Source organism: Neptunomonas marina (assembly GCF_004005935.1).
GTDB classification, from domain to species: domain Bacteria; phylum Pseudomonadota; class Gammaproteobacteria; order Pseudomonadales; family Balneatricaceae; genus Neptunomonas; species Neptunomonas marina.
Genome location: NZ_SACQ01000002.1, coordinates 57,672 through 113,222, shown reverse-complemented (window position 1 = coordinate 113,222; position 55,551 = coordinate 57,672). Strand labels below are relative to the sequence as shown.

Genomic DNA, 55,551 nt, shown 5'->3' with positions numbered 1-55,551 from the left:
GCGCGTGCCGTTGGGCGTCATCGGTATCATTTACGAATCACGCCCGAATGTGACGGTCGAAGCCGCAAGCCTTTGTTTGAAGTCGGGTAATGCAACGATCTTGCGTGGTGGTTCTGAAGCGATCCACTCCAACCAAGCGGTTGCAGCGTGCATCGCGCAAGGTTTGGAAGCGGCGGATTTACCTGCTGAAACGGTACAAGTTGTTGAGACAACGGACCGTGCAGCGGTGGGCCAGTTGATTACGATGCCTGAGTATGTTGATGTGATCGTGCCGCGCGGCGGTAAGGGCCTAATCGAGCGTATTAGCCGCGATGCTAAGGTGACAGTTATCAAACATTTGGATGGTATCTGCCACGTCTACATTGATGCGCAGGCTGATATGTCGAAGGCGGTTAATATCGCCCTCAACGCGAAAACTCATCGCTACGGTACGTGTAACACCATGGAAACGTTATTGGTACACGAAGCAGCCGCTGCGGAGGCTTTGGCTGAGTTAGCGGTGGGCTTTGCGACAGCGGGTGTGGAGTTGCGTGGCTGTGAGAAGACACGTGAGCACTTACCAACGATCAATGCCGCGACTGAAGAGGACTGGAGCACAGAATATCTTGCTCCGATCCTGTCGATTAAAGTCGTTGCTGACATGGATGAGGCGATTAGCCATATCAATGCCTATGGCTCTCACCATACGGATGCCATCGTGACAGAAAACTATACGCTGTCGCGTCGCTTCCTGCGTGAGGTGGATTCCAGCTCGGTGATGATTAACGCATCGACACGCTTTGCAGATGGATTTGAGTACGGTTTAGGTGCTGAAATCGGTATCTCGACTGATAAGATTCATGCTCGCGGCCCTGTTGGGCTGGAGGGTTTGACCTCGCAAAAGTATGTCGTTCTTGGTGATGGGCACGTGCGTAAGTAACGGATGAAAAGCCCTTACGTAATGATGGGTGGGACCTTTGATCCTATCCATCATGGCCACTTGCGCACGGCGCTAGAGATCCAGCAATGGCTGAATGTTCCAAAGGTTAACCTTGTGCCTGCCAAAGTACCGGTGCATCGAGAATCACCCGGTTCTTCGGCTGAGCACCGCTTAGCGATGGTTCAACACGCGGTTGCAGACGAACCTGCGTTAGGCTGCAATGCGCTCGAAATTGAGTCCAGCCATGACTCCTACACAGTTTTAACTCTGGAAAAGCTGCGTGAACAGCATGGCGAAGATACCCCTTTAATTATGATTGTCGGGATGGACGCGTTCCTGAAACTCCATACATGGTTTCGGGCTAGCGAACTGCTGACGTTAGCCAATATTTTGGTGGTCGCTCGGCCCGGATATCAGGCGCACTTTTGTGATGCGTTGAAGGCGCTGGTGGATGGCCATATTACGGCTGATAAAGCGCTTTTGCTGGCGCGCCCGCAGGGCGTGGTGTGCTTTCATGAGCTAACACCGCTGGCGATATCAGCAACACAAATAAGGAACCTGATTGACGATGGGTTGTCTGCCAGATACCTGTTGCCAGAATCTGTACGTCGTTACATCGATGACAATCAGCTTTATAGAACAACTTAAGAGTAAAGAAAAATACATGCAAACTGAGCAACTGATCGAAATCGTGCGTAATGCACTAGATGATATGAAAGCACGTGATATTGATGTAATCGATGTACGTGGTAAATCGAGCGTGACGGACTACATGATGATCGCCTGCGGGACATCCAAGCGCCACGTGATGTCGATCGCCGAAGAGGTTGTGGTCAACGTTAAAGAGGAAGGCCTGCAGCCTATCGGTACAGAAGGTCAAGGTGTAGGTGACTGGGTGCTGGTTGATCTTGGTGATGTGCTTTTGCACGTGATGATGCCAGACGCACGCAGCTTCTATGACCTAGAGCGCTTATGGCGCTTTGATCCAATGGATGATGAGCAAAGCGCGGAGCAAGCTTAATGAAAATTCGCTTACTCGCTGTTGGCGGTAAAATGCCCAAGTGGGTTGAACAGGGGTATCAAGAGTATAGTAAGCGCTTACCGCGCGACCTGACGCTTGAACTCGTGGAGCTACCTTTGGGGCATCGTGGCAAAAGCAGCGACAAAGCGAAAGCGATTCGCCAAGAGGGCGATGCTATGCTCGCGGCGATCGGTAAGAACGAGCGCGTTGTGGCGTTAGAGGTGCTGGGTAAACCTTGGTCGACTGAAGATCTTGCTGAGCACCTTAGCGGCTGGCAGATGGATGGCCAGAATGTGGCGCTGTTGGTGGGTGGGCCTGATGGGCTTGATCCACGTTGCAGCGCACTCGCTACCCAGAAGTGGTCGCTATCACCATTAACTTTGCCACACCCTTTAGTGCGCGTGCTGCTGGCTGAGCAGGTTTATCGCGCTTGGACCGTCAATCAAGGTCACCCCTACCATAAATAACTATGTCTCGACCGGAACGCTTTAAAGATCACCATCAAGAGGGGCGCACATTCCGTTTTCGCGCCGTGCTTGCTTTTCTGTTTGTCTTGCTAATGATCGGCGTCCTAGTGGGGCGGATGTACTATTTGCAGGTGGTCGAGCATGATCGTTACGCGGCTATGTCGGACAACAACCGCGTGCAACTCAAGCCCGTGGCGCCAACACGGGGTCTGATCTACGACCGCAACGGCATTTTGTTGGCCGATAACCGGCCTAGCTACAGTGTCACCATCCTCAAAGAGGAGGTGGGTAAAGCGCTGGAACCGACACTCGCAGAGCTGCGTAAACTGATCCCTATCACAGATAAAGAGGTTGAGCGCTTCCGTAAGCGTCTTAAGCAGCGCCGTCGCCCTTACGAGAGCGTGCCGGTGCGTTTTCGCCTCACTGAGGAGGAGATAGCACGCCTCGCTGTGAACTACCATCGCCTTCCCGGTGTGCAGGTGGAAGCAAACCTGATTCGCTACTACCCCTATGGCGAAAGCTTAGTGCATGCACTTGGTTACGTTGGCCGGATTAACCAGCGTGAGCTTGCAGCGGTAGACCCAGATAACTACGCCGCTACCCACTACATCGGCAAGCTGGGTGTCGAAAAGTTCTACGAGCCGACCCTGCATGGCGAAGTGGGTTGGCAGAAGGTGGAGACGAACGCCCGTGGGCGCGTGATGCGTGTCCTAGAGAGCACTGATCCTGTGCCGGGTGAGGATCTGCAGCTCACCATTGATCTGCGCTTACAGCTGATTACCGAAAAGCTGCTGCAAGGCGAGAAAGCCTCTATCGTGGCTATTGAACCGAAAACGGGTGATATCTTAGCGCTTGTTTCGACCCCCGGTTACGACCCGAATCTATTTGTTACGGGCATCTCTACAAAAGACTACAGCCGCTTACGCGACTCTCCAGATCTGCCTTTGTTCAACCGTGCTTTGCGCGGCGGATATCCGCCGGGTTCGACTGTGAAGCCGATTACTGCGCTGGCGGCGATCGACAGTGAATCTGTTCCTGAAACCCACACTGTGCGTGATCCCGGCTGGTATAGCCTACGCCCGGGCGGGCGTCGTTATCGCGACTGGAAACGTGGTGGCCACGGCAACAAGGTTGATCTGAAACTGGCGATGGCGCAGTCGTGCGATGTTTGGTTCTACGATGCTGGCTACAAAACGGGTATTGATAATATGTCTGACTACCTTGGCCGCTTTGGCTTTGGTCAGGTAACCAGTTTAGACCTACCAGAGGCGCTGCCCGCAGTGTTGCCGTCTCGTGAGTGGAAAAAACGTACGCGTCGCTTACCTTGGTATCCCGGTGATTCGTTGAACCTGAGTATCGGGCAAGGGTTCTTGGTGGCTACACCATTGCAGCTAGCCACAGCGTCTGCTGTGTTGGCTAACCGTGGTAAGTGGGTGCAGCCAAAAATGTTGAAGGGCGTGCGCACACCGTTGGATGACGGTGGCGTGGGGCTTAATATGCCGGTGCTGGATAACCCTCAATCGCATCCTAAAGATGTTGAACTTAACCACCCTGAGTTTTGGGATTTAACGGTCGATAATATGGTTGAAGTGGTACACGGCGAGCGTGGTACTGCCCGTAAGATCGGCCTTGATGCGCCATACACTATTGCCGGTAAGACGGGAACTGCGCAGGTCGTTGGTATCAAACAAGATGAGCGCTACGATGCAGATAAACTTGAAAAGCGTTTCCATGACCACGCGCTCTTTATCGCCTTCGCGCCCGCTGAAGATCCCAAAATTGCCTTAGCGGTGATCGTCGAGAATGGCGGAGGCGGCTCAAGCACGGCTGCGCCGTTGGCGCGCAAAGTGATGGATGCATATCTGTTAGGTGATGATCTAGAGCCTAAACCGGAGGTGGCGAGTGAGTAGCCGGGATTTCGAACGCTCGATGCCTGAGTCTGGGCATCACCTGCAACGTAAGCCTAGTTGGTGGAGCTACACTCACCTTGATGGCTGGATGTTGGCGCTATTGGCGCTGCTGTGTGGATTTGGTTTGTTTATTCTATACAGTGCATCTGGCAAAGATGTGGCCTACGTCTCACGTCAGGCGGTGCGCATGGGAGCGGGCTTCGTGGCGCTAGTGGTTTTGGCTCAGTTTAGCCCTCGTCTAATGGCGCGCTGGGCACCATGGGTGTATGGCGTCGGTGTTCTGCTGCTCGTTGGTGTAATACTGTTTGGGGTTGGCGCAAAAGGAGCACAGCGCTGGTTGGCTTTACCCGGTTTTCGCTTCCAGCCCTCTGAAATTATGAAACTGATTCTGCCGCTGATGATTGCTGCCTATCTTGCGAAGCGGCCGCTACCACCAAGCTTGAAGCACTGTTTCTGGAGCTTGGTGATGATCGGCCTGCCTACGGTGCTGATCATGAAGCAGCCGGATCTCGGTACATCACTTTTGATTGCTGCATCAGGCATTTTCGTGCTGTTGTTCTCCGGTATTCGTTGGCGCTATATCTTTGCGGCATTGGGCGCAGCAGGGGCTGCGTTGCCGGGCCTTTGGATGGTTATGAAAGATTATCAGCGCCAACGTGTACTGACGTTCTTAGACCCGGAAAGCGACCCACTGGGTTCAGGTTGGAACATTATCCAATCGAAAACGGCGATCGGTTCGGGTGGTGTTTGGGGTAAAGGCTGGCTGTCTGGCACTCAGTCGCAACTCGACTTTTTGCCCGAGTCTCATACTGACTTTATTATCGCTGTTATTGCCGAAGAGCTTGGCATGATCGGTGTCATCCTACTGCTAGCGGTGTATATCTTGATCATCGGCCGTGGGCTGTGGATGGCTGCGCAGATTCAGGATTGCTTTGGTCGATTAGTTGCTGGCAGTATCGTGCTCACGTTTTTTGTCTATGTTTTTGTCAACATTGGTATGGTGAGCGGGCTGCTCCCTGTTGTTGGGGTGCCGCTTCCGATGGTGAGCTACGGTGGTACGTCCATCGTGACCTTGATGGCGGGTTTCGGTATTTTGATGTCGATGCATACCCATAAACAGATGCTATTACGCTAGTGCGAATAAGGATGAATAGGATGTTGCAAAGAGCAGGATGGTGGATTGGTGTATTGATGGCCTTTGCAAGTGGCGCGCAAGCGAGCTACCTGCAGCACCCCGAAGCTAAAGCTTGGATGGATACGTTAGTCTCTCAAGGTATCGAGAAGACAGAGGTCGAGAAAGTACTATCGGTGGCTAAAAAGCAACAATCGATTCTCGATGCGATGAGCCGACCTGCTGAGAAGCGTCTAGACTGGGGCGGCTACCGCAAGATCTTTATGACCAAGAAGCGGATCAGTCGTGGTGTGACTTTTTGGCAACAAAATGCTGCAGCATTGCAGAAAGCCGAAGCAACCTACGGTGTGCCTGCTGAGGTGATCGTCTCGATCATCGGCGTCGAGACCCATTATGGTCGCATCATGGGTAACTACCGTGCGGTGGATGCGTTGGCTACGTTGGGGTTCGACTATCCGCGTCGTGGTGAGTTTTTTCGTGGCCAGTTGAAAGACCTGATGACCGTCGCGGCTCAAGAGGGCAAAGCTATTGATAGCTTTAAAAGCTCCTATGCCGGTGCCATGGGGTATGGGCAGTTTATTCCTTCAAGTTTCTTAGCGTATGCGATCGACTTTGACGGCGATGGTAAGCGCGATATGTGGCGCAATACTACCGATGCTATCGGCAGCGTTGCGAACTATTTCAAACAGCATGGCTGGGCCTCGGGTGAGCCAGTCGTGTTACCGGTAACGGTGCCGCGTGGCGAGCCCACTGATATCAATACGGGTTTAAAGCCGAGCCGTGCACTGGCTCACTGGTTGGCTGAAGGAGTCGTCATTGAGCAGAGTGAGATCGCCAACGATCCGGCGGTTTTGTTGGCTATGCGCAGCGGCGAAAAAACCGACTATTACCTAGGTTTTAACAACTATTACGTCATTACACGCTATAACCGCAGCCGACTTTACGCGATGGCGGTACATGAGCTTAGCCAAGCAGTCGCACACGCTTATCGCGGAGGTTAGAGATGGTTCGTTATGGAGTTTTGGTAACACTGATCGCCGTTGTGCTGGCGGGTTGTTCGAGTAAGCCCAAGAGTCGCTATAGCGTTGAACATGACTATGGGCCTAAGAGTCCTGTAGATGTGTCACATGTAAAGGACGCGGTGCCTCGCGTTGAGCCGAAGAGCCGTGGTGGTAACAAAAGCCCTTATCGTGTGCTTGGCAAAACCTATCACATCATGCCGTCATCGCTTGGCTATAAAGAGCGTGGCGGAGCCTCTTGGTACGGTAAGAAGTTCCATGGGCACCTCACTTCAAACGGCGAGCGTTACGACATGTATGCGATGAGTGCAGCTCACAAATCGTTGCCGCTACCCACGTTTGTCAAGGTGACTAACCTTGCCAACGGTCGTCAAGTGATTGTGCGCGTTAATGATCGTGGCCCGTTTCACCCCGGACGTATTATTGATCTCTCTTATGCCGCGGCTTCTAAGCTAGGTATGCTTGCGCAGGGAACGGCTCAGGTTGAAGTCGAGGCGATCGATCCTGCGCGTTGGCAGTCGAGCCAGCAAGTATTAGCTGCAGAGCCGCCTACACCAGCGCCCACGTTGGGCCGGTTCGTTCAAGCGGGAGCTTTTTCCAATGAGGCCAATGCACGGGCTTTAGCTGCGCGGCTTGAGCAGCAACTGGCGTTGCCTGGCAAAGTTGTTTCGACGCAAGCGGCACAAGGTTTGTTGTATCGTGTCTATGTGGGGCCGCTGAAATCCGACCCGCTTATTGAGCAAACACTAAAGCGCTTAGCAACGTTGGGTGTCACTGGCGCGCGTCTGGTGGACTTACCCCAATGACGCCGGTAGAGTAGAACTTTTCGCGTATTGCGCCGTCTATCTGAACTAATTTTGGTAAATGAATCAGGAATTTATTGTGCAACGAATGCCTTCTGCCTTGTTGAGTTTCTTCCTTTTAATCGTGTTTGCTGGGCATCTGCATGCGGCGACTGCGCTCATTCCGTCTGCGCCTACTGTTGCTGCGCGCTCGTACCTTGTAATGGATGCTGATACTGGCAAAGTCATTCTTGATGAAAAAGCGGATGAGCGTTTTGCGCCAGCCAGCTTAACGAAGATGATGACCAGCTATATCGTTGAGTATGAGCTAACGAAAGGCAACGTCAGCGAAGAGGATCTGGTACTGGTGAGCGAAAAAGCATGGCGCACGCCGGGTTCGCGCATGTTTATTAAAGAGGGTACTCAGGTCAAGCTTGGGGATCTTCTGAAAGGTATCATCATTCAGTCAGGTAACGATGCATCGGTTGCTGTGGCAGAGCATATTGCGGGTAGTGAGTCAGCTTTTGCAGACCTCATGAACCAGCATGCTCAGCTGCTGGGTATGACAAACACTCACTTTGCTAACGCAACGGGTTTGCCAGCGGAAGATCACTACTCATCGGCGGCTGATATGGCAATCCTAGCCAAAGCGATTATTCAGCAGTTCCCACAACACTACGGTATCTATTCTGAGAAGTACTTTACGTATAACAAGATTCGTCAGCCAAACCGCAACAAGTTGCTGTGGCGTGACCGTACGGTTGATGGTATCAAAACAGGCCATACTGAAGAGGCGGGTTACTGCCTTGTCGCGTCTGCCAAGCGTGATGGTATGCGTCTTATCTCGGTTGTGATGGGCACCTCTAGCGAGGAAGCACGTGCCCAAGAGAGCCAAAAAATCTTGGCGTATGCCTTCCGTTACTACCGTACTCACAAGCTTTACAATGCTGATGAGGTATTAAACTCAGCTCAGGTTTGGGGTGGTTTGCAAGATAGCGTGCGCTTAGGCCTTGGTAGTGAGCTTTCAGTCACTATCCCTCGTGGCCAGGCTGATCAGCTAGAAGCAACACTGGATGTGGATAAAGTCATCAAAGCGCCGGTGGTTGCAGGCGAGAACTACGGTGTTGTGCGCGTGATGCTAAATGGTGAAGAGGTGTCTGCGGTCCCATTGATCGCACTGGAAGATGTATCTGAAGGTGGCCTGCTGAAAAAGATCTGGCACTCGATCATGCTGTTCTTCATTAATCTGATCGGCTAAGTTAAATCCCTTATTGATTTTGCTCTTAGATGCCCACATCGTATGATGTGGGCGTTTTTATTTATGAGGGCTGCACTATGGAAATCGTCTATCTGGACGGTGCATTTCTGCCCGCTGATCAAGCGAAAGTATCGGTCTTTGATCGTGGTTTTCTGTTTGGTGATAGCGTGTATGAGGTTATCCCTTTTTATCAAGGTGTTGGTTTTCGTCTTGAGGAGCATTTAGCGCGTCTGGCGCACAGCCTTGATGCACTGCAAATCCCTCACAGTGATAACCTCGATGAAGCGCTCAATAAGCTTGTGGCTCAAAACGGCGGTGGAAACGTGTCTGTCTATGTGCAGATTACGCGCGGTAACGCAGGTAAGCGTAGCCACGCGGTAACAGCAGATATCACGCCTACGGTGTTTGCGTGCTGTCAGCCGATAGCGCCTATTTATGAAACCGGCCCTGAGGTGATTGAAGGCGCTCGTGTCATCGTAACCGATGATCTGCGCTGGCAACGTTGCGATATTAAAGCCAATGGCCTGTTGGCGAATATTTTGGCAATGCGACAGGCGCATGAAGCGGGAGCGGCTGAAGCGCTATTGCAGAAAGAGGGCTGGATTAACGAAGGCTCCAGCAGCAATGTATTTATCGTGGAGCAAGGGCATGTTATTACGCCACCTCTGCATAAAGGAATACTCAGCGGCACAACGCGAGCGCTCGTATTGGAGCTTGCCCAGCAGCACGGCGTACAGGTCACAGAGAGTAATATCAGCTATGAGCGGCTGATTGGCGCAGATGAGGTATGGATTACCAGTTCAACACGTGGCGTGTTACCTGTGACCGCAGTTGACGAACACCCCATTGCTGGCGGCCAAAAGGGGCCGCTTTGGTTACAAATGTTTAAGTTATTTACTCGTTATCAACAAGGCCTGATGACGGGGGAGTCCCTATGACAAATCAAGAACCACCAAAAATTGAATTTCCATGTGAAAATTACCCAATCAAGGTTGTGGGTAACAAGTCTGATGAGTTGCATGTTCTCGTTTTAGATATCGTGCGCAAGCATGCTCCGGACTTCGATGAAACTACCGTTACCTTTCAAGATAGCAGTAAGGGCAGCTTTCGGTCGGTACGCTTCTCCATCACCGCTACCGGCGAAGCCCAGTTAAAGGCGATGCATGAAGAGCTGATTGCTCATGACAGCATCAAGATCGTTATCTGATGGATAGCCAAGTCATTATTCGTCAGCTCGGTGTTGAACCTTATGAACCGACTTGGCAGAAGATGCAGCACTTTACTGATCAGCGTGATGAAAGCACGCCTGATGAGATATGGCTGCTGGAACATGAACCCGTGTTTACGCAGGGGCAAGCTGGTAAAGCGGAGCACCTGTTAAACCCTGGCGATATACCCGTTGTGCAGGTCGATCGTGGCGGCCAAGTGACTTACCATGGTCCGGGGCAGCTGGTGGTTTATCTGTTATTGAATCTACGTCGCCACAAATTTGGCGTGCGTGATGCGGTTACGATGATGGAAGAGGCCGTTGTCGAAACACTGCGTAGCTTTGGTATTGAATCCTATGCCAAGCCTGACGCACCGGGTGTTTATGTAGATGAGCAAAAAATTGCATCGCTTGGGCTAAGGGTGCGTAAAGGGTGTACCTTCCATGGATTGGCTTTGAACATCGATATGGATATGGAGCCTTTTCTGCGCATTAACCCGTGTGGATACGCAGGTATGCAGATGGCCCAACTTGGGGCGTTGGTGCCTGGCGTTGATCCCCAAGAGGTGCGCCGCCGTATGATCGATTACTTTGTGAGCAAAATTGGTTATACTTTAGTATTGAATAAGAATAGTTTGGATGTGTAAAGCTTATGGCGAATTCTCTTGGTAAGACGACACCCAAAGGAACAGCAGAACAGGGAGTTAAGTTACGCGGTGCAGAAAAGGTAGCGCGTATACCCGTAAAAGTTATCCCCACTGAAAAAGACGAAATGCCGCGCAAGCCTGAATGGCTGCGGGTTCGAATGGGTTCGAGCCAAGAAGTAAAACGTATTAAAGATAAGCTGCGCCACCATAAACTATCTTCCGTTTGTGAAGAAGCTAGCTGTCCAAATATTGGCGAATGCTTTAGCCATGGTACAGCGACTTTCATGATTATGGGTGATATCTGTACACGCCGTTGTCCGTTCTGCGATGTGGCTCATGGTCGTCCTAATCCTCTGGCTGAAGATGAGCCACGTGAGTTGGCAGAAGCGATTACCGACATGGGGCTGCGTTATGTGGTCATTACCTCGGTTGATCGTGATGATCTACGCGATGGTGGAGCGCAGCATATCGCCAACTGCATCATCGAAACGCGTAAACGCTCAGACAGTATTCAAATCGAAACACTGGTGCCAGATTTCCGTGGCCGTATGGATGTAGCGCTTGAGATTCTTGCTGCAACACCACCAGATGTGTTCAACCATAACCTTGAAACAGTACCGCGCCTTTATAAGAAAGTGCGCCCGGGCGCTGATTATCAATGGTCGCTGGACCTGCTCAAAGGCTTTAAAGAGCGCCAGCCAGAGATTCGCACCAAGTCGGGGCTTATGGTGGGTGTTGGTGAAACCAACGAAGAGATTATTCAAGTGCTCCACGATCTGCGAGCACACAACGTAGATATGCTAACGATTGGTCAGTATCTGCAACCAAGCCGCAACCACTTGCCGGTTGATCGTTTCGTGACACCGCAAGAGTTTGATGAATTCGCAGCTATCGCTAAGGAGCTTGGTTTTAGCCATGTCGCCAGTGGCCCATTGGTGCGCTCTTCCTACCATGCCGATCTGCAAGCTAAAGGTGAGAAGGTAGGCTAACGGTTGTTTTAGCATCAATAGAGGAGCTTCGGCTCCTTTATTTTTAGCTTCTATATTAAGTTGTACTAATTTAATATATTGCGTTTTATTCTCGAGGCGAGGTTCCTATGTCAGTACTAAAAACAGTGCGTATTGAAGCGCAAATGACCGATTCATTTAAAGTAGCAGCCGATATTCGTGGCCATCAGATGACGATCGATCAGCCTGCTGCCGGTGGTGGTACTGACCTTGGCCCAACGCCGCTAGAGATGTTTCTGTTCTCTTTAGGTGGCTGCATTGCAACGATTGGACGTATCGCCGCTAAACAGCAGAAGATTGAGCTGCGCCACTTTGCGGTCTCTGTTGAGGGTGATTATGACCCTGCTGCGTTATTGGGGCGTGAAACAGAAAGCCGCGCAGGCTTTCAAACCTTGCGTGTAACAGCTGAAATCGATGCTGATTTGAGCTCTGCGCAAAAACAAGCGTTCTTAGATGAGGTGTGTGATCGCTGCCCGCTGCACGATAATATCAAGCTTGCGAGTGAAGTGGTTCATACGCTCGCTGAGTAGGCTATTTAAACCTGCTCACGTACTCGGCAATAGCGTCCGTTTGTTGTTCAGTGAGATGTGCAAACATCGGTGTTCGATGCGCTGCAATTTTGCTGTTGCCGTAAGTCATTAACAGCAGTACTTCGTGACTCTTTAACGGGGTATTGCTGCTACGTTTGGCAAGATCTGCTCCCGCCCCCGACTCCACATGGCACGCTTCACAGTAGTAGGCGTAGAGGTCATCGCCTTTACGTAAGGTGTTAGGGTCCTGTTCCCAGCATCCACTTAAAAGGATAGCAGTGGCCAAGAAGGCGAGGGGTTTAGCTAAGCGTGACATAGGATCACCCGTAGTCAGTGGAGGTGATCTAAGTATAGGAGAGTCTGTCTAATGGGGCATAGGGAGTTTAATCGGCCCACCACATAAGCGCACGCTAATATCGTTAAGCAATAACCAAGGTGAGCCTTGGCTGATGCCTTTAATAACACGATCCAACTCGTGGCAAGAGGTAATAAGCTGGTGCAGTGTTTGTGTGCTTAAACGATCAGCGCAGCGTTTCATTACCGCTTTCTTTTTGCCCCAAATACGCTCTTTCTTGCACAGCATATCGTAGCTTTGGCCGCGCTCGAGCCCCTGTTTAATGGCATATAATGAGCGAATCTCTTTGCTCAATGCCCACAGAATAATGGGCGGCTCTGTACCTTCTTGGTGTAGCACATTGATGATCTTGATACAGCGCTCGCTTTGGCCCAGCGCGATAGCGTCCATAAGACCATACACATCGTAGCGCGAGCTATCTGACACGGTGGCGATAATATCGTCAGCCGTCAGTGTGCTTTGTGGGTGCAGTAGCGCTAACTTCTCAAGCTCTTGTTTGGCTGCGAGCAGATTGCCCTCAACGCGGTCACACAGTAGTTGAATGGCGCCATCATCAAGGCTGAGTTGTTGGCTTGCTGCACGATGGCGTATCCAGCCTGGCAGTTGATTGATCTCAACCGGCCATACTTCAAGAAGTACCCCAGATTTTTCGATCAGCTTATACCAAGCCGACTTTTTGGTATTCGCATCTTGTTTATCCGCAATGATAAGCAGAACGTTGTCTTCAGGCGCATGGGCGGCATACTCCTGAATGATCTCGCTCGCTTTTTTATTCACCTTTTGAGAGCCCAGGCGGATCTCGATCAGCTTTTGACTAGCAAATAAAGAGAGCGCATTGGCACACTCGAGCAGATACTCCCATGAAAACTGCCCGTCCACATGCAGGACCTCACGCTCTTCAAATCCTTTTGCGCGCAGCGCTTGGCGGATAAGATCGCAAGACTCTTCGATGATAAGGGGCTCATCTCCTGTGACTAGGTAGATAGGTGCAATGCCGCGTTTCAGCTCTGCACCTAGCTGCTCAGCGGAGAGCTTCATTAACGCGTCGCTTCTAGCTGGCGTATTTGGGCGATATATTGACGCAAGATCCGCGTCGAAAGGGTTTGCCACATCTCTTGCTGGATCTGCTGCTCTTGCGCAAGGCTGGCGGTTGCAGCATCGGCATCGTAGTCATAGATACGTTCCGTGCGCGCTTGCAGCTTCGTTGCAATAACCTTCTCTTCGCGATCCAGTATCTCGAAACTGACGAGCTTTAATAGCTCGTACTCATCTACGTTCGCTTTTTCATCCAGCGTGATGGAGCGGCGATTCTCATAGATTTTGTCGATCTTGATCTGGTAATCCGCATCGCCTGTGATGCGGATACCTTGCTCAGCAATGGTGAGCATTAAAAAGTGCTCAAAGGCATCAGGTGTATTTTTGGGTAGCGTTAACCTTAGCTCGGTTGCTGCAATAGGCACATCGAGCGCCCCGCGCAATTTAAAACCGCAGCCTGCGATGATCGCGGTGATCAGCACCAGTGCGCTAGCCTTTAACCATACACCTGTCCTTTGCACGCTTTTTCTCCTACTTAACCGACAACAATGTTGACCAGCTTACCTGGTACAACAATTTTCTTACGGATCGTTTTGTCACCCATAAAGCGCTGTACGTTCTCGTTACCCAGCGCAGTATGTAGCACGATATCTTGGTCAGCGTCTGCAGCCACTTCGATCTTGGCGCGAACCTTACCGTTTACCTGTACCACCATCTCGATCGAAGAACGAACGAGTGCTGCTTCGTCAAAAGCAGGCCATGCTGTGCTAAGCAGGTCATCTTGATGACCAAGCTCGTGCCAAAGTTGGTGGGTGATGTGCGGCACAATAGGTGCTAGCAGTTGGATGGTTGCCTCCAGTGCTTCACGCATCACAGCGCGGCCCTGTTCGCTATCATCAACGAACTTCGTAACGGCGTTTAACAGCTCCATGACCGCTGCAATAGCTGTATTGAAGGTCTGGCGGCGCTCGATATCGTCAGAGACTTTCTTGATCGTCTCATGAACTTTACGGCGTAGTTCTTGCTGGGTGTTGTTGAGTTGCGCTGTGTCCAACGCGGCTACGTCCGCTCCGCCTGCTAGGTGGTCGTTCACCTGCTTCCATAAGCGACGTAGGAAACGGTTTGCACCTTCAACACCTGAGTCCGACCACTCCAGCGATTGCTCTGGTGGGGCTGCGAACATCATAAATAGACGCACGGTGTCCGCACCATAGCGATCGATCATCACTTGTGGATCGATACCGTTGTTTTTGGATTTCGACATTTTCGTCACGCCAGCTGGCATCACCGCTTCGCCGTCGTCTTTGTGACGAGCGTTGATGACACGGCCCTTGTCATCTTTTTCAGTGATAACATCGGTTGGCGCGATCCAGATTTTGCCGCCCTTATCATCTTCGCGGTAGTAAGTATCGGCCAGTACCATGCCCTGACAAAGCAGACGAGTGAATGGCTCATCAGAGTTTACAAGGCCTTCATCGCGCATCAGTTTGTGGAAGAAGCGAGAGTAGAGCAGGTGTAAGATGGCATGCTCGATACCGCCAATGTATTGGTCGACAGGCAGCCAGTAATTAGCGGCTTCTGGATCAAGCATCGCATTTTCAGTGTGGCGGCTGGCATAGCGTGCGTAGTACCAGCTCGATTCCATGAAAGTATCGAACGTGTCAGTCTCGCGTTCAGCAGCGCCACCACATTTCGGGCAGGTTGTTTCGATAAAGCTCGCCATCTTCTTGATGGGTGAACCGCTGCCATCAAACTCAACGTCTTCTGGTAGCACAACTGGTAGCTGATCTTCTGGCACAGGTACCGAACCACAGCTTGCACAGTTAATGACTGGGATTGGCGTACCCCAGTAGCGCTGGCGAGAGACACCCCAGTCACGTAGGCGGTAGTTGATCGTTACCTTGCCTTTCTTTTGGCGCTCAAGTTCAGACGCAATCGCTTTAAAGGCCACATCGAACTCTAGGTCATCGAAATCGCCCGAGTTGATCAAAGTGCCTTTGTCAGTGAAAGCCTCTTTGGTGAGATCAACTGCGATGTTTTTATCCGTTGGCTGGATAACTTGCTTGATCGGTAGGCCGTATTTAGTCGCAAACTCCCAGTCGCGTTGGTCATGGCCCGGTACTGCCATCACGGCACCCGAGCCGTAGTCCATCAAGACAAAGTTGGCTGTCCAGACTGGTACGTCTTCGCCGGTTAGCGGGTGCTTAGCGGTGAAGCCGAGCGCCATACCGCGCTTCTCCATTGTTGCCATATCGGCTTCCGCAACTTTGACGTTTTTGCACTCTTCAATGAAGGCCGCTAATTCAGGGTTATTTTGCGCAGCTTTCAGCGCCAGTGGATGCTGGGCTGCAACGGCTACGTAGGTGACGCCCATCAACGTGTCTGGGCGCGTGGTGAAGACTTCAAGGTCGCTGCCGTCTTCAACGTGGAACATCAGTTCTACGCCTTGGGAGCGTCCAATCCAGTTGCGCTGCTGAGTACGCACCTGCTCAGGCCATGCATCGAGTTTGTCGATGTCGTCTAACAGTTGGTCTGCATAATCTGTGATCTTAAGGAACCACTGTGGGATCTTTTTGCGCTCAACGAGTGCGCCTGAGCGCCAACCGCGACCATCAATAACCTGCTCGTTAGCAAGTACGGTTTGATCGACTGGGTCCCAGTTTACTTCCGCTTCTTTTTTGTAAACCAGCCCTTTTTCCATCAAACGCGTGAAGAACCACTGTTCCCAGCGATAGTACTCTGGGTGGCAAGTTGCAAGCTCACGGTTCCAGTCGTAGCCAAAGCCCATCTGTTTGAGCTGGTTGCGCATGTACGCAACGTTCTCGTAGGTCCACTTGGCAGGCGCGACATTGTTGTTCATGGCCGCGTTCTCAGCGGGTAAGCCGAATGCATCCCAGCCCATCGGCTGTAGTACATTTTTACCCAGCATACGTTGATAGCGTGAGATCACATCACCAATCGTGTAGTTGCGAACATGTCCCATGTGCAGTCGGCCGCTTGGGTATGGGAACATAGACAGGCAGTAGAACTTCTCTTTACTGGTGTCTTCGGTGCATTTGAAGCTGTCGTTCTCCTCCCAGAATTGCTGTGCCTGGGACTCAATATCTTGCGGGTTATATTGTTCGTTCATGTTCGCTTTATTGATCTCTTGCCCATCTAAGTGGAAAGATTTTTTCACTTCAGAGGGGACTGCTGGAAAGTTAAAGTTATGGCGCATAGGATACATTATAAGGCCCGCCACAAACAGCGGCAGGCTGCTCAATTTTGAGCTGTTCCGGAGGTAATCATGGATAAAGATGACAACAAAACCCCTGTTTCTGAGGGGCAAGCAACCAAAGCATACCGGCGCGCTTTAGATCGCTTAACGGAGCGCTTGGAGAAAGCGGAAGAGCGATCGTGGGAGTTTATTCAGCAGCAGATCGAAGAGGCTGTTGAGATCGAGTTAACTGCGCAAGAGATGACGCGTGATGAAGTCGATCTCCTGAAAGCTTACCTCACAAGGGATTTGAAGCAGTTAGGTTACTACGCGCATGAAACCGGTGAAGGTATCGCGGCATGGCTGAACTTCGATCTGAACATCCTCGAGTCGGAGCTGGTGAACCGGTTAATTGCATTGGCGGATCAGACGCGGGTGGATCAAGAGCGCCTGCGCGAGCAGCTTGCCAATGATAATGACGAGTACATGGCGGGCGAGATCGCGGCGATGGGCACCATGGAGTGTCAGCAATGCAAAGCGCAAGAGCAATTGCTCGATATCAGCTTATTGACGCCGTGCTCATCATGTGGAGGAACACTGTTTCGTCGTGTCTCAGATACATGGGCAGGCTAGCGCTGGTTCTATTGGCGGGGGTGTGGCTGAGTGCCTGCCAGCCGCAAGGCGATTATCAACCTTTGTGGGTGCAGATCGCGAATCAAAGTAGCCAACGTTTGGCGCGTGTCGAAATCCAGCACGGTAATGCGAACACGCAAGAGCAGATTACGCTATTGCAACTCGAATCTGGGCAGTCGCGGATGTTGGCACTGAACCATCAGCCCGGTCAGGGGTTTAGCTTAACAGTGGTGTATGCAGATGGAACATCATTTGAGATGTGTGTCGGGAAGTATATCGATGCACCTGTTATTACGGAGGTGATAACTGATGATGGTCTTGATGAGAGAGCAGGGCGCTAAAGTTGGTGTGTCAAAAATTTGGGGGCCGTTCGGCCCCAAATTCTTTGCCGGTTCAGCTTTAGTGATGTGCTGGACGGCGGATCTCGATGCTCGGTGTGCTGATGTGCAGTAACGCCTTAACTTTTTTCACGATAGCTGCAAATAGCTCAGCATGGTATTCAGCGCGCAGGTCACGTGCTTGATCCATGTAGTATTGCGTGTCGATTTGGCCTGAAGCGTCGGTTTTGATCTGAATATCGTCGTTCATCTTGAACCTCGGTGGTTACTGGGTTGTTTTGATGGGTTTATACTAAGGTCGAATCGCGATTTGCACAAACGATCAAAATTCACCAAAATGCTGAGAAAAATTCATCAATGGTGTTTTTATGCGTCGTTTACCTCCGCTCAAGGCAATTCGTATGTTTGAGGCTGCTGCACGTCACCAGTCGTTTGCCGCGGCTGCCGATGAGTTACACGTCACAGCATCAGCGGTTAGCCACCAAGTGAAAGCGCTTGAAACCTATCTAGGGATCGCTTTGTTTCGGCGTAACAAACGCCAAGTTGAGCTGACACCCGTGGGCGAGCAGTACCTGATTCCCATTAAGCACGCGCTTAATGAGATAGAAGTGGCGACGCAGCGGCTTGTTACCACAAGCGATCCCGCGCTGGTAACCATCAGCGTTGCGCCCAACTTTTTGACGCGTTGGTTGATGCCCCGTATGAACCGCTTTCAGGAGCAATACCCCGATATAGAGCTACAGATCAGTGCTTCAACAGGCTTGATCGACTTCTCCACATCCAACACCGATATGGCGATCTACTTTGGCCATGGAGACTGGCCGGATATCGATATCCACTTCCTGCGCGATGTATTGCTGGTGCCGGTTTGTAGCCCGGATCTTTTAACTGGGCGCAAACCGCTCGCCACGCCCGATGATCTGCGCCAACACACCTTGATCAGTGTGTCGAAGCGCCTACATGAGTGGCCTGAGTGGTTGCAGCTAGCGGGGGTAGATAGTGCGGGTCTTGGCCGCGGCTTGCAGCTTTCGAGTAGCCAGTTGGCAACTGCCGCAGCACAAGAGGGGCTTGGTGTTGCGTTAGCGGATAGTACGCTGACATCCCGTGAGATCGAGGAGGGCAAATTGGTTGTCCCCTTCGATATCCAGATGGACACCAATAAGAGCTTTTATCTCGTCTATCAGAAAGGCCGCTCGTTAACAGCCGGTATGAAGGCGTTTAAAGACTGGGTGATGGAGGAGATGCAGCACAGCGTTATTTGAGCTATTGGCAGTAAAGATCGATGCGTTGCTGCATCCGCTCCAGTGCTGGTTGTGCCTCAGGGCCATCAACGCGAATGATTTTGCCTGTCGAAGCTTGATACGCTTTTACGCCATTGGCGCGCGCATTACGATACTGCTCCCGCGCTGCACGGCACGCGTTTTCATCATACGTATCGTGTTGGCGTGTGCGGTAATGAGAAGAGCGCTGCTGACGCTCTTTCAGGCGCTCTGTGCGGTTTAGCTCATGTTTCAGCTTGCGGTTAACACGGTCGGAGTCGATGCCATGATGTTGCTTGGGAAGGTCCACCGCTTTTGCCTCGCCAGAGACCTCTTTGGGTGGCACTGTCGAAAAATGCAGTTTGCCGTTCTCATCGCGCCACTTGTACACCTGCTCTGCCAAGGTGTTGGTTGCAGGCAGTGCAATTAACATCATAGAGATAAGAACAAACGGCTTAAACGTCACAACTACAGTTCCCTTTGAAGTATTAGCGATAGATTATGCCTCAATTAAGGCAAGAATCTAAAGTCTACTGTCTCTCATTGATTACGCAAAATTTAATTCATCGGGCTTTCGTTCTATGAGTTGGCTCGGGCGCGATCGTTATTGCTATTGAGTAGCGGTGGCCGGTTATCCGCACAAATGGCGATCAGCAGGATTATCTATTGACTTTTTGTACTTTCATACTAGTATGCTAGTGCATGAGTACGGAAAAAGAATACATATCAGATTTAGTGACGCACCTGTTGCAGCAGCAAGATCCTGATGCGATGGAATCTGCACTGCGCGCTTTACTAACCCCAACTGAGTTTACGGAGGTCACGAAGCGTTTGCAGATCTTCCGTATGCTCGAGCAAGGCGTGCCGCAGCGGCAAATTGCAGAAACCTTAGGTGTTGGTATCGCCACCGTGACACGTGGTTCCCGTGCCTTACAAGGCAAATAGAGTACCGAAAGAGATGACTATGAAGGCCAAGCCAGAGCGCATTGATTTAGCGCGCAAACCCCATTACGTGACAATGTCAGCCGACTGTGACTTTTTTGCTCTTTTTAAAAAGATCGAGAAGCGTTTTAGCACCTGCTTTATGCTCGAATCCCTAGGTGAAGAGAGCTATATATCGCGCCACTCCATTATTGGTTTTGATCCCGAGAAAACCCTCTGGGCGCAAGGGAAAACGCTGTATATCGCTGATCGTGACGGTAATACCGAAAGTTATGAGAGCGATAACCCCTACTATCTATTGCGTGAGTTAGTACCGCAGGATGTTATCTCGCGTAAATATGCGGGTGGACTAACGGGTTACCTTGGCTACGATGCGATGAATTATTTTGAACCATCGCTCAGTCTGCAAAACAGTGAAATGTTCGATGCGTTCCGTTTTGGGCTTTATAAAGATGGCCTGATTCTAGATAAGATGACCGGTGAGGTGATCTACTTCTATTACGATGAAAACCGTTTGCCTCTGGTGGAGGAGATTCTTGCCCAAGAGTACGAGGGCAACGGCGAGCTTAAGATTACCAACCTTGGCGACACTATGAGCCGCGCAGAGCATGAGCAAGCGGTGTTGAAAGTGAAGCAGGACATTATCGAAGGCAAAATTTTCCAGACAGAGGTGGGTTTTAAGAAGCGCTTTCACCTGGATGGCGACACCATCAACATCTATGAGCAGCTGCGCGAAGTGAATCCATCGCCACAGATGTATTACGTCAAGTTTGATGATCAAAAGCTGATCGGTGCTAGCCCTGAGCTGTTATTCCGTTTACGCCAAGGCGAGATGGAAACCTTCCCGCTAGCGGGTACGGCTAAACGTGGAGCAACCGAAAAGGAAGATCGTGCGTTGGCGCGTGCGCTTTTGAATGACCCTAAAGAGATTGCTGAGCACAACATGATTGTTGATCTACACCGTAACGATATCGGCCGAGTGGCGCGCTTTGGTACGGTAAAAGTGCGTAGCTTGATGGATATTAAACGCTTTAGTCACGTACAGCATATCTCAAGTGAAATTGTCGGCATCATCTCTGAAAAGCACGATATGTTCTCGGCATTGGCGAGTAACTTCCCTGCCGGCACTCTCACCGGTGCACCAAAAATTGAAGCGATGAAGATTATCGATGATCTTGAAGCGGATGGCCGTGGTCCATACGGCGGAGCCGTTGGGCACTTCTCGTTTAACGGCGATTGCACCTTTGCGATTCCGATTCGTACTGTGTTTGCTAAGGGTGAAGATGCTTACGTGCAAACCTGTGGCGGTAACGTGTTTGACTCTAACCCAGAGGATGAGTACGAAGAGATTCGCCGTAAGTTCGCGGGTACTAAGAAAGTGCTGGATCAGTTTATGGTAGCGGAGGGTGAGGCATGAAAGTCCTGATTATCGATAACTACGACTCTTTCACCTACAACCTTTACCAATTTATCGGCGAAATCCTCAGCGCTGAACGTGGCCGCGGGCATATTGAAGCATTTGATGTGATTGTTAAACGCAACGATGAGGTCACACTTGAGGATGTCAAAGCGATCGCTGCGGACCGTATTATCATCTCGCCGGGCCCAGGCAACCCCGAAGATGCTCACTATTTTGGTGTATGTGCTCAAGTGATCAAAGAGGTGGGTAAGACGACACCGCTACTGGGCGTTTGTTTGGGTATGCAGGGTATTACGCACGTCTTTGGTGGTCGTGTTGTTAAGGCCGCGTTGCCGATGCATGGCAAAGTGAGCCCGATCACGCACGATAGCTCAGGTATTTTTGCCGGTATTCCTGATCAGCTAGAGGTGATGCGCTATCACTCGTTAGTGGCAGAGCCTGCTGAGTTACCAGCGTGTTTGCGCTTAACGGCGGTAGTAGGAGAGCTAACAGCGGATCAGTTTGAAGATCGCCAGCGCGTTGCTGCCGGTGACGTGTTTGAAATTATGGGCATTCAACATCGCGAGTACCCCATCACAGGGATTCAGTTCCATCCAGAATCCTTTGCGACTGAGGGCGGTAAAGAGCTCATTAAGAACTTTTTGTTCGGCGCAGCCTAACAGCGCTAACGAGTACCAGTGCCAAGCTGGCCAGTAGGGTTGGCATGTTGCCCCACTGTTGATACGGCGTGAGTCCTTCGCGCCGTTCAATCTCCCCACGCAGTACCCCTTCTTGGTACGACGAAATACTCTCAGTGATCTCACCATGATGATTAATCAGCGCAGTAATACCGTTGTTGGTGCTGCGCACAATCCAGCGGCCATTTTCTAGGGCGCGCAATTGCGCAATTTGCAGATGCTGCGCCGGTGCGAGCGTATGGCTGAACCAAGTATCGTTCGAGACTGTTAAGATCCAATCCGCTTGTTGTGCCGATGCGGCGACTAACTCCGGATAAGCAATTTCGTAACAGATCGCTGCGGCAATCTTATGTTGCGATGTGAAGAGCGGTTTTTGGTCGGCAGGTGGTAAGCTAAAGCTCGACATGGGTAGATCAAAAAATGCCGTGAGGCCACGCACCTGCTTCTCAAAAGGGACATACTCGCCAAACGGTACAAGGCGCTGCTTATGGTAGGTGTTCATGATGCCAGTCAGCACCGATAAGCTGTTATGTACACGGTAGCCGTCTGGGTGGCTGCGGTCGAACTCAATGGAAGGGATACCGCTGATGAGGGTACGGTCTTGTGACTCGAGTGCCGATAAGAACGCCGCTAACATCGGTTCTGCGTTGTAGATGATTTCGGGCACCGCGGTCTCAGGCCAGACGATTAACTCTGCATCGGTGTGCTCTGCTGTGAGCTGTATATAGCGGTCAATAATCTCTGGTAGGTAGCGCTTATCCCACTTCATATCCTGTGGGATATTCGCCTGCACAACCGCAACAGAGTGGGGATTGCCAATGGGCTGAGTCCAGTTGCTTGGCAACAGGAAGGTCCCTAAGCAAGCGGATAATCCGAGCGCTATCCAGCCGCGTTGTCGGTGGCTTTTGGCGCTGTGTAAACAGGCACCGGCAACAGAGATCGCCACGGCGATGAAACTGAGTAACCAGATGCCGCCAATGGGTGCCCATGCGCGCAGGGGTGAATCCAGTAGAGGGTAACCTTGTAGCAGCCACGGAAACCCCGTAAATAACCAGCCGCGTAGCCATTCAAAGAGCACCCATAAGCCAATAAAAGTGAGAGCGCCGTATCGATAGGGTTGGTTTAGACGTGCGTACAGCCAGCTTTGAGCGGCAAAGAACAGCGCCAGTGTTGCGACGAACACCGCCGTCATAGCCGCTGCGAGCAGTGCAGGTGTTGCGCTAAATTGACTAATACTAACGTAAACCCAAGACACCCCTGTGCCAAACAGCCCGGTGCCAAAGCTCCAGCCGGTCCAGAAGGCGGGCGTCGGTGCTTGGTAGCGAATGAGCCAGAAAAGGATGGCAGGGCTAATGAGCGCAATTGGCCAGAGGTGAAAAGGTGCGAATGCCAGTGGTGTGATTGCTCCGGCAAGCAAGGCAAAACCACACCTTTTGTTCAGCAGCCATTTGCGCATAGGATCAGGAGTCGAGCGGGTTACGTTTCACTTGTAATAAACGGATACGGCGGTTATCTGAAGAGAGTACCTTGAAGGTAAAGTCTTCGATATGCACCTCTTCATCCTTGCGCGGCAGGTGCCCAAACTGCTGTGTCACAATGCCGCCAATGGTATCGAACTCATCGCTTGGGAAGCTGGCATCGAAGTACTCGTTAAAATCATCGATCTCGGTGAGCGCTTTTACGATGTAAGCGTTGTCATCGAATGGGCGAATATTGCCATCATCCTCTTCAACGTCATGCTCATCTTCGATCTCACCAACGATCTGCTCTAAGACATCTTCGATCGTGACAAGGCCTGCGATACCGCCGTACTCATCAACCACGATAGCCATGTGATTGCGGTTAGCACGGAACTCTTTGAGCAGTACATTGAGGCGCTTGCTCTCGGGGATGAAAGTCGCTTTGCGTAGCTTGCTGTAGATATCAAACGCTTGATCGCCATCTTCGATAATCAATGGCAGCAGATCTTTAGCGAGCAGTACGCCGATCACCTCATCGGGTGATTCACCAATAACAGGAAAGCGCGAGTGGGCGCTGGAGATAATAACGGGGAGGAACTCTTTTGGGGTTTGCTCGGCCTCAACAACGACCATCTGTGAGCGTGGGATCATAACATCGCGAACTTGCATCTCAGCGACTTGTATAGCGCCTTCAATAATGCTCAGGGCCTCGTGATCCAGAACGCTTTCTTCTGCTGCATCGCGCAAAACAGTCAGGACTTCCTCACGTGTTTTAGGCTCATCAGTAAACGCCTGGGCCAGACGCCCCAGCCAACTTCGCGGTTGGCCCGATCGATCTTCGCTCATGGTTGTTTCTTACTCTCCGTTTTCATAGGGGTTGGGAATATCCAAAGAGGCAAGAATCTCAACTTCGAGCGCCTCCATGGCTTCAGCATCTGCATCCTTTATATGGTCGTAGCCAATTAAATGCAAGACGCCATGTATGGTCATATGCGCCCAATGGTTGCGCAGCGGTTTACCTTGTTCTTGCGCTTCGCTAGCAACAACATCCGCGCAGATCGCTAAGTCACCTAGTAGGCTGACAGGAACCTCAGGCGGTGCATCAAAGGGAAACGAAAGTACGTTCGTCGGTTTGTCTTTACCGCGGTAGTCATTATTGAGCTGCTGGCTCTCCTCTGGCGAGACGATGCAGATGCATACCTCGCCCTCGGTTTTACGGCCAGTGAGTGCGCAGCTGACCCACTGCTCGAAGTCGGCATCGGAGATAGCTTCGAGCTCAACTTCACGCTGTACATCAACGACGAAACTCATGACTCGTTGCTCTCTTGAGTCTTCTCGAAGCGGTCATAAGCCTCAACGATATGCTGTACTAGCGGGTGACGAACCACATCTTTCGAAGAGAAGTGGGTAAAGCCGATGCCTTTCACGCCATCGAGTACATGCAAAGCGTGCTTGAGGCCAGACTTGGTACCCTTTGGTAGATCGACTTGTGTAATATCGCCTGTGATGACTGCTGTAGAGCCAAAACCGATACGCGTCAGGAACATCTTCATCTGCTCGCGAGTGGTGTTTTGGCTCTCATCCAGAATAACAAACGCGCCATTGAGCGTACGGCCACGCATGTAGGCAAGTGGAGCTACTTCAATGATGTTGCGCTCAATCAGCTTGCCCACTTTCTCAAAACCCAGCATCTCATATAGGGCGTCGTAGAGCGGGCGCAGGTAAGGGTCCACCTTTTGGGATAGATCACCCGGCAAGAAACCGAGCTTCTCACCCGCCTCAACGGCGGGACGAACCAGCAAGATGCGTTCAATCTCTTCGCGCTCTAGCGCTTCCACCGCACATGCAACTGCCAGATAAGTTTTACCTGTACCGGCGGGACCAATCCCAAAGTTGATGTCATGGCTCCAGATTGAGCGTACATATTTTTGCTGGTTGGGGCCACGAGGCTTGATAAGTGCTTTGCGCGTGCGAATGGCGACTTCCATCTTTTCGTTGCCCGCGCTGGTGGCCGTGCGTTGTTCAACGCCAGATTGCTGCAGCAGCAGGTGAACGCTTTCTGGTGTGATCTGTGCGCCATCCAGTGCGTCTTGATAAAGGTGCTGTAGGATCTCTGCAACCGATGTTGCGGTGGTTGTGTCACCGCTCACATGAAATTCGTTGCTGCGGTTGTTGATCGTTACTTTAAGGCGTGATTCGATCAGCTTTAGGTGTTCGTTTAGCTGACCGCAAAGGCCCGCGAGGGCCTCTGCATCGAAGGGGCTGAGCAGGAATTTAATATCCTGCGTTTGCTGTTGGGTCATATAGGTTTGATGATCCTTGGTTACTGGAGCGTATCCAGTTCGGAGCTTTCCAGCTCACCGCGCAGGGAGTTGGGGAAAGCTTCTACAATTTTTACGTTAGCGAAACGGCCAATCAGGTCTGGATTATCGCTACGGAAGTTTACAACGCGGTTATTCTCGGTACGGCCAGAGAGTAACCCCGGATCTTTCTTGGAGTAGCCGTTTACCAGAATGCGTTGAGTGGTGCCTACCATACGGCGGCTAATCGCTTGTGCTTGCTGGATGATGCGGTTTTGCAAAATCGCTAGACGCTCTTTTTTCGTCTCTTCGCTGACATCATCGGGCAGGTCTGAAGCAGGTGTACCCGGACGGCGGCTGTAGATAAAGCTGAATGAGTTATCGAAACCGATCTCTTGAATCAGGTTCATCGTTTGCTCAAAGTCGAAATCTGTCTCGCCAGGGAAGCCGATAATAAAGTCGGACGACATGGATAGATCTGGGCGGGCCTTCATCAGTTTACGAATCTTGGATTTGTACTCGAGTACGGTATGGCCGCGTTTCATGGCCATCAGAACACGGTCTGATCCTGATTGTACCGGCAGATGAAGGTGGCTAACGAGCTCAGGTACATCAACATATGCTTCGATCAAACTATCGGTAAACTCAACCGGGTGTGACGTCGTAAAGCGGATGCGGTCGATGCCGTCGATCGCTGCAACCATGCGAATAAGCTCGGCAAGGTCTGCGGTATCACCATCGTGAGTAGCACCGCGGTACGCGTTAACGTTCTGGCCTAGCAGGTTTACTTCACGTACCCCTTGTTCGGCTAATTCAACGCACTCGGTGATCACGTCGTCTAGTGGGCGGCTGACCTCTTCACCACGGGTGTAAGGTACAACACAGAAAGTGCAGTACTTGCTGCAGCCTTCCATCACCGATACAAAGGCTTCAGCACCCTCTACTTTTGGGGCTGGCAGGTGGTCGAATTTCTCGATCTCAGGGAAGGAGACATCCACAATACCAACCGAGCCTTTCTTCGTCTCTTCGATCATCTCGGGCAAACGGTGTAACGTTTGCGGGCCGAAGATCATATCGACGTAGGGTGCTCGGCCAAGAATCGCTTCACCCTCTTGGCTGGCAACACAGCCGCCCACGCCAATTTTAAGTGCTGGGTTTGCCTCTTTCAGCTTGCGCCAACGACCCAACTGGTGGAATACTTTTTCCTGCGCCTTCTCCCTGATAGAGCAGGTGTTGAGCAGTAAAACATCGGCCTCGTCCGGGTTGTCCGTCAGTTCCAATGCATGACTCTCGCCTAGTAGATCAGCCATACGGGCAGAATCATACTCGTTCATCTGACAGCCATGAGTTTTAATAAATAGCTTTTTAGCCATTACACACCTTAGTTGGATCGTTTAAAAAAAGACCGAAAATTATACAGCAGCCTTGGCGGTAATCATAGATTTGCAGGGCGTTGTAATTTCCGATTACGTCCCCATCAATGCGATCATAAGCTATCGATTTCAACCCTTTTAGAGAGCAGCTTGTTATGTCTAAAGACGATCGTATCTATCGCGTGATGTTCGTCAATCAAGATCAAGTGTACGAAGTGTTTGTAAAGCATGTTTTTCAGAGCGATATGTGGGGCTTTTTGCAGCTTGAGGATTTTATCTTTGGCAGCCAATCCGATTTGGTGGTTGACCCGAGTGAAGAGAAGTTAAAGCAGCAGTTTGCAGGCGTGGAGCGCAGTTATATTCCGATGCAAGCTGTGATTCGTATTGATGAAGTGAAGCAGGAAGGGGTGGCCAAAATTACCGATGCCAAAGGTAATGTGGCGGCTTTTCCTATCATGCCGCCACCCACTAAAAAGTGATCAGTATAGCCCCAGCTTGATGCGGGGCTTTGCCTTAGAAGCAAGTGCTGGTTGTAGCGTTCGCTAGCATCTTGCCTTGTGCCATTTCGATGCTGCCATCTTCAAAGATGATCTCGACCTGATCAACATCGATACACGCAACTTGATTGCCTGCCCAGGTGTTGTCCCAACGATGATTATCAACAACGGTTCCCGGCATAATCGGGCCCGGAACGCGCAGGTAGGCGCGCTCATCTAAACTCTTGCGTGGTTTGACTACATTACCGTTCTTATCAAAAGCGGTCGCACGGAACAGCAAATACTGATAAGTCGCTGCAGAGGTGTTCGTAAAACCAATTTCAGCACCAGATGCCTTCGAGCGTTGCTTCAGAACCGGTGCCATGTTGTTCAAGCTGATCAGAGGTTCCGGCTCAGGCGCAGGTGGCGGCGGTGGCGGTGGTGCAACAACCACTGACTCGCGGCTACAGGCGGCAAGCAATGTTGCCGTTGTGATGATGGCGAACCATCGTGTCAGTTGCATCGTGCGCATGAATCCAAGCCTCTTCGTTTTTATCCTCGGGGTAGGATGTACTGTATAGCAAAAAGTTCCTTAACGGCACACTAAGGCGTATGAGTACCTAACAGTGTTTTGGAGGGTCTGCCGGGTATCTCTCTGGCTAGGCGTGGCAGTAGGTAGCCCGGAACTTCGCGCTGGAGTGCTTGAACTAGCTGGATCGCTTCGCTGTCCGGTATATCAAAATGAGCAGCACCTGCCACCGCATCCAAAACGAATAGGTAGTAAGGTAAAACGCCTGCACTGAACAGCGTTTGGCTGAGCGCCTTTAACGCCTCCACCGAGTCATTAACACCCCGCAGCAGCACCGCTTGGTTAAGTACGGTTGCATTGCTGCTTTTTAGCGTTGCGATGGCAGCCATTACTTGGTCATCTACCTCTTGGGCGTGATTGGTATGCAGCACCACAACCTTATTCAGGCGGCTTGTCTTTAATGTGTTGGCGAGTGCTTCTGTGATGCGGTTTGGAATCACCACGGGCAAGCGGGTATGGATGCGCAGTGTTTGCAGGTGTGGGATCGCATCGAGATCTTTAATCATCCGCTCAAGTCGTGCGTCGCTGGTGGCTAGCGGGTCCCCTCCTGAAAAGATCACCTCGTTGATATCGGTTCGCTCGGTTAAATAAGCTAACACGTGCTGCCATTTTTCGCCGCCAAGCTGGTTGTCTGCATAGGGAAAGTGGCGCCGGAAACAGTAGCGGCAGTTGATAGCACAGGCACCGCTTAGCACCAACAGCACGCGGCCATGATACTTATGGATCAGACCGGGCAGTGGGTTGGAGGTCTCCTCCTCTAGTGGGTCGTGGGTATAACCTGGGTGGCTTTCAAGCTCCGCCGCTGCGGGTAAAACTTGTAGCAGGAGCGGATCGTTTGGGTCGCCTTTGCGAATACGCTTGAGATAAGCCGGAGGCACTAGCAGTGGAAACTGATTCGCCGCAGCACTTGAGGCGCTAACAGCGGCGCTGGTACCGGTTAACTCAAGGTGTTCAAGGAGTTGCTGAACGCTGAGCTGTGACTGGCGTAGCTCGGTTTGCCAGTTCGCAGGATAAAGTGTTGCTTGCGGTGTCATGAGGCTGGTCTGCAATTGAATTGGCTCGCATTCTGCTTTCAAGTAGAATGACTGTCAATTTTCGGGCTAAGGCCCACTAATGAATCAGTTTTAGGACAGAAATATCATGGCAAATTACTCCGCAAACCAGCTGAAAAATGGCCTTAAGGTAATGATCGATGGTGACCCTTGCGCCATTATGGATTTGGATTTCGTAAAACCCGGTAAAGGCCAAGCGTTTACGCGTGCGAAGATGCGTAACTTGCTTACAGGTCGCGTTTGGGAGCGTACTTTCAAATCCAACGAAAGTGTTGAAGGTGCGGATGTAATGGACCGTGACATGGAATATTTGTACTTCGATGGTGAGATGTACAACTTCATGGTGCCAGTAACGTTCGAGCAATACGCCGTTGATAAGTCAGCGATCGGTGAGGCTTACAAATGGATGAAAGAGAACGAAACGTGCATGGTGACCCTGTGGAACGATAATCCGATCTCTGTTCTGCCGCCTAACTTCGTTGAGTTAGAAGTGACAGAAACAGACCCAGGCCTGAAAGGTGATACGGCGCAAGGCGGCTCTAAGCCAGCAACACTGAGCACCGGTGCGATTGTTCGCGTACCGCTATTTATCGACCAAGGTGAAGTGCTGAAAATCGACACCCGTACAGGCGAATACGTGAGCCGCGCGTAATATCGACGCAACGCTTAATTTACGGCAGCTTCGGCTGCCGTTTTTGGTTTTAGGGGCATCAATCATGAGCTTGCACTGGCAGCCTTCCACAACAGTAGCCGCGCTGCACCAACGCGCCGCGATACTGGCACAGATTCGCCAACACTTCGCCAATGAAGCGGTTTTAGAGGTTGATACTGCGGTGCTGTCACAATGCGCCGTGAGCGACCCTTTTATCGACTCTTTTGAGCTGTCGTTTCGTAGCCATCCAGACAATGACGGTCAAGCTTGTTTTCTGCAAACATCGCCAGAGTATGCGATGAAACGCTTACTCGCCGCAGGCAGCGGTTCCATCTATCAATTGGGTAAAGTATTTCGCAATGGCGAGGCGGGCCGCTTTCATAACCCAGAGTTCACAATGCTGGAATGGTATCGCATCGGGTTTGATGAGCACGCGCTGATGGACGATATCGAGCGGCTGCTCACGCCGCTTCTACCGGACTACCGCTTTGAGCGTATCAGCTATGATGCGCTGTTTGAGCGCGAGCTTGGCATCGAGTTGGCGAGTGCCTCCAATGCCCAGTTAGCTGCGCAGATGCGCCAACATGTGGACGTGGAGCACCCAATGGATGATCGAGATGGTTGGCTCAACCTGCTGATGTCCCATGTGATCGAGCCGCGGCTGTGTGGCCGAGCCGTGTTTGTTACGGACTATCCTGCCAGCCAAGCTGCGCTCGCGCGTTTGAAAAGGTTACCAAACGGGCAGCAGGTTGCGGCGCGCTTTGAACTGTTTGTTGATGGTGTTGAGCTTGCAAACGGCTACCATGAGCTAACCGATGCCAACGAGCAAGAGCGGCGTTTTTTGCAGGATAACGTGCAACGCAAACAGCTAGGTTTGCCGCAACGGCCGTTAGATATGCGGTTGGTTGCTGCGCTGCAATCAGGGTTGCCCGATTGTGCAGGTGTGGCGTTGGGGGTAGATCGGCTCGTGATGTTGGCTACAAAAGCTGCACACATAGAAGAGGTGATCCCTTTTATGTTTGAGCAGGCCTAGCGGCTATTGGCCCCCCTAAGAGGGCCAGACAGGTATTACGCAGGTAGGTGATTGAGCAGCGCTGTGCGAATGCGTTTTACGGCTTCCTCAAGGAGGGGACGGGAGCAGCCAAAGTTAAGGCGCATAAAGCGGTCATCGCCAAAATCACGCCCCGGTGACATACCGACGCCTGCTTGCTCAAAGAAGCGTGCAGGGTTTTCCAGCTTCGCTGCAGATACATCAATCCATGCAAGATAGGTCGCTTCAATCGGTTTCAGGCTGAGGCCCGGAATCTTATTAATCTCTTGTAACAGGTAATCTCGGTTTTCGCGCAGATAGTCGAGCTGTACCTTGTTCCACTCATCACCGGCTTCGTAAGCACCGATCGCAGCAGTGTAACCTAGCAGGTTGACGTCGGGCACAATGCCTTTGCGAACCCGGTTAAAACGCTGGCGCAACTCCGCATTCGGAATGATAGCGAATGAGCAACCCAAGCCTGCAATGTTGTAGGTTTTACTCGGTGCCATCAGCGTAATTGTGCGTTGCGCAATCCGCTCGTTCAGGCTGGCCAAGGGGATGTGTTTGAGATGAGGCTCCAGAATAAGATCGCAGTGGATCTCATCAGAGCAGATAATCAGATCGTGGCGCTCGGCAAGTGCGGCTAACTGCTCTAGCTCGGGTTTGCGGTAAACTGTGCCACCGGGGTTATGAGGGTTACAGAACAGCAACAGCTGCGTTTGTGGTGAGATCGCCTCCTCCAGCTTGGTAAAGTCGATCACCATCCGGTCAGCCACTTCAGTCATCGGCACCTGTGTGACCACTCGGTCTGAGAGGTGGGGGCCAGTGACAAAAGGTGGATAGATCGGCTGTGGCGAGATCACGCGGTCGCCGGCTTCTCCCACCGAGCGGCAGGCTAGGTGTAAGCCGCACACCAAACCGGGCAGCCACACCAGCGCGTCTTTTTCAATCGACCAGCTGTAGAGGCGCTCCATGCGTTGCACTACTAACTCTTCTAAGCGCTTAGGTGTATTGGTATAACCAAATACACCGTGAGATACCCGCTCTTGGAGCGCTTCGATCACGCTTGCAGGCGCCATAAAGTCGGTATCTGCAACCCACATAGGCAGCACTTCGCTATCTTGATAGCGTTCCCACTTTTGGCTGGCGGTGTTACTGCGATCGATAGGGGTATCAAAGTCGTTAAATGTCATAACGTTTCCTGTTCTGTACCGGTGGTAAATTATCAGCTGATACGGGGTGTTTGCTTGCATCTAATCACACATGGCGGAGCTTGCAAATGGACCGAGCCGCTTTATAGTGACGCTTATTAGATGACGAAAACCCGTGAGAGTGCGCCTTGTGCTGATAAGTCGCGCTAATAGTGGTTACTAAAGGCGGCTGTAATCAGGATAGTTAATTCCGCAGCCTCTCATAATTACGATAAAATAGAACGCTTCGCACAGTGTTAAACATAGACTGTGCTCAGTGGGAGTTGGTTCAATGAGCAATAATCAGGTTATTATTTTCGACACAACCCTTCGCGATGGCGAGCAGAGCCCCGGCGCATCGATGACGCGCGATGAGAAGCTGTGTATTGCTAAGCAGCTTGAGAAGATGCGTGTTGATGTTATCGAGGCGGGGTTTGCAATCGCCTCTCCGGGAGATTTCGCCTCCGTTAAAGCGATCGCTGAAGCGGTGACAGAGAGTACCGTTTGCTCATTGTCTCGCGCGCTCGACGCCGACATCGATCGTGCTGGTGAAGCACTGCTGAACGCAGCTTCTGGCCGTATCCATACCTTTATCGCAACATCGCCTATCCATATGAAGTACAAGCTACAGATGGAGCCAGATCAGGTGATTGAGAATGCGGTACGTGCGGTGCGTCGTGCTCACAATCTGATTAGCGATGTGGAGTTCTCTTTAGAGGATGCGAGCCGCTCCGAGCTAGATTTTATGTGCCGTATCATTGAGAAGGTGATCGATGCAGGTGCTCGCACCATTAATATCCCAGACACTGTGGGTTACGCGGTACCAGAGGAGTTTGGTTACACGATTCGCCAACTGTTAGAGCGCATTCCAAATGCAGATAAGGCGATCTTCTCGGTGCACTGCCATAACGATTTGGGCCTAGCGGTTGCTAACTCATTGGCGGCGGTCTCTGCGGGTGCCCGCCAAGTTGAGTGTACGATCAACGGTTTAGGTGAGCGTGCTGGTAACGCATCACTGGAAGAGATTGTGATGGCGTTGCGCACGCGTCGAGATCATCTTGGTCTTGAAACAGGAATTGATACGACGCAAATCGTACCGGCTTCGCGCTTGGTTTCTAGTGTGACAGGCTTTCCGGTACAGCCGAACAAAGCCATTGTGGGCGCTAACGCTTTTGCGCATGAGTCCGGTATTCACCAAGATGGTGTGCTAAAACACCGTGAAACCTACGAAATCATGACAGCGCAGGATGTGGGCTGGAATACCAACCGCATGGTGATGGGAAAACACTCAGGTCGTAATGCGTTCCGCTCCCGTCTTGAGGAGCTAGGCACCAGCTTCAGTTCTGATGCTGAGCTCAACAATGCGTTTGCACGCTTTAAAGACTTGGCTGATAAGAAACACGAAATCTTTGATGAAGATCTCGTGGCTTTGGTGTCAGACACCCGTGCTGCCGATGCGTATGAGAAGTTCAAACTCTCATCTTTGAATGTGACCTCCCAAACCGGCGAAACCCCATTGGCGCAGATCACCATGATGGTGGATGGCCAAGAGCACAAAGCTGAATCAACCGGTGGTGGCCCAGTGGATGCCGCACTGTGCGCCATTGAGCAAGTGGTGGCATCAGGTGCATCGTTAGAGCTTTACTCAGTGAATGCGATTACCAGCGGCACCGATTCCCAAGGAGAGGTCACCGTGCGTCTTGAGAAGGGCGGCCGTATCGTGAATGGCGTGGGTGCTGATACCGACATCATTATCGCTTCGGCGAAAGCTTACATTCACGCACTGAACCTGCTGGATGCGAACGTTCAGAAAGCGCACCCACAGGTTTAGTCGCCCGTGCATTCTCAGCAGCGGCGCCACCAGTATTTAGCAGCGCTCGGTGTGACCAGTTGGTTACCCCGAGCAGAGCTAGCGGGTGCCAAGCGCTCGGCGGATTGGGTGCATACCTTTCTGCACCAAGATATTCCGTGGGATGAGTCCGATTACGAGGAGAGTGCGCTAGCAGAGCCTATCTCGCATACTGCTCCGGCGCCGGTCGCAAAATCAGCTCCGGTAACGGTAGCGTCTTTGCAGTTGACCGAACCGAGCCCAAGTGCTGCGCGTGTGGCTGAAGCATCCAGTACTAAGCCTAATCTGCCAGTGGCGGATCCATCGCAGGGCTTAGCACCTGTCGCGCTTACGGCGCGCCAAACAGGTACGCCCGTTGCGCCATTTAGGTTGTGCTTTTGGCTGTTTAAGGAGCTTTGGGTGGTGGACAGTATGCCGCACCAAGGGCGAGGGCAGCAGGACCCTGCTTATCAGCGCTTGTGCGCTAACCTTGTGCGTGCACTGGGTAAAGATGCAGCGTTAACTGTGCCCGCTTATACTCTGACGTGGCCGATGTTAGCGGGTGCTACGTTGGATCAAGGTTTGGAGCAGGCGCGCATTGCGGTGGAGCACAAGCTTAAAAAGTACCGCCAAGCTCAGCCTGCTCCAAAGGCGGTTGTGCTACTCGGAGAGGCCGCTGCGCAGCTAGTGATGCAGCGGGATGAGCCCTTGGATCAACTGCGTGGTTTGGCGTTTAGCTATGCCAGCGATATCAATGCCATCGCTTCGCTGAGTCTCACTGAGATGCTACGTATCCCCGAGTGCAAGCGTGATGTTTGGCATGATCTTCAGCCGGTCTATCAAGGCTAGCTATGGATGTTAAACGCGTCGTAACGCTCACGGAGGAGCTGCTACCTCAACTGTTGGCGTTGGGGGCTGATGCCATGCAAGAGGATGCTTGGAGTGCGACGCAGATCGCCCAGCAGCTTGCTCGGCCACGCAGTATCAATATTGGTGTCTTTGTTGAAGCGCAACTGGTGGGGTTTGTGTTTGCCACCTACCTCTTTGATGAGGCTGAACTTCTGCAGATCGGTACGACAGGCTCGATGCGTGGCAGCGGGTTAGGCAAGGCGCTGTTATTGGCGCTGGCAGAGCGGCTGCAGGCAGAAGAGGTGACACGTCTAATGCTTGAGGTGCGATCCTCTAACACGGCGGCACTGGCACTTTATCAACGTGCTGGCTTTGCTCAGGATGGGCGGCGCAAAGGCTACTATGCGGCGCCAAATGAAAGCGGCGAGCGTGAGGATGCTGTACTCATGAGTAGCCCTGTTAGCGCGGTGTTAACGTCTCTTGGAAACTAACGATTCGGTTTCTGCCTTCGCTCTTGGCATGATAAAGGGCCTTGTCGGCGAGCTTAATCAGCTCGGGTGCTGACTTGGGGTTGTCTTGTGATGATGCGATACCGATGCTCGTTGTGACCACTTCGCCAAACGGAGAGTCTGCATGGGAGAGCTGAGCTTTTTTCAATGCCAGCACAATGCTGCGGGCAATAACAAACGCACCTTCCGTTTTAGTGTTCGGCAAGATCACGAGAAACTCTTCACCGCCAAACCGAGCCAGCGTATCAGTTGGGCGTTTAAGTTGCTGCTTGATAATGTCACAAAACGCTTTTAAGCACTCATCGCCCTGCTGGTGGCCATAATTATCGTTGTACTGCTTGAAATAGTCGATATCGAAAAGCAGCACACAAAGCGGCGACTGTTCGCGCTGGAATAGTTTCCACGTGCGTTTGAGCTCCTCTTCCATTCCGCGCCTGTTGAGGACGCCTGTCAGCGGATCAAGTTGTGTTAGCTGTTTTAAGCGGCGGTTGGCTGCATCAAGCGCGTGTTGCATCTCTGAAATACGCGCCATCGCTTTAATTTTTGCCTGCAACACCGTGGCATTGACCGGCTTGGTTAGATAGTCATCGCCGCCTGCATTGATCCCATCTACGAGGTGCTGCGTATCTGTTTGTGCGCTAAGAAAGATGATTGGAATCCAGTGGCTACCCATATCGGCACGTATTTTTTGGGTAAGATCAAAGCCGTTAATTTCAGGCATCTCAACATCCATGAGGATCAGGTCTACCTGTTTTTTAGCGAGTATTTCGAGGGTTTCTTGAGCACCTGATGCGAGTAAGGCCGTGTGGCCGACTTCATCTATGATTGTCGCGACGAGGTCCCGAATGAGTTGGTTATCATCAATGACCAATACTTGCATACGACTGACTGACCTGTATCAACTTGGCTGGGCGAACGCATACAATTGTATGCGCTTGGCGCTACAATACCAAATTTCGTGCGAATTCGATCGTTTCTGGATGTGTTATGAGTATTACAACTGATCTTTTAAGTGGACTGTGGTTGTGGCTTGCGCATCTGCTCTTCGCGGGTGTTCTGGTGATCGCTGCATGGCGCGCACCGTGGCGCGTTATCGTTGAGAATCGCGGTTTGCAGCACCTTTTTTTAGGTGCAACGGTTGTCCTGCTCGTGATGTGGAGCATGCGCGCTGGGATCTCTCCCGGTTTAAGTATCCACTTCCTAGGTTTAACGGCTTTGACTCTGATTTTGGGCTGGGATTTGGCGATCTTATCCGCCACGCTTGTGTTGCTTGGAATGACAATAATCGGTACTGAGAGCTGGCAAGGTTTCTCGGTAAACGGTTTATGTTTGGTGGCAATACCTGCGCTGTTAACCCACGCGATTCAGCGGTTTGTTGAGAGCCGTTTTCCGAAGAACTTTTTCGTCTATCAGTTTTTATGCGGCTTTGTTGGTGCAGGTATCGTGATTGCCGTTTCCGGGCTATCAATGATGGCCGTGCTGTGGCTAAGCGGTGCGTACACGTGGGCCAAAATTACGGCAGAGTACATTCAATACTTGCCACTTATCATGTTCCCCGAGGGCTTGATGAACGGCATCCTGATGACCGGCATTATGGTGTTTTATCCCGATTGGATTCGCACGTTCGATGCGAAGGTTTACATCGACGATCAGTAGCCACTTATTTGCGAACGGGGTGCTTGGCCAACTTGCGCTGTAGCGTGCGCCGATGCATCCCCAGCGCGCGGGCGGTGGCCGAGATATTCCCATCGTGCTCATTCAGAACTTTATTGATGTGTTCCCACTCCAGCCGGTTCACCGACATCGGCGTCTCTTCGATCTCGATATCGGCATCTCCCTCGTTTTGTTGAAGTGCGCTGAGAATATCATCAGCGTTGGCGGGTTTTGGCAGATACTGAGTAGCCCCGAGTTTGATCGCTTCCACCGCTGTTGTGATGCTGGCGTAGCCGGTAAGTACAACGATTCGAATCTCAGGGTTGATCGCTCTAAGGTGCTCAATAATTGTGAGCCCCGAAGCTCCGTCCATTTTGAGATCGAGAGTGGCGTAGTCTGGATGCCATTCTGCTGTCAGCTCTAGCGCGCTTTCCGCACTGCGGCAAACCTTGGCATCAAAGCCCCGTTTGGTCATTGCACGTGACAAAACACGTGTAAAAACAGGGTCGTCATCAACGATCAGAAAACGCTCATTGTTATCCATGCACAGCTCTCCTCGATAAGCGCACCTCGGTGATGGTGCCTTGATGCTCGGCGTTATAAAGTTTCACGTCACCATCCAGTTGGGTGATGGTGGTGGAGGTTAGAAAAAGGCCGATACCTAGGCCGCGCCCTTTGGTGGTGATAAAGGGTTGTCCCAGTTGATTCACCTTGTCGATGGGCAAGCCCGGGCCGTAATCCCGAATCAGAATCCAGATGCTCTTTTCGTCCCAATGAATGCTGATCTCAATACCGTTGGGGTTAGCATCGGCGGCGTTGTTAAGCAGGTTCAGCAAGGCTTGGCGCAGCAGTGTGGTGCTGCGCAGGTCCGGTGGTAGATCATCTTGCAGGTGCAGCGTGTAACTGACATCAGGGCGTGCGATTTTCCATTGCTCGATCACCTCATTGATAAACTCACCAATTAAGCAGGTGCGCTCGCTCTGGTACTCCTCCTGAACCGAGCGTGCCATCTCCTGAAGCTTCGCGGCACAGAGGTTAACTTGCTGCTGAAGTAGCGCGATATCCTCTAGGTGCTCGTCGCTAAGCTCTGTATCCAATGACATGTCATGCAGCAGTACATCCATTGTGCTCAGTGGTGTGCCAAGTTCATGTGCCGTGCCGGCGGCAATCGTACCTAGTGCCAAAATTTGTTGGTTCTGAACTTTGCTCTCGCGTGCTGCAATAAGGTGCTCGCGGTGCTTCGCGAGTGTGCGATTCATCGTGTAGACAAAGTAGGTGATGACTCCAACGGTCAGAGTAAAGTTTAGCCACATGCCCATCATGTGCAGGTTGAAGAGCGCTTCAACGGAGATGTTATGATCAGAGCGTGCCAGAGAAATGGGCACGTAGTACACGAGCAGCGACCCATATATGGCGATCACTGTTAGGGCCATCAGCCATATATAACGCCGATGCAGCGTAGTGACCGTGATAATGAGCGGAATCAGCAACATGAAGATAAATGGGTTAGTCCCGCCACCGGTATGGTAAAGGATGAAGCCGTAGATGATGGTGTCAGCGAGCAGTTGAGAGAACAGTTCTGGCTGTGTCACCGGCCAATGTGAATGTAGCCGTGCGTATGTGATGAGGTTAAGTATACCCAGCAACGCCAGTGCTGAGCCGGTATGCCACGGGTTAAGGTCTGCGTGCAGATACCAAAGCGCAAAGAGGATAGCTGCGCTCTGTCCAACTAGAATGATGAAGCGAATATAGGTTAGCTGCAGTAGCTGTTGATGATTTCCGTTCACAGTAAGCTCAGATCTTGATGCCGACGGGCAAGTATAACCCACAAGGGTGGTTTAGATCGTGAGGCAGATTGTCGCAGTAGAAACAAAAATGCCCCAGCTAAGCCGGGGCATTATCACAGGTGCTGCTAAATTATTTAGCCAGCTTCTGCATCTCTTCCATTGTGTTTTGACCAGCTTCAGTTGCTAGTGCAGTGAATGCTTCACCTTGGCTTTTCAGTAGTTCGAACAGCGCTTGGTTAGATTCAATGTTAAACTTCACAACTTCTTCAGGCGACTTCAGATCTTTCGCTTTTTCAACGCCGCTTTGGAAGAAGCTAGCTAGCTCTTCACCTGATTTCTTTTGCAGCTCTACTGACTTGTTCAGTGTAGCAGCTTGCAGTGCCATCAGAGTTTTCATTGCTTCAACTGGTTTTTGGAAATCAAGAGTGTTTGTCATGGTGTTTGGTCCTTTATGTTGCAGTGCACAATATTGGTTATTTTATAGCCAAATATATTAAAGTCAATCTTTTTTGTGCGGTGCACAATGAGATAATCCCTAATCTCTCATAGTAATATGACGAAGAGGTTAAGCCCTGATCGCTAGTATGGTTCACTAGATCAACAGTACCCCTTTCACACCCTATGAGCAGGCAAATTGTTAACGAAGCCTTGGGTAAGTTCAAGCTTATTGTTGGGTATATCTGACAAACTCTGCACTACGGCAGTGCTAGGAAATAGAAGAGGAATTATGCGCGTACTATTGCTATCAGCTTACGATGCTCAAAGTCATGCTCAGTGGCGGCGCGCATTACAGGCGATGCTTCCCCACTGGCAGTGGACTGAGGTTTGCTTGCCTGCACGTTACTTCGCGTGGCGAGTCCGAGGGAATAGCTTGTCGCTGGCGTTTGGCGAACATGCCGACACCTTGCGCGAGCCATATGATCTAGTGGTAGCCACCTCGATGACTGATCTCTCCGCATTGCGTGGCTTTGTGCCCGAATTGGCACGCATACCAACGGCTGTCTATTTCCATGAAAATCAGTTTGCCTATCCGACCTCTTCGCACACGCACAACTCCGTTGAGCCGCAAGTCCTTAATCTGTACACCGCTTTGGCAGCAGACTATGTGCTTTTTAACTCTCACTTTAACCGGCGTTCGTTTTTGCAGGGTGTTAGTGCATTACTGAAGAAGCTGCCAGATTTAGTGCCAAAAGGATTACCTGAGAGACTTGAGAAAAACAGTGAAGTACTGCCGGTACCCTTGCCTGATCTAACCGATGCATCGGCATCAGACGCGTGTTGGTCTGAACAGGAAAATCCATTGCGGATTGTGTGGGCAGCACGCTGGGAGTTTGATAAGGATCCTGAGTTACTTAATGCCATTCTTATGGCGCTTGATAAGCGCAACATTGACTTTCGATTTGCACTTTTGGGGCAGCGTTTTAGACACACGCCGCGCGTGTTTGATGACATTGCTCAGCGCTTTAGTGATCGTATTGATCAGCAAGGGTTTGTTGAGAGTCGGGCGGCCTACCTAAGCTGGCTAGCATCGGCTGACTATATCTTATCCACAGCGCAGCATGAGTTCCAAGGCCTTGCGGTATTAGAGGCTGCGGCACTGGGTTGTTGCCCCTTGCTGCCGCAGCGGCAGGTATATCCCGAGTATTTCACGCATGAGCACCTTTACAGTACAACCGGTGATGTAGCCCAGCAGGCTGAATCTGCTGTGGATAAACTAGTTGCCCTGCAAGCGATGGCGACTAAACCTGAGATATCGGTGGCGCCTTTTGCAAGTCAGCATCTGTGCCACGCGTACGAAAGTGTCTTAACGCGTGTCGCGAATCGCTAGTGCCATAGTGGTATGTTGGGGTGCTCGTTATTTATTCGATTTAGGAATACACTTAGATTAGATAATCATAATAAAAGGAGTGTGTTATGCGAGCGGTTTTTTTAGCGGGCCTGCTGTTTAGTGGTTCTGTCAGTGCCGAAATTATCCCTGATAAATATCCCGAGTCCTTGCTCTATAGTGCGCCGGTCAAGGTGGCAGATGGCGTGTGGTCGGCGATTGGTCAGACTCAGTACTACAACTATGAAAATGCTGGTCACAATAACAATTTGAGCTTTGTGATCGGCAATGAAGCCGTGTTGGTCGTAAACGGAGGCTCCTCCTATCTGCTCGCAAAAGCGCTACACGATGAGATAAAGAAACATACCGCTTTGCCGGTGAAGTATGTGGTGGATGAGAATGGCCAATCCCATGCGGCATTGGGAAATGGATACTGGAAAGCACTGGGTGCTGAAGTGATCGCCCATACAGACGCGGCCGATGAGATCGAGAGCCACGGTTTAGATGGATTAACTAATCTGCAAGCGATCTTGAAAGAGCGCAGTGACGGCACCGAGGTTGTGGCCCTTGATCGTACTTTTGATGATCAGCTGGTGCTGGATCTTGGGGGGATAACCGCTGAACTGCATTATTTAGGCGCAGCGCACTCGCCTGGGGATATCTCGGTTTTGATTCCTGAACGCAATGTTGTGATCGCGGGTGATATCGCTTTCCATGAGCGGATGCTGCCCATTTTTCCAGATACCGATACGGCAGCGTGGTTAGAAACTTGGCAGCAGAGTTTCACCGAGTTTGCTAAAGGCAAAGTGATTGTGCCCGGGCACGGTGGCCCAACTGATTTTGCCACAGTAGATCGCTATACACGTGGTTACTTAGTGTTTCTGCGCGGTAAAGTGGGTGAGCTGCTGGAAGAGGGTGGCACATTGGAAGATGCGTACGCGATTGACCAGTCTTCCTACCGCCATCTTGAAACATTCGAGGAGCTAGCGGCGAAAAACGCTGGGCGTGTATTTGAAGCGATGGAGTTTGAATAACCCCGCCGGCTGCTAACCATGCGGGGCTTGTAAGGCTATTTCAATAGCGAGCCGAGTAAGCCTCGTACTAGCTTTTTGCCAATACTGCGCCCAAGGCTACTGCCGACGCTGCGAGCAACACTCTTGATCAGTGCCTCCCCGATGCTCTGGCGGTTGCTGCTGCGGCGCGGCTTCTGCTTCTCCTGTGCGGCGCGTTCAGCTGCTTCGCTTTCGGCAGCTAAGCGCGCTTTGGTACGCTCCTCTAAAACTTCATGAGCTGAGTGCGGATCAATTGCCTGTGCATAGCGCCGCTGACAAGGTGAGCGGCTGATCAATGTCGCTCGCTCGTCTGCTGTAATGGGGCCCATACGTGACGAGGGCGGGCGCATCAGCGTACGTTGCACAATGGAAGGGACACCGTTCTCCTCCAGCACGGAAACCAGCGCCTCACCAACCCCCAGTGTTGAGATCACACTTTCCACATCTAAGTTAGGATTGCTGCGGAAAGTCTGCGCGGCAACACGTACCGCTTTTTGATCTTTGGGTGTATAGGCTCGCAGGGCGTGCTGCACACGATTGCCAAGCTGGCCTAAAACGCTATCGGGTACATCGCTTGGGCTTTGGGTAATGAAGTAGATGCCCACACCTTTGGAGCGGATCAAACGCACCACTTGCTCAATCTTTTCTAGGAGGACTTTATTGGCGTTTTTAAAGAGCAGGTGGGCTTCATCGAAAAAGAACACCATGGTGGGTTTTTCTGGGTCGCCAACCTCAGGAAGTTGTTCGAACAGCTCAGAAAGTAGCCAGAGTAAAAATGTGGAGTAGAGGCGCGGGCTCTGGACGAGGCGGTCGGCGGCCAGCAAGTTAATCACGCCACGGCCATCACGAGCCACTTGCAAGAAATCATCGAGCTGCAGTGCAGGTTCACCAAAGAAGTGCTCTCCCCCTTCGCGCTCTAACATCAAAAGACGACGCAGTATTGCGTTAACTGAGGCTTTGGATACCTTCAGTCCAGCATCAATATCACCGCCGTGCTCAGCGATAAAGGACAGTGTTGAGCGCAGATCACTGAGATCAACAAGCAATAGCCCTTCATCATCCGCGTACTCAAATACCAGCGTCAGAATACTCTCTTGGGTCTCATTCAGGTCTAGCAGGCGTGATAACAGCTGCGGGCCCATCTCCGAGATTGTTGCCCGCACGGGTGTACCTTGCTCGCCAAACAGGTCCCAAAGCTCGACGGGATAACTGCTCTGTTGGTAGTTATCGATCTGTATTTGCGTCACGCGCTCAGCGATCTTGGCGTGTGGTGCACCTTTTTGGCTTAGGCCTGAAAGGTCCCCTTTGATATCAGCGAGAAATACCGGTACACCCAGATCAGAAAAGCCCTCAGCAAGGCACTGCAGGGTAACGGTTTTACCTGTACCGGTGGCGCCTGCAATGAGGCCATGGCGATTTGCATAACGAGCATTGAGAAAAATTTGGCCCGACTCATGCCCGCCCAATAGTAGCCCAGTTTTCATAACACATTCCTTGCCGTTAGAGGCCTTGAGTCCGGCGTGAGCCGGTGCATCGACATTAATTTAGGTATATCGCATCTATTGCGAGATTAACACTATCCATGTGAGCCGCGTATTAAGATATGTTCAAAAAATAAGCGAATGATAATTCAGGTATTGTTGAAAATGATAATAAATATCATGTATTGTTTGGCACGAATTGAACTTTGGAGAGTTTTAGATGTATCGCCACTCATATTTAGCTGTATGCATCTGCGCGGCAAGTCTAGGCGTAGCACCTAGTACGCTGGCGGCTGATGCCGCTCATGTTGAGCAAACCGACAAGTTAACGATCGTGGGCAGTGATGGTCTGGCTGATGCGCCTGCCCTGATTAAACCTGCCTCGGTGGCAAAATCGGGCGCGCCCGTGAAAGAGCTGCCCTATTCGGTATCAGTGATCGACACTGAGTTTGCTATCGAAACGGGGGCCAAGAGTGTGCAGGACGCGCTGCTGTATAACGCCGGCGTCTATGCCGGTGGCTTCGGTATCGATACGCGTGTCGATGCTAGCAAAATCCGCGGTGCAGACCCTATCAAATACGTTGATGGCTTACGCTCGCACTACGGCAGCTACAACAATGTGCGCCCGAACCTCTTTGCTATGGAGCGTGTTGAGGTACTAAAAGGTCCGGCGTCTGTGTTGTACGGCCAAGGCTCAGTGGGCGGTGTTGTCAATACGATCACCAAACGACCACAAGCTGAGCAAGCGGGTGAGTTCTGGGCGCAAGCGGGCTCATTTGAGCGTAAACAATTAGCGGCAGATTGGACCGGTGCGCTCGATGCTGAAGAGCGGGTGCTGGTGCGTATGGTTGGTTTACTGCGTGATAGCGGCACCCAAGTTGATCACGTTGATGACGACGAAATCCTGATCAATCCATCGTTAACATGGCGCATTTCAGATGCGACTGATCTAACCCTGATCTACAACTATCAAAAACGTGAAGGCGGTATCACCGCGCAGTTCTTGCCAACGCAGGGTACGCTGCAGCCGGGCCCGTTGGGTTATCTACCCACTTCAACATTTATCGGTGAGCCGGGTTGGGATCGCTATGATCGCGAGCAGAGCGCGGTGACACTCGATCTGCAACATGAATTTAACGATAACTGGAAACTGGCCGCTATTGCGCGCCATGTTGATGCGGAAACTGAAACTCGAGAGCACTGGGCGAACATTGGCTATGCCCCAACGGCTGATGGCATGATTGGCCGTACCATCTATCAAGGTGACAAGAGTACCGAAGGGCTCAATCTAGATCTGCGCTTGCAAGGGCAAGTGGTCGTAGGTGAGACAGAGCACCGCTTACTGTTCGGCATTGATCGTCAAGATGTGAGAACGGACGAGAGTAACTTCTACCGCGGCGCGGGTACGCCAATCAATGCGTACAATCCAACCTATGGCAGCTTAGCTGTGATACCAGGCACCATCGATCGACCTTTCGTCGATACCGAGCAACTTGGCTTTTACGCAAGTGATCATATCAATTGGGGTGCATGGGTGCTGTCGGCTGCGCTGCGTCACGATACGGTGAAAACAACACTGGAAGGTAGCGACACAGCAGAGTCGAGCGCCACCACCGGTCACCTCGGCGTGATGTACCAGCTAGAGAACGGCTTATCACCTTACGTTAGTTACTCCGAATCCTTTGAGGCCAACACCGGTAGCGATGGTTTGGGTGGCACGCTAGATCCAACCGAAGGTGAGCAGGTTGAGGTGGGTATTAAATACCTCTCAGCGGATGAGCGCACCATGGTGACGCTATCGCGCTTTGATATCGAGCAGAAAAACCGTGTGATCAGCGGCAATATTCCGGGTGGTTTACAGCAGACAGCTGCCACGATCGATGGCTGGGAGCTTGAAGCACAGCAGAAATGGGACCAGCTGGATCTGCGCGTGAACCTATCAGCGCTAGACGCGCGCGACGGTGCTGGTAACCGCCTGCCTTACCTCGCAGAGCACCAAGCCTCGTTCTGGGGTACGTATAAGATCGATAACCACTGGCGCGTTGGTTTAGGTGTTCGCCGCACCGGTGCCAATGTTGGCTGGGGTGGGGCACCTGTCGTCGATGGTGTGACGTTGGCTGACGCTATGATTGGCTACGATATCGAAAATTGGCGCTTCTCTTTAGATGTGAAAAACCTAGCGGATAAGCGTTATATCGCATGGTGTCGTTCCAATGGCACCGACTGCGGCTTTGGCGAGCGTCTCAACGCAACGCTAAACGCACGTTACTCATTCTAAGAAGGGGGCATCCCGCACAAAGCCTTGTCGCTATCGGCAAGGCTTTTCTATTTACAAGGACAAGGACAAGGGCATGACGATCGCTGTAAACCCCGAAACACAGCCTAAAGTGAGCCGCCGTCGACGCAAACTATCGCTGCAGTATAGCGCTTACTTTATCCACAGCCTGATGGGCTTAAAACTGACTTTATTACTCACCGTTGTGCTGTTAAGCGGCGCGTTGGCGACTGTGCAGCAAGAGATTGACTGGCTGCTCTACGATGAGATGCGAGCACAGGTGCAGCAGGAGCGTCTTGGCGCAGGAGAGCTCTTGGATAAGCTACAAGCCGCGTATCCTGATAATGGCATGTTCTTCTTCCGCACCGCAGAAGATTATCCACATCTCAATGCCTATGCTCGTTATATCGATAATCAAGGCGGCTGGCGTCAAGCATGGATTGACCCTTACAGCGGAGAGGTCACTGGCGATACCGTACTGTTAACGGTTGGACAGTTTATCGGTTTCCTGCACGCGACCTTGTTTCTACCTGCAATTGGTAACAGTGTGGTGAATGCGCTGGGCCTGCTGGTGCTGATCTCTCTGATTACCGGGCTCATTGCAGTACCTAAGTTTTGGCGCTACTTCCTAGTGTGGCCGCGCCGTGGAAACTTACGTGTCTTTCTTGGAGATTTGCACCGCTTAGTTGGGCTTTGGAGTCTTTGGATTGTATTGATTATTGGCGTGACTGGCAGTTGGTGGTTCTATCAAGACCCGTTTGTGAAGTACTTTGGTGTGCCTGACGTTGTGGCTGCTCATCGCGAGGCACCGGTGTTAGAGCCAAGCCAACTCAGTGAGCTTGCGGTGGCAGGTGTCCCTGCGGCATTAACCGCTGCGCAGGTTGTGGAGCGGGTAACGGCGGCTTATCCCGATCTGCAAATTAATGTGATTAATCCGCCAGAGCATAATGCTGAACCCTACGAGGTGATCGGTAAGCGCGATGAGTGGCTGCTCAGTGAGTGGAAGGGCGATCGTGTTTTTGTGCACCCTTATACCGGCGAGATCATAGCGACATATACAACGGCGGAGTTCTCGCCAGTACAGCGTTTTGATCTGGCAATGCAGCCGTTGCACTACGGCACATGGGCACATAAGAGCGCAGATATCACCGTGAAAGTGATCTACCTTATCGGCGGTCTAGCGATGAGCTTTCTGGCGATCAGTGGTTTGATCGTCACTTATAAGCGTGTGCGCCGTGCTGCAAAAAAAGCACAGCGCTATAGCCTGCTGCGCAAGCGGCTGTTGGCTCTCTGGAAAGTTGTGCGCCCGTGGGGTGGCCCAATGGGCGTGTTCAAATATTTCAATCTGCTAGCACTCATTGGTATTTGCTACGGCACCAATGTGGCGTTGACGTTGAGTGAACAGGGGACCCGTGGCAGCGGCTACCTTTATGCCGAACAATCCGTGGGGCCTTGGCAGGTATCCATGAATGCGGTGGCGGGTTTGCTAGAGAAAGACCTACCGCCCATTCGGCCAGGTGTGAGTACCGTTTTGAATGCATCGCTCTCTAGCGAAGCGTTGCAGCAGATCCAGTTTATCTACGCCAATGTTGGTGAGCCGCTGGCGCTTGAGGAGGTCGAGGAGTTTATCCACGGCCCTATTGGCGCAAAGCATATGGAGCTGGAAGTACCGGAGCAGATTGATGAAGAGACGCTGCTTTGGGTTACTGCGGTGGATTGGCAAGGGCAGGTCTATCGTCGAGCCTGGCCTTTGCTGCCAAACGGTGAGTTAACCTATAAAGCTCAGTAAAATTAGGTAAGAACGGAGCCTGCTTAGCAGGCTCCGATGGGTTTTAGGCGGCTTCAGCAAGCTGAGGTTGGATTAGTTCACACCATGCAGCGACACGCTCATCTGTGAGCTCACGTTGCGTATCTTCATCAATGGCTAGACCCACAAAGTGCTGTTTGTCTTGGGTCAGCGCTTGAGATTCATCGAACTCGTAGCCGGTGACAGGCCAGTGGCCAATTACATGAGCACCACGCGCCACCACCTTGTCGTGCAGCATGCCCATCGCATCGACAAACCACTCGGCATAGCCGAGCTGGTCGCCAAGGCCAATAAACGCGGTTGTTTTGCCATTGAAGTCGTAGTTATCGACCTCCTCCCAAACCTCTTCCCAATCTTCTTGGACTTCGCCGTAGTCCCACGTTGGAATAGCGAAAATGAGCTGATCAAAGGCGTCGATAATTTCGAGCCCTACGTCTTTGACATCGAACAGCTCGACGTTTTCCGAGCCCAAGTGTTGGGCGACCTTCTCTGCAATATCTTGTGTATTGCCTGTTGTAGAACCATAGATAATAGCGATCATCGTTTCACCCTTGCGATATCAACATAGAAAACTTAACTAGACACTAAAACATACAAACAGCATGTAAATGCAATTGCATATGATAATGATTTGCATATAGTATTGTACCCCAGTGGGGCGGTTCAAGTCTGGAGCGTGCTTTTCGCCGTTTTTTACGTCTCTATTTTTGACAGCGCCGCATGGATGTAACAGATGTAAAGAGCGTTGCTTCTGTAAAGATATTTTTGATAATCATTCGCAATTAGTTTTGCTTTTAAAGTTGTTTGCTATGAATCTACTTCCCAAAGTTTTTCTAGCGGCGAGCCTATTTGGGCTGTCAGCCGCCGCGCCTGCTGTGGTTTCAGCAAATGAGCTGAGCCGCAGTGAAAAAGTCGCAAAAGACACCCATGAAGCGGCGAGGCGTTCGCAAACGCGTATCGATCAAGTTGACCTTGCTTCAAGTGAAGCGCGGGAAGAGTACTTGAGCAATGAGCGTTCTGCCGATGTGACCGAAGCTTACAACCGACAACTGGCGAAGCTAGTGGAATCGCAAGAGGCGGAGTTGGCGGATCTAGATAAGCAGTTACTCTCGCTGGAAGAGACAGATAAAGCCGTATTGCCAATGTTGGGACAGATGGTTGCAACGCTCGATAAATTTGTAGCAGCTGATTTGCCGTTTCTGCCTGATGAGCGCATCGAACGGGTTGAAAAACTGCACGGCTTACTGAATCGCGCGGATGTTTCTGTTGCCGAAAAGTACCGCCAGATCCTCGAGGCTTACTTGGTCGAAGCACAGTATGGCCGCACATTAGAAGCGTACAGTGGCCGTGTTGAACAACAAGGTGCCGAGCGCCAAGTGACATTCCTGCGTATTGGCCGTACAGCGCTTTACTATCAAACCCGCAGCGGAGATCAAAGTGCGCTTTGGGAACCGTCGCGTGGGGAGTGGCGCACGTTGAGCGAAGCACAAAATCTAGCGCTGAAAACAGCCATTGCCGTGGCGCGCCAACAGCAGGTGCCAAGTCTATTAGAGCTGCCCATGCCGAAGCAGGAGGCACGATCATGAAATCACTCCTCGTCATTGGATTAACGGCTTCACTACTCGGTGCGAGCGTCACCGCAGCCGCTGCCCCAGAAACCTTGAATGGCTTGTTAGAGCAGGTGCGTGGGTTTAGTGCTGCGGACAAGGTAACCAACCAAAAACGTGAGCAAGCTTTTAATCAAGACCTTGCCCAAAAGCGGGCCTTGTTAAGCAAAAGCCGGGATCGCCTAGCATTGGCCGAGGCCGAGCAAGAGCGCTTGAAAGAGGCGTTTGATGCAAACGATCTACTGCTGGCTGAAAAGGAAGCACAGCTCACTCAGCGTGCTGGCCAGTTAGGCGAGGTCTTTGGTGTTGCCAAAGAGAAAGCCGCTGAGTTGCGCCCACTGCTAGCGGATTCGCTAGTGAGTGCTCAACACCCCGGCCGTGATCAGGTGTTGACCTTCGCAGACTCCAAGCGTGTCCCAACATTGCAAGACCTAGAAGCACTTTGGTACCAGTTGCAACTGGAGATGACGGCATCAGGCCAGATCAGCCAATTTAGTGCGCCGGTCATTGGCCAAGATGGTCAGCAGCGTGAGTTGGCAGTGACTCGCTTTGGGGTGTTCTCTGCTGCAGCCGAGGACCTGTATCTACAGTGGGACGCGGAGCAACAAGCATTGGCAGCGCTGCCAACGCAACCGCGCCAGGTGGCGTCTCAGTTAGAGGCGTATGCAAGTGGTACCGCGGCGCAAGTCACGATCGATCCATCACGAGGGCAGCTATTTATGTTGCTGGATCGTGAACCTCGCTTACTGGAGCGTATCCAGCAAGGCGGTAACGTGGGTTATCTTATTCTTGCGCTAGGTGCTCTGGGGTTACTGGTCTCGCTTTATCAGGTGTTGCGTATGGTGATGAGCGAGATCAAAGTGGCAGCGCAGCTGCGCCGCCCTGAAAAATTGAGTGTTAAAAATGCGCTGGGCCGCGTTTTATTGGCCGCGCAACAAACCGGTTCAGCCGAGCAGCGCGAGCTGAAAGTGGATGAAGCCATCCTGCAGGAGCTGCCCGGTATCGAGCGCGGCCAAAGCTTTGTGAAGCTGCTGGCGGCGGTGGCGCCTTTGCTTGGGCTGCTGGGCACGGTGATCGGCATGATCGCTACGTTCCAGAGTATTACCCTGTTTGGCACTAGTGACCCTAAGCTGATGGCAGGTGGTATTTCGCAAGCGCTGATGACCACTGTGTTGGGGCTTGTGGTGGCGATTCCGCTGCTGTTTTGCCACAGCTATCTCGCGACTCGCTCACGTCGCTTAACCCAAATTCTGCAAGAGAAGAGCCTCGGCTTGTTAGCTGAGCCTGTTGCTGCAGCGCCGCAGCAGGAGTTGCCTCGTGCCGCTTGAGATGCCAAGCCTGCATGATTGGTTATTTGCACTGGGCCAGTTTTTCCAAACCGGCGGCTGGGTGCTGTACCCGATCCTGTTGATCGCGATTTTGATGTTTATCTTAATTACCGAGCGGTTGCTCTATCGCTTAGTGAGCTATCCCAAGCAGAAGCGAGCGACCTTGGCGCAGGTTAAGCAAGAGCCCACCACTGGCCGCCGTTTAGCGGTGTTGTGTGATCTGGATCTGGCCCTGAAAAAACAGTTCTCCTTGATCAAAACCTTGATCACGCTCTGCCCGCTGGTGGGGCTGTTAGGCACTGTGACCGGCATGATTCAGGTGTTCGATAGCCTCGCGCTGTATGGCACGGGTAATCCTCGCTTGATGGCAGCCGGGGTGGCGAGCGCTACCTTCCCAACGATGACCGGGATGGCGGTGGCGGTGGCAGGTCTGCTGTTTCATAACCGTTTATTCCGCTGGTCCACAGCGGAACAGTATCAACTTTTATTGCTGCGTAGCCCGCAAGAGGGAGAGCCATCATGCGTCAGCGCTTAAACCTGACCCAAGCCCAAGAGGAAGCCGAGATCAATATGACACCGATGTTGGACGTCGTGTTCATCATGTTGATCTTCTTCATTGTGTCGACCTCGTTTGTGCGTGAAGCGGGTATTGACGTTAACCGTCCAGTGGCTGATAGCGCCAATAGCCAGAGCAAAACAGCGGTGATGGTTGCGATCTCAGCTGAGGATCAGATTTGGCTTGATCGTAAGCCGCTCGATCTGCGCATGGTACGCCCAGCGATTGAGCGCCTGCGTAGTGAGCAAGCCGAGATCAACGTGGTTGTGCAAGCTGATGAAGAGGCCTCAACTGGGCAGCTCATCAAAGTGATCGATCAGCTTCGTTTGGCGAATGTTCCCTACACTGTGGCAACAAAGGCGAGTGAGTAAGTCATGTTGCGGATGATGTTGGCTCTGCCGATTGGTGTTTTGCTCGCCAGCTTGCTGTTCTACTGCTTGGCGCTGACCACCACCATGGCTGCGCAGTGGGATGATACGCCAGCAGACACCGTGAACTTCGACTTCCTGCTGGTGGAGCGCAACAGCGAGGTGGAGGTGCGTCGCCGCCAGCGTCCCCCCGAGCCTGAGCAGGTGCTCGAACAGGTACAGCCTGATATCCCACCGCCACCGAAGCCACCGCTACCGCAAGTCAGTGCGACCCGGTTAGATGTATCGGTTCCCGATATTGATGTATCGGTCAATGTCAGTCTAAACACAATGAATGCGTTGCCTGTGCCAGCACCCGCGCCCGTGGTAGCCGCTCCTGCGCCAGCAATCAGTCTTGAGGCAAACCCCACCATTACTCGGCAAGTGCCGCCCCGCTATCCGCAGCGAGCTTTGCGACGTAAGCAAGAGGGCCGCGTGGTGGTTGAGCTATTGGTGACAGCCCAAGGCACTGTGGAGCCGGGCAGTATCAAGATTGTTTCATCGAATCCCAAAGGGGTGTTTGATCGTGCCGTTCAGCGCGCCGTGCAGCGCTGGCAGTTCCAAAAGAAAGTGGTGAATGGCCAGGCGGTCCCGTTTCGGGTGCGTCAGGAGCTAGAGTTCAAACTGGAGAGATAATATGTGGCGTTTTGGAGTCGTTGTTCTATTGTTGGCATCTACCCTGAGTCATGGTCAGGAGAAGTTATCGCAGCATGATTACAAACAGCTAAAGAAAGCGTTTGATCTGATTGAAGCCTCGCAAACACAGGCGGCGAAGCAGCAGCTGTTATCAGCCAGTGATAAAGTCACTAGCCCCTATGCCAAGGCGCTTGTGTGGCAGAATCTTGGCCAGCTTGAACTGCGTGCTGAGCGACATCGTACGGCACTTAAGTATCTGCAAAAAGCTCATGTTCTTGAAGCACTACCTGCCACTCAACAAAGCAACCTGTTAAAAACGATCGCCCAACTGCATTGTATGGCAGAGCAGTGGTCGGCATGTAGCACCAAGCTGAGCCGCTGGATTAAGCGGGCCGGCAAGCAGGTGCGTGGTGATGACCATTTACTGCTCGCACAGGCATATAGCCAGCAAGAGAAGTGGCGCTCAGTCTTGCCATCTATCCGTGCTGCCATCGCGACTCGCAAAGTGGCACCGCGTAGCTGGTATCAGCTTGAAACCGGTGCTCAGATCCGCCTCAAGCGCTGGGCTGCGGCTGCAAAAGCGCAACAGCGTTTGGTGCGTATCTATCCAAAACGCAGCGCGGACTGGCGCCAGCTGACGGCGTTGCAGCTGCAAGCCGGTCAAAGTAAGGCGGCGCTGGCCACTCAGCGTATGGGGTTTGAACGCGGTTTACTGACCCAAGGGAAAGACTACCGTCAATTGGCGCAAATGCTGTTGAGCCAAGGCGCACCCTACAAAGCCGGTGAGGTTTTGGAGCGCGGGTTAAAAAGAGGCTCGCTAAAGGGGACTGCGCGGGAACTAACGCTGCTCAGCCAAAGCTGGCAACTGGCTAAAGAGAAACACAAAGCGATTGCCGCGCTGGCGCAGCTCCAAAAGGTGACGCCAAGCGCGAAAAACTTGGCACGCATCGCTCAACTGCAGATCGATTTAGAGCAGTGGCGCAGTGCCCAACGAACCCTAAGCGCTGCACTAAAAAGTGCGAAAGGCGATGATCGAGCCTCTTTGCAGCTGCTGTTAGGCATCACGCAAGTGAAGCTGGAGCAGTTTGTGCTGGCGCGCAATGCGCTAAAAGCGGCGGCAGACTACCCGTCTGTGTCGGGCAGCGCAAAAAGTTGGTTACGCTACCTTGAACAGGTGGCACCGAACGAGCAACTGGCAGTTGCTGGATAAGCAAACCATCCTATCGAGTGAGAGCCTGCTAGGCGCAGGCTCTCATTTTCGTTAGTCTCCTTTTCTGCGCAGTTTTACCTCCTTCATCACGCTGCGACAGTAGCGAGTAAAGTTTCTTTCTTGTTCGCGACGTTGAGCAAGGGTTGCAGTATTGAATGCCTGCTCGCGCAGGAGCTTTTGATAATTGGCTAGGCGCCGTGCTGCTAAGCGGCCGTCATCTATTGCGCTAAGTACCGCACATCCTGGCTCATTCGAATGCGTACAATCTGCGTATTTGCACTGCTGCGCGAGTGCGTCTATATCAGCAAACGCCTGTTGTACGCCCTGTTCGCAATCCACTAACTGTAGCTCGCGCATACCCGGCGTATCTAGGATGAGTGCGCCAGAGCGTGTAGGGAGCAGTGAGCGTGATGTGGTGGTGTGGCGTCCCTTGCCATCATTCTGGCGTATCGCCCCGGTGGTTTGCTGATCGACTCCGCTGAGTGTATTGACCAACGTGGATTTCCCCACGCCTGAAGAACCAAAAAATGCGACGGTCTTTCCCTGTTTACACCACGGCCGCAACACCTCGATGCATGTGCTGCTGCGAGCATCGACCGTTTCCACAAGCAATAAGGCATCGAGTTGTTGTACCTGCTCTTGGTAGTGCGCTGGATTATCACAAAGATCGGCTTTGGTAAGCACGACCACCGCTTCGGCATTGGCCGCCTTAACAAGTGCGAGGTAGCGTTCGATCCGATTAAGGTTGAAATCCTCGTTAAGCGAGCAGGTGATAAACACGGTATCCACATTCGCTGCAAGATACTGTAACGAGGCTTGGCTACCCGCGGCTTTGCGAGTGAACTCTGATAGCCGCGTTAGCGCGCGATATACCTGCTCTTCTGAGTCGAGCAGTAGCCAATCGCCAACGGTGATGGTTGGTAATTGTGGGCTGACGGCAAGGTTGATGTGCCCCTGTTCGGTCAGGAGTTCAAAGTGAGACCGGTGTTGCGCGGCGACTCTTGCCGGGCGGTAGTGTTGCCACTCATCAAGGGAGAGTTGTTGTTGAAAAAATGGTGACCATCCCAATTGGGACAGAGAATAGATCGTAGTCATAATTACCCCAGGCACAAACGTGCCTACGCTGTTTAAGCATATCGTCAGGGGGCATTGGCAGCCCCGGCTTAGCAACCGGGAGAGGCGTTATGGGCGGGTTAAATACCCGCAGCCTGCAACCCGGCAGGGATAATTACAATCATCAAATCCTCCGGTGTTGGTTAGTGAATCATCTACAGCAGCCGATGATAACAGCTTACGCACCATGGTGTTAGTTGCGGCGTGGGTTGCGGCTTAGGTTGTGGACTGTTTAGCTGGCTGTGAGGGGCGGCTCCAAACAAAAACCAGCGCAAAAATCACGGTTGCGCCGGCTGCTGCCTTGAGGCCAAGATGGAAATCGCGAAAGATGAGCGGGTAGCTAACCATGATAATCATCATGCTGGTGGCCAGAATCTTCGCTTTTAATGGGATTACGCCATGCTGCTCCCAATCGCGAATTAAGTGGCCTACATAGCGGTTATTGAGCAAGGCTTGATGTAATCGCTCGGAGCTACGCGAGAAGCAAAAAGCCGCCACCAGTAAAAAAGGGGTTGTAGGAAGCAGCGGCAATACCACACCCACCAATCCCAGCAGCACAAAGAAGCCTCCGGCGATTAGGTAGAGTGTTTTAATGACAGTTTTTCGCAAGCGCGGCTCCTTGGGTCACCCTGTTTTAAGGCAGGTGTTGTTATCAAGATAGCAGATATCCGCACTTGAAACGATTTAGCCCGCGGCGATCAGTTGGTTCAGTTCCGGGATGCAGGAGCCGCAGTTGGAGCCACACTTAAGCTGAGCCGTGAGGCTATCGAGGTCCTTACAGCCTGCTTCAATTGAGCTTTTGATCGCGTTTGCGCCAACCTGAAAACAGCTACAGATAATCGCGCCGCTATCGTCTTGGCTCCCGCCGCTGAGGCTCAATAACCACTGTTCCTCTTCGTGAGTGAGCTGAGGTTTCGCGAACTGTTCTGCCAGCCAGTCGGTGGGGGGAATTTGATCATAGGGGAGCACCGCTAGCAGCCATTCTAGCTGCCCATTTTTTACGGCAGCGGCGCGATAGATATCGTTATCGCTGCTCTCGATCACGCTGGTAGCGGGGCTCACCTGAGCCGATAATGCTGCGATGGTGGCATCCAGCGGTTGCTGATCGGCTAAGTAGTACTGATTTGCGGCGGCTTTCGGTACTCGCGCCCAATAGCCGGTTGTGGGCTGATATTTACAACCAGAACGTACCATCAAGAGGCCTTGCCACTGTGCAGTAAACGGCTTTAATGCCGCACGGCCATGCTTGGACTCAGGCTGTCCTGAGTAGGGGTCGACAACCGGTTCGATGAGGTTGCTGATATTACCTTGGCTGGCAAATTGGCGGTTCCAGTGGATCGGCGCAAAGAGCTCCCCTGCGCGTTGATCGTCGCTCACCTGCGCCCGCGCAATGTAAACCCCTTGTGGGTGGCGCAGCTCAATGAGATCTCCGGTCTTGATCTGTTCTTTGATCGCGTCTTGAGTGGCGATCTCGATAAAGGGTTCACTGCGGTGCTGAAACAAACCCTCAGCGCGGCCGGTAATGGCCATTGTGTGCCATTGATCACGAATACGCCCTGTGTTGACGATGTAGGGGAGTTCGGAGGTGGGTTGTTGTACGGCAGCGTGTTGGCTAGTGGGTATGAAGCGCGCTTTATGGGATGGCGTGAAGTATCGATGATCGGTAAAAAGGCGCGCGGTGCCTGTTGGAGACGTCGATGTTACAGGCCATTGAATAGGGGTTAAGTGCTCGTACTCGTGATCATTTAAGTG

The 55,551-nt window shown here is 52.0% G+C and carries 60 protein-coding genes (2 of these 60 running past the window's edge); 37 read left to right on the top strand and 23 right to left on the bottom strand.

What is annotated here, in order from left to right:
- From EOE65_RS05235 to EOE65_RS05170, 14 genes are all read left to right on the top strand, one after another.
- Positions 1–919: the 3' portion of a glutamate-5-semialdehyde dehydrogenase gene (locus tag EOE65_RS05235; RefSeq protein ID WP_127693249.1), read on the top strand. It extends 338 nt beyond the left edge of the window; only the last 919 of its 1,257 coding nucleotides appear in the window; the start codon falls outside the window, past its left edge; it ends in the stop codon at positions 917–919.
- A gap of 3 nt (positions 920–922) precedes the next feature.
- Entirely contained in the window at positions 923–1,567 is a 645-nt protein-coding gene (gene nadD / locus EOE65_RS05230; RefSeq protein WP_240656919.1) for a nicotinate-nucleotide adenylyltransferase, read from the top strand.
- A gap of 16 nt (positions 1,568–1,583) precedes the next feature.
- Complete coding sequence (rsfS, locus tag EOE65_RS05225; protein ID WP_127693248.1) at positions 1,584–1,940, top strand: ribosome silencing factor; 357 nt, start codon at positions 1,584–1,586, stop codon at positions 1,938–1,940.
- Positions 1,940–2,407, top strand: a complete 468-nt coding sequence (rlmH, locus tag EOE65_RS05220; RefSeq protein ID WP_127693247.1) for a 23S rRNA (pseudouridine(1915)-N(3))-methyltransferase RlmH — start codon at positions 1,940–1,942, stop codon at positions 2,405–2,407. Before rsfS ends, rlmH begins: the two co-directional genes overlap by 1 nt.
- Positions 2,408–2,409: 2 nt before the next feature.
- A complete protein-coding gene (mrdA, locus tag EOE65_RS05215) occupies positions 2,410–4,317 on the top strand; it encodes a penicillin-binding protein 2 (protein ID WP_127693246.1) in 1,908 nt (635 codons plus the stop codon).
- The gene (rodA, locus tag EOE65_RS05210; RefSeq protein ID WP_127693245.1) at positions 4,310–5,452 is read left to right on the top strand and encodes a rod shape-determining protein RodA; all 1,143 of its coding nucleotides are present in this window, start codon (positions 4,310–4,312) and stop codon (positions 5,450–5,452) included. The genes mrdA and rodA overlap by 8 nt, the downstream gene beginning before the upstream one ends.
- A gap of 20 nt (positions 5,453–5,472) precedes the next feature.
- Entirely contained in the window at positions 5,473–6,450 is a 978-nt protein-coding gene (gene mltB, locus EOE65_RS05205) for a lytic murein transglycosylase B (RefSeq protein WP_206052619.1), read from the top strand.
- Between the two features lie 2 nt (positions 6,451–6,452).
- Positions 6,453–7,274 carry a septal ring lytic transglycosylase RlpA family protein gene (locus tag EOE65_RS05200; protein ID WP_127693243.1) on the top strand — a complete coding sequence of 274 codons (822 nt, stop codon included), beginning with the start codon at positions 6,453–6,455 and terminating at the stop codon, positions 7,272–7,274.
- A gap of 85 nt (positions 7,275–7,359) precedes the next feature.
- Entirely contained in the window at positions 7,360–8,508 is a 1,149-nt protein-coding gene (locus EOE65_RS05195; RefSeq protein ID WP_127693681.1) for a D-alanyl-D-alanine carboxypeptidase family protein, read from the top strand.
- 77 nt (positions 8,509–8,585) lie between these two features.
- Complete coding sequence (locus EOE65_RS05190) at positions 8,586–9,446, top strand: D-amino acid aminotransferase (protein ID WP_127693242.1); 861 nt, start codon at positions 8,586–8,588, stop codon at positions 9,444–9,446.
- Complete coding sequence (locus tag EOE65_RS05185) at positions 9,443–9,715, top strand: YbeD family protein (RefSeq protein WP_127693241.1); 273 nt, start codon at positions 9,443–9,445, stop codon at positions 9,713–9,715. Before EOE65_RS05190 ends, EOE65_RS05185 begins: the two co-directional genes overlap by 4 nt.
- Positions 9,715–10,362, top strand: a complete 648-nt coding sequence (gene lipB / locus EOE65_RS05180) for a lipoyl(octanoyl) transferase LipB (protein ID WP_127693240.1) — start codon at positions 9,715–9,717, stop codon at positions 10,360–10,362. Before EOE65_RS05185 ends, lipB begins: the two co-directional genes overlap by 1 nt.
- Before the next feature lie 5 nt (positions 10,363–10,367).
- On the top strand, positions 10,368–11,351 hold the full coding sequence (gene lipA, locus EOE65_RS05175) for a lipoyl synthase (RefSeq protein ID WP_127693239.1): 984 nt from the start codon (positions 10,368–10,370) through the stop codon (positions 11,349–11,351).
- A gap of 107 nt (positions 11,352–11,458) precedes the next feature.
- Positions 11,459–11,899 (top strand): OsmC family protein, encoded by a 441-nt coding sequence (locus EOE65_RS05170; protein ID WP_127693238.1) that lies wholly within the window; start codon positions 11,459–11,461, stop codon positions 11,897–11,899.
- A 1-nt stretch (position 11,900) separates the two neighbouring features.
- Here EOE65_RS05170 and EOE65_RS05165 read toward each other — a convergent pair whose 3' ends face one another.
- Genes EOE65_RS05165 through leuS form a run of 4 tightly spaced genes read right to left on the bottom strand, consistent with a single transcriptional unit; the run spans position 11,901 to position 16,419 of the window.
- Entirely contained in the window at positions 11,901–12,215 is a 315-nt protein-coding gene (locus EOE65_RS05165; protein WP_127693237.1) for a c-type cytochrome, read from the bottom strand.
- Positions 12,216–12,263: 48 nt separating this feature from the next.
- Positions 12,264–13,292, bottom strand: a complete 1,029-nt coding sequence (gene holA / locus EOE65_RS05160; protein ID WP_127693236.1) for a DNA polymerase III subunit delta — start codon at positions 13,290–13,292, stop codon at positions 12,264–12,266.
- Complete coding sequence (locus EOE65_RS05155) at positions 13,292–13,810, bottom strand: LPS-assembly lipoprotein LptE (protein WP_127693235.1); 519 nt, start codon at positions 13,808–13,810, stop codon at positions 13,292–13,294. The genes holA and EOE65_RS05155 overlap by 1 nt, the downstream gene beginning before the upstream one ends.
- 14 nt (positions 13,811–13,824) lie before the next feature.
- Positions 13,825–16,419 (bottom strand): leucine--tRNA ligase, encoded by a 2,595-nt coding sequence (leuS, locus tag EOE65_RS05150; protein ID WP_127693680.1) that lies wholly within the window; start codon positions 16,417–16,419, stop codon positions 13,825–13,827.
- 156 nt (positions 16,420–16,575) lie between these two features.
- Between leuS and EOE65_RS05145 the strand changes: the two genes are divergently transcribed.
- Positions 16,576–17,118, top strand: coding sequence for a zinc ribbon-containing protein (locus tag EOE65_RS05145; protein WP_127693234.1), 543 nt, complete (start codon positions 16,576–16,578; stop codon positions 17,116–17,118).
- Positions 17,106–17,459: a hypothetical protein gene (locus EOE65_RS05140; protein WP_127693233.1), complete on the top strand. Its 354-nt coding sequence runs from the start codon at positions 17,106–17,108 to the stop codon at positions 17,457–17,459. The genes EOE65_RS05145 and EOE65_RS05140 overlap by 13 nt, the downstream gene beginning before the upstream one ends.
- Positions 17,460–17,517: 58 nt before the next feature.
- Here EOE65_RS05140 and EOE65_RS05135 read toward each other — a convergent pair whose 3' ends face one another.
- Positions 17,518–17,706, bottom strand: a complete 189-nt coding sequence (locus tag EOE65_RS05135; protein WP_127693232.1) for an RSP_7527 family protein — start codon at positions 17,704–17,706, stop codon at positions 17,518–17,520.
- 118 nt (positions 17,707–17,824) lie between these two features.
- On the opposite strand from EOE65_RS05135, the gene gcvA reads away from it, so the two are divergent.
- On the top strand, positions 17,825–18,718 hold the full coding sequence (gene gcvA / locus EOE65_RS05130) for a transcriptional regulator GcvA (protein ID WP_127693231.1): 894 nt from the start codon (positions 17,825–17,827) through the stop codon (positions 18,716–18,718).
- Between the two features lies 1 nt (position 18,719).
- Here gcvA and EOE65_RS05125 read toward each other — a convergent pair whose 3' ends face one another.
- Positions 18,720–19,181: a DUF4124 domain-containing protein gene (locus EOE65_RS05125; protein WP_127693230.1), complete on the bottom strand. Its 462-nt coding sequence runs from the start codon at positions 19,179–19,181 to the stop codon at positions 18,720–18,722.
- 236 nt (positions 19,182–19,417) lie between these two features.
- On the opposite strand from EOE65_RS05125, the gene EOE65_RS05120 reads away from it, so the two are divergent.
- Genes EOE65_RS05120 through EOE65_RS05110 form a run of 3 tightly spaced genes read left to right on the top strand, consistent with a single transcriptional unit; the run spans position 19,418 to position 21,736 of the window.
- Positions 19,418–19,660: a Trp family transcriptional regulator gene (locus EOE65_RS05120; protein WP_127693229.1), complete on the top strand. Its 243-nt coding sequence runs from the start codon at positions 19,418–19,420 to the stop codon at positions 19,658–19,660.
- Positions 19,661–19,679: 19 nt separating this feature from the next.
- The gene (locus EOE65_RS05115; RefSeq protein WP_127693228.1) at positions 19,680–21,074 is read left to right on the top strand and encodes an anthranilate synthase component I family protein; all 1,395 of its coding nucleotides are present in this window, start codon (positions 19,680–19,682) and stop codon (positions 21,072–21,074) included.
- Positions 21,071–21,736, top strand: coding sequence for an anthranilate synthase component II (locus EOE65_RS05110; RefSeq protein WP_127693227.1), 666 nt, complete (start codon positions 21,071–21,073; stop codon positions 21,734–21,736). Before EOE65_RS05115 ends, EOE65_RS05110 begins: the two co-directional genes overlap by 4 nt.
- On the opposite strand, the gene lnt is transcribed toward EOE65_RS05110, so the two are convergent.
- From lnt to miaB, 5 genes are read right to left on the bottom strand one after another with little or no spacing between them, the layout of a single operon-like run.
- Complete coding sequence (gene lnt, locus EOE65_RS05105; protein ID WP_127693226.1) at positions 21,708–23,210, bottom strand: apolipoprotein N-acyltransferase; 1,503 nt, start codon at positions 23,208–23,210, stop codon at positions 21,708–21,710. The genes EOE65_RS05110 and lnt overlap by 29 nt on opposite strands.
- A 4-nt stretch (positions 23,211–23,214) precedes the next feature.
- Entirely contained in the window at positions 23,215–24,060 is an 846-nt protein-coding gene (locus tag EOE65_RS05100; RefSeq protein WP_127693225.1) for an HlyC/CorC family transporter, read from the bottom strand.
- A gap of 9 nt (positions 24,061–24,069) precedes the next feature.
- A complete protein-coding gene (ybeY, locus tag EOE65_RS05095; protein ID WP_127693224.1) occupies positions 24,070–24,525 on the bottom strand; it encodes an rRNA maturation RNase YbeY in 456 nt (151 codons plus the stop codon).
- A complete protein-coding gene (locus tag EOE65_RS05090) occupies positions 24,522–25,517 on the bottom strand; it encodes a PhoH family protein (RefSeq protein ID WP_127693223.1) in 996 nt (331 codons plus the stop codon). The genes ybeY and EOE65_RS05090 overlap by 4 nt, the downstream gene beginning before the upstream one ends.
- 20 nt (positions 25,518–25,537) lie before the next feature.
- Complete coding sequence (gene miaB, locus EOE65_RS05085; RefSeq protein WP_127693222.1) at positions 25,538–26,887, bottom strand: tRNA (N6-isopentenyl adenosine(37)-C2)-methylthiotransferase MiaB; 1,350 nt, start codon at positions 26,885–26,887, stop codon at positions 25,538–25,540.
- 155 nt (positions 26,888–27,042) lie between these two features.
- Here miaB and EOE65_RS05080 point away from each other — a divergent pair, with 155 nt between their 5' ends.
- On the top strand, positions 27,043–27,366 hold the full coding sequence (locus EOE65_RS05080; RefSeq protein ID WP_127693221.1) for a DUF1820 family protein: 324 nt from the start codon (positions 27,043–27,045) through the stop codon (positions 27,364–27,366).
- A gap of 34 nt (positions 27,367–27,400) precedes the next feature.
- Here the strand turns inward: EOE65_RS05080 and EOE65_RS05075 are convergent, their stop codons facing one another.
- Entirely contained in the window at positions 27,401–27,895 is a 495-nt protein-coding gene (locus EOE65_RS05075) for a hypothetical protein (protein ID WP_127693220.1), read from the bottom strand.
- A gap of 71 nt (positions 27,896–27,966) precedes the next feature.
- Positions 27,967–28,986: an EF-P beta-lysylation protein EpmB gene (gene epmB / locus EOE65_RS05070; protein ID WP_127693219.1), complete on the bottom strand. Its 1,020-nt coding sequence runs from the start codon at positions 28,984–28,986 to the stop codon at positions 27,967–27,969.
- A 106-nt stretch (positions 28,987–29,092) separates the two neighbouring features.
- Here epmB and efp point away from each other — a divergent pair, with 106 nt between their 5' ends.
- Together efp and epmA are read left to right on the top strand one after the other, a co-directional pair.
- Entirely contained in the window at positions 29,093–29,656 is a 564-nt protein-coding gene (gene efp / locus EOE65_RS05065; RefSeq protein ID WP_127693218.1) for an elongation factor P, read from the top strand.
- A 64-nt stretch (positions 29,657–29,720) separates the two neighbouring features.
- Positions 29,721–30,689, top strand: a complete 969-nt coding sequence (gene epmA, locus EOE65_RS05060) for an EF-P lysine aminoacylase EpmA (RefSeq protein ID WP_127693217.1) — start codon at positions 29,721–29,723, stop codon at positions 30,687–30,689.
- A gap of 35 nt (positions 30,690–30,724) precedes the next feature.
- On the opposite strand, the gene EOE65_RS05055 is transcribed toward epmA, so the two are convergent.
- On the bottom strand, positions 30,725–31,879 hold the full coding sequence (locus tag EOE65_RS05055) for a MalY/PatB family protein (RefSeq protein ID WP_127693216.1): 1,155 nt from the start codon (positions 31,877–31,879) through the stop codon (positions 30,725–30,727).
- Between the two features lie 289 nt (positions 31,880–32,168).
- Here EOE65_RS05055 and EOE65_RS05050 point away from each other — a divergent pair, with 289 nt between their 5' ends.
- From EOE65_RS05050 to rimI, 3 genes are read left to right on the top strand one after another with little or no spacing between them, the layout of a single operon-like run.
- Positions 32,169–33,707: a 2-isopropylmalate synthase gene (locus EOE65_RS05050; RefSeq protein WP_127693215.1), complete on the top strand. Its 1,539-nt coding sequence runs from the start codon at positions 32,169–32,171 to the stop codon at positions 33,705–33,707.
- Positions 33,708–33,713: 6 nt separating this feature from the next.
- The gene (locus tag EOE65_RS05045; RefSeq protein WP_127693214.1) at positions 33,714–34,553 is read left to right on the top strand and encodes a uracil-DNA glycosylase family protein; all 840 of its coding nucleotides are present in this window, start codon (positions 33,714–33,716) and stop codon (positions 34,551–34,553) included.
- A gap of 2 nt (positions 34,554–34,555) precedes the next feature.
- A complete protein-coding gene (gene rimI / locus EOE65_RS05040) occupies positions 34,556–35,044 on the top strand; it encodes a ribosomal protein S18-alanine N-acetyltransferase (RefSeq protein WP_127693213.1) in 489 nt (162 codons plus the stop codon).
- Here the strand turns inward: rimI and EOE65_RS05035 are convergent.
- The gene (locus tag EOE65_RS05035) at positions 35,013–35,942 is read right to left on the bottom strand and encodes a GGDEF domain-containing response regulator (RefSeq protein ID WP_127693212.1); all 930 of its coding nucleotides are present in this window, start codon (positions 35,940–35,942) and stop codon (positions 35,013–35,015) included. The genes rimI and EOE65_RS05035 overlap by 32 nt on opposite strands.
- A gap of 107 nt (positions 35,943–36,049) precedes the next feature.
- On the opposite strand from EOE65_RS05035, the gene EOE65_RS05030 reads away from it, so the two are divergent.
- Positions 36,050–36,718: an energy-coupling factor ABC transporter permease gene (locus tag EOE65_RS05030; RefSeq protein WP_127693211.1), complete on the top strand. Its 669-nt coding sequence runs from the start codon at positions 36,050–36,052 to the stop codon at positions 36,716–36,718.
- Between the two features lie 4 nt (positions 36,719–36,722).
- Here the strand turns inward: EOE65_RS05030 and EOE65_RS05025 are convergent, their stop codons facing one another.
- From EOE65_RS05025 to EOE65_RS05015, 3 genes are all read right to left on the bottom strand, one after another.
- Positions 36,723–37,259, bottom strand: a complete 537-nt coding sequence (locus tag EOE65_RS05025; protein ID WP_127693210.1) for a response regulator transcription factor — start codon at positions 37,257–37,259, stop codon at positions 36,723–36,725.
- On the bottom strand, positions 37,252–38,502 hold the full coding sequence (locus EOE65_RS05020; protein WP_127693209.1) for an ATP-binding protein: 1,251 nt from the start codon (positions 38,500–38,502) through the stop codon (positions 37,252–37,254). The genes EOE65_RS05025 and EOE65_RS05020 overlap by 8 nt, the downstream gene beginning before the upstream one ends.
- Before the next feature lie 130 nt (positions 38,503–38,632).
- Complete coding sequence (locus EOE65_RS05015) at positions 38,633–38,938, bottom strand: hypothetical protein (protein WP_127693208.1); 306 nt, start codon at positions 38,936–38,938, stop codon at positions 38,633–38,635.
- Positions 38,939–39,229: 291 nt separating this feature from the next.
- Here EOE65_RS05015 and EOE65_RS05010 point away from each other — a divergent pair, with 291 nt between their 5' ends.
- Positions 39,230–40,330: a tRNA-queuosine alpha-mannosyltransferase domain-containing protein gene (locus EOE65_RS05010; RefSeq protein ID WP_127693207.1), complete on the top strand. Its 1,101-nt coding sequence runs from the start codon at positions 39,230–39,232 to the stop codon at positions 40,328–40,330.
- Between the two features lie 86 nt (positions 40,331–40,416).
- Positions 40,417–41,361: an MBL fold metallo-hydrolase gene (locus EOE65_RS05005; RefSeq protein WP_127693206.1), complete on the top strand. Its 945-nt coding sequence runs from the start codon at positions 40,417–40,419 to the stop codon at positions 41,359–41,361.
- Positions 41,362–41,396: 35 nt separating this feature from the next.
- Here the strand turns inward: EOE65_RS05005 and EOE65_RS05000 are convergent, their stop codons facing one another.
- Positions 41,397–42,863 carry a helicase HerA-like domain-containing protein gene (locus tag EOE65_RS05000; protein WP_127693205.1) on the bottom strand — a complete coding sequence of 489 codons (1,467 nt, stop codon included), beginning with the start codon at positions 42,861–42,863 and terminating at the stop codon, positions 41,397–41,399.
- A 217-nt stretch (positions 42,864–43,080) separates the two neighbouring features.
- Between EOE65_RS05000 and EOE65_RS04995 the strand changes: the two genes are divergently transcribed.
- A complete protein-coding gene (locus tag EOE65_RS04995; protein ID WP_127693204.1) occupies positions 43,081–45,138 on the top strand; it encodes a TonB-dependent siderophore receptor in 2,058 nt (685 codons plus the stop codon).
- 73 nt (positions 45,139–45,211) lie between these two features.
- Entirely contained in the window at positions 45,212–46,924 is a 1,713-nt protein-coding gene (locus tag EOE65_RS04990) for a PepSY-associated TM helix domain-containing protein (RefSeq protein ID WP_127693203.1), read from the top strand.
- 43 nt (positions 46,925–46,967) lie between these two features.
- On the opposite strand, the gene fldB is transcribed toward EOE65_RS04990, so the two are convergent.
- On the bottom strand, positions 46,968–47,483 hold the full coding sequence (gene fldB / locus EOE65_RS04985) for a flavodoxin FldB (protein ID WP_127693202.1): 516 nt from the start codon (positions 47,481–47,483) through the stop codon (positions 46,968–46,970).
- A gap of 268 nt (positions 47,484–47,751) precedes the next feature.
- Between fldB and EOE65_RS04980 the strand changes: the two genes are divergently transcribed.
- The 6 genes from EOE65_RS04980 to EOE65_RS04955 are packed head-to-tail and all read left to right on the top strand — an operon-like array spanning position 47,752 to position 52,686.
- The gene (locus tag EOE65_RS04980) at positions 47,752–48,528 is read left to right on the top strand and encodes a DUF3450 domain-containing protein (protein ID WP_127693201.1); all 777 of its coding nucleotides are present in this window, start codon (positions 47,752–47,754) and stop codon (positions 48,526–48,528) included.
- Positions 48,525–49,877 carry a MotA/TolQ/ExbB proton channel family protein gene (locus tag EOE65_RS04975; RefSeq protein WP_127693200.1) on the top strand — a complete coding sequence of 451 codons (1,353 nt, stop codon included), beginning with the start codon at positions 48,525–48,527 and terminating at the stop codon, positions 49,875–49,877. Before EOE65_RS04980 ends, EOE65_RS04975 begins: the two co-directional genes overlap by 4 nt.
- Positions 49,867–50,412, top strand: coding sequence for a MotA/TolQ/ExbB proton channel family protein (locus EOE65_RS04970; protein ID WP_127693199.1), 546 nt, complete (start codon positions 49,867–49,869; stop codon positions 50,410–50,412). Before EOE65_RS04975 ends, EOE65_RS04970 begins: the two co-directional genes overlap by 11 nt.
- Positions 50,397–50,804: an ExbD/TolR family protein gene (locus EOE65_RS04965; protein ID WP_127693198.1), complete on the top strand. Its 408-nt coding sequence runs from the start codon at positions 50,397–50,399 to the stop codon at positions 50,802–50,804. The genes EOE65_RS04970 and EOE65_RS04965 overlap by 16 nt, the downstream gene beginning before the upstream one ends.
- A gap of 3 nt (positions 50,805–50,807) precedes the next feature.
- On the top strand, positions 50,808–51,476 hold the full coding sequence (locus tag EOE65_RS04960) for an energy transducer TonB (RefSeq protein ID WP_127693197.1): 669 nt from the start codon (positions 50,808–50,810) through the stop codon (positions 51,474–51,476).
- A gap of 1 nt (position 51,477) precedes the next feature.
- Entirely contained in the window at positions 51,478–52,686 is a 1,209-nt protein-coding gene (locus EOE65_RS04955; RefSeq protein WP_127693196.1) for a tetratricopeptide repeat protein, read from the top strand.
- Between the two features lie 51 nt (positions 52,687–52,737).
- Here EOE65_RS04955 and rsgA read toward each other — a convergent pair whose 3' ends face one another.
- The 3 genes from rsgA to EOE65_RS04940 all read right to left on the bottom strand — a co-directional run.
- Positions 52,738–53,781 carry a ribosome small subunit-dependent GTPase A gene (rsgA, locus tag EOE65_RS04950; protein ID WP_127693195.1) on the bottom strand — a complete coding sequence of 348 codons (1,044 nt, stop codon included), beginning with the start codon at positions 53,779–53,781 and terminating at the stop codon, positions 52,738–52,740.
- Positions 53,782–54,015: 234 nt separating this feature from the next.
- Positions 54,016–54,408: a YbaN family protein gene (locus EOE65_RS04945; protein ID WP_127693194.1), complete on the bottom strand. Its 393-nt coding sequence runs from the start codon at positions 54,406–54,408 to the stop codon at positions 54,016–54,018.
- A gap of 75 nt (positions 54,409–54,483) precedes the next feature.
- Positions 54,484–55,551, bottom strand: the 3' end of a protein-coding gene (locus tag EOE65_RS04940; RefSeq protein ID WP_127693193.1) for a nitrate reductase. 1,560 nt of this gene lie beyond the right edge of the window; the window shows 1,068 of its 2,628 coding nt (coding positions 1,561–2,628); the start codon falls outside the window, past its right edge; its stop codon occupies positions 54,484–54,486.

What these genes read in the sequence shown, in the direction of transcription:
- nadD (WP_240656919.1), top strand. Translation starts at nt 923, where the DNA reads ATGAAAAGCCCTTACGTAATGATGGGTGGGACCTTTGATCCTATCCAT.
- rsfS (WP_127693248.1), top strand. Translation starts at nt 1,584, where the DNA reads ATGCAAACTGAGCAACTGATCGAAATCGTGCGTAATGCACTAGATGAT.
- rlmH (WP_127693247.1), top strand. Translation starts at nt 1,940, where the DNA reads ATGAAAATTCGCTTACTCGCTGTTGGCGGTAAAATGCCCAAGTGGGTT.
- mrdA (WP_127693246.1), top strand. Translation starts at nt 2,410, where the DNA reads ATGTCTCGACCGGAACGCTTTAAAGATCACCATCAAGAGGGGCGCACA.
- mltB (WP_206052619.1), top strand. Translation starts at nt 5,473, where the DNA reads ATGTTGCAAAGAGCAGGATGGTGGATTGGTGTATTGATGGCCTTTGCA.
- EOE65_RS05200 (WP_127693243.1), top strand. Translation starts at nt 6,453, where the DNA reads ATGGTTCGTTATGGAGTTTTGGTAACACTGATCGCCGTTGTGCTGGCG.
- EOE65_RS05195 (WP_127693681.1), top strand. Translation starts at nt 7,360, where the DNA reads ATGCCTTCTGCCTTGTTGAGTTTCTTCCTTTTAATCGTGTTTGCTGGG.
- EOE65_RS05190 (WP_127693242.1), top strand. Translation starts at nt 8,586, where the DNA reads ATGGAAATCGTCTATCTGGACGGTGCATTTCTGCCCGCTGATCAAGCG.
- EOE65_RS05185 (WP_127693241.1), top strand. Translation starts at nt 9,443, where the DNA reads ATGACAAATCAAGAACCACCAAAAATTGAATTTCCATGTGAAAATTAC.
- lipB (WP_127693240.1), top strand. Translation starts at nt 9,715, where the DNA reads ATGGATAGCCAAGTCATTATTCGTCAGCTCGGTGTTGAACCTTATGAA.
- lipA (WP_127693239.1), top strand. Translation starts at nt 10,368, where the DNA reads ATGGCGAATTCTCTTGGTAAGACGACACCCAAAGGAACAGCAGAACAG.
- EOE65_RS05170 (WP_127693238.1), top strand. Translation starts at nt 11,459, where the DNA reads ATGTCAGTACTAAAAACAGTGCGTATTGAAGCGCAAATGACCGATTCA.
- EOE65_RS05165 (WP_127693237.1), bottom strand. Translation starts at nt 12,215, where the DNA reads ATGTCACGCTTAGCTAAACCCCTCGCCTTCTTGGCCACTGCTATCCTT.
- holA (WP_127693236.1), bottom strand. Translation starts at nt 13,292, where the DNA reads ATGAAGCTCTCCGCTGAGCAGCTAGGTGCAGAGCTGAAACGCGGCATT.
- leuS (WP_127693680.1), bottom strand. Translation starts at nt 16,419, where the DNA reads ATGAACGAACAATATAACCCGCAAGATATTGAGTCCCAGGCACAGCAA.
- EOE65_RS05145 (WP_127693234.1), top strand. Translation starts at nt 16,576, where the DNA reads ATGGATAAAGATGACAACAAAACCCCTGTTTCTGAGGGGCAAGCAACC.
- EOE65_RS05140 (WP_127693233.1), top strand. Translation starts at nt 17,106, where the DNA reads ATGGGCAGGCTAGCGCTGGTTCTATTGGCGGGGGTGTGGCTGAGTGCC.
- EOE65_RS05135 (WP_127693232.1), bottom strand. Translation starts at nt 17,706, where the DNA reads ATGAACGACGATATTCAGATCAAAACCGACGCTTCAGGCCAAATCGAC.
- gcvA (WP_127693231.1), top strand. Translation starts at nt 17,825, where the DNA reads ATGCGTCGTTTACCTCCGCTCAAGGCAATTCGTATGTTTGAGGCTGCT.
- EOE65_RS05120 (WP_127693229.1), top strand. Translation starts at nt 19,418, where the DNA reads ATGAGTACGGAAAAAGAATACATATCAGATTTAGTGACGCACCTGTTG.
- EOE65_RS05115 (WP_127693228.1), top strand. Translation starts at nt 19,680, where the DNA reads ATGAAGGCCAAGCCAGAGCGCATTGATTTAGCGCGCAAACCCCATTAC.
- EOE65_RS05110 (WP_127693227.1), top strand. Translation starts at nt 21,071, where the DNA reads ATGAAAGTCCTGATTATCGATAACTACGACTCTTTCACCTACAACCTT.
- lnt (WP_127693226.1), bottom strand. Translation starts at nt 23,210, where the DNA reads ATGCGCAAATGGCTGCTGAACAAAAGGTGTGGTTTTGCCTTGCTTGCC.
- EOE65_RS05100 (WP_127693225.1), bottom strand. Translation starts at nt 24,060, where the DNA reads ATGAGCGAAGATCGATCGGGCCAACCGCGAAGTTGGCTGGGGCGTCTG.
- ybeY (WP_127693224.1), bottom strand. Translation starts at nt 24,525, where the DNA reads ATGAGTTTCGTCGTTGATGTACAGCGTGAAGTTGAGCTCGAAGCTATC.
- EOE65_RS05090 (WP_127693223.1), bottom strand. Translation starts at nt 25,517, where the DNA reads ATGACCCAACAGCAAACGCAGGATATTAAATTCCTGCTCAGCCCCTTC.
- miaB (WP_127693222.1), bottom strand. Translation starts at nt 26,887, where the DNA reads ATGGCTAAAAAGCTATTTATTAAAACTCATGGCTGTCAGATGAACGAG.
- EOE65_RS05080 (WP_127693221.1), top strand. Translation starts at nt 27,043, where the DNA reads ATGTCTAAAGACGATCGTATCTATCGCGTGATGTTCGTCAATCAAGAT.
- EOE65_RS05075 (WP_127693220.1), bottom strand. Translation starts at nt 27,895, where the DNA reads ATGCGCACGATGCAACTGACACGATGGTTCGCCATCATCACAACGGCA.
- epmB (WP_127693219.1), bottom strand. Translation starts at nt 28,986, where the DNA reads ATGACACCGCAAGCAACACTTTATCCTGCGAACTGGCAAACCGAGCTA.
- efp (WP_127693218.1), top strand. Translation starts at nt 29,093, where the DNA reads ATGGCAAATTACTCCGCAAACCAGCTGAAAAATGGCCTTAAGGTAATG.
- epmA (WP_127693217.1), top strand. Translation starts at nt 29,721, where the DNA reads ATGAGCTTGCACTGGCAGCCTTCCACAACAGTAGCCGCGCTGCACCAA.
- EOE65_RS05055 (WP_127693216.1), bottom strand. Translation starts at nt 31,879, where the DNA reads ATGACATTTAACGACTTTGATACCCCTATCGATCGCAGTAACACCGCC.
- EOE65_RS05050 (WP_127693215.1), top strand. Translation starts at nt 32,169, where the DNA reads ATGAGCAATAATCAGGTTATTATTTTCGACACAACCCTTCGCGATGGC.
- rimI (WP_127693213.1), top strand. Translation starts at nt 34,556, where the DNA reads ATGGATGTTAAACGCGTCGTAACGCTCACGGAGGAGCTGCTACCTCAA.
- EOE65_RS05035 (WP_127693212.1), bottom strand. Translation starts at nt 35,942, where the DNA reads ATGCAAGTATTGGTCATTGATGATAACCAACTCATTCGGGACCTCGTC.
- EOE65_RS05030 (WP_127693211.1), top strand. Translation starts at nt 36,050, where the DNA reads ATGAGTATTACAACTGATCTTTTAAGTGGACTGTGGTTGTGGCTTGCG.
- EOE65_RS05025 (WP_127693210.1), bottom strand. Translation starts at nt 37,259, where the DNA reads ATGGATAACAATGAGCGTTTTCTGATCGTTGATGACGACCCTGTTTTT.
- EOE65_RS05015 (WP_127693208.1), bottom strand. Translation starts at nt 38,938, where the DNA reads ATGACAAACACTCTTGATTTCCAAAAACCAGTTGAAGCAATGAAAACT.
- EOE65_RS05010 (WP_127693207.1), top strand. Translation starts at nt 39,230, where the DNA reads ATGCGCGTACTATTGCTATCAGCTTACGATGCTCAAAGTCATGCTCAG.
- EOE65_RS05005 (WP_127693206.1), top strand. Translation starts at nt 40,417, where the DNA reads ATGCGAGCGGTTTTTTTAGCGGGCCTGCTGTTTAGTGGTTCTGTCAGT.
- EOE65_RS05000 (WP_127693205.1), bottom strand. Translation starts at nt 42,863, where the DNA reads ATGAAAACTGGGCTACTATTGGGCGGGCATGAGTCGGGCCAAATTTTT.
- EOE65_RS04995 (WP_127693204.1), top strand. Translation starts at nt 43,081, where the DNA reads ATGTATCGCCACTCATATTTAGCTGTATGCATCTGCGCGGCAAGTCTA.
- EOE65_RS04990 (WP_127693203.1), top strand. Translation starts at nt 45,212, where the DNA reads ATGACGATCGCTGTAAACCCCGAAACACAGCCTAAAGTGAGCCGCCGT.
- fldB (WP_127693202.1), bottom strand. Translation starts at nt 47,483, where the DNA reads ATGATCGCTATTATCTATGGTTCTACAACAGGCAATACACAAGATATT.
- EOE65_RS04980 (WP_127693201.1), top strand. Translation starts at nt 47,752, where the DNA reads ATGAATCTACTTCCCAAAGTTTTTCTAGCGGCGAGCCTATTTGGGCTG.
- EOE65_RS04975 (WP_127693200.1), top strand. Translation starts at nt 48,525, where the DNA reads ATGAAATCACTCCTCGTCATTGGATTAACGGCTTCACTACTCGGTGCG.
- EOE65_RS04965 (WP_127693198.1), top strand. Translation starts at nt 50,397, where the DNA reads ATGCGTCAGCGCTTAAACCTGACCCAAGCCCAAGAGGAAGCCGAGATC.
- EOE65_RS04960 (WP_127693197.1), top strand. Translation starts at nt 50,808, where the DNA reads ATGTTGCGGATGATGTTGGCTCTGCCGATTGGTGTTTTGCTCGCCAGC.
- EOE65_RS04955 (WP_127693196.1), top strand. Translation starts at nt 51,478, where the DNA reads ATGTGGCGTTTTGGAGTCGTTGTTCTATTGTTGGCATCTACCCTGAGT.
- rsgA (WP_127693195.1), bottom strand. Translation starts at nt 53,781, where the DNA reads ATGACTACGATCTATTCTCTGTCCCAATTGGGATGGTCACCATTTTTT.